Annotated in this window: 54 protein-coding genes and 1 riboswitch (1 of these 55 running past the window's edge); of the genes, 21 read left to right on the forward strand and 33 right to left on the reverse strand. The window is 71.2% G+C overall.

Features of this window, described 5'->3' with window-relative positions:
* Positions 1-103 precede the first annotated feature (103 nt).
* Positions 104-1,330: a cytochrome P450 gene (locus ACFWU3_RS28095; RefSeq protein ID WP_384443277.1), complete on the reverse strand. Its 1,227-nt coding sequence runs from the start codon at positions 1,328-1,330 to the stop codon at positions 104-106.
* A gap of 379 nt (positions 1,331-1,709) precedes the next feature.
* Positions 1,710-4,568 carry a LuxR C-terminal-related transcriptional regulator gene (locus ACFWU3_RS28100; RefSeq protein WP_384443280.1) on the reverse strand — a complete coding sequence of 953 codons (2,859 nt, stop codon included), beginning with the start codon at positions 4,566-4,568 and terminating at the stop codon, positions 1,710-1,712.
* A gap of 110 nt (positions 4,569-4,678) precedes the next feature.
* On the opposite strand from ACFWU3_RS28100, the gene ACFWU3_RS28105 reads away from it, so the two are divergent.
* Positions 4,679-5,245 (forward strand): ATP-binding protein, encoded by a 567-nt coding sequence (locus ACFWU3_RS28105; RefSeq protein ID WP_384443283.1) that lies wholly within the window; start codon positions 4,679-4,681, stop codon positions 5,243-5,245.
* Positions 5,246-5,385: 140 nt separating this feature from the next.
* Here ACFWU3_RS28105 and ACFWU3_RS28110 read toward each other — a convergent pair whose 3' ends face one another.
* From ACFWU3_RS28110 to ACFWU3_RS28120, 3 genes are all read right to left on the reverse strand, one after another.
* Complete coding sequence (locus tag ACFWU3_RS28110; RefSeq protein WP_384443286.1) at positions 5,386-5,919, reverse strand: gamma carbonic anhydrase family protein; 534 nt, start codon at positions 5,917-5,919, stop codon at positions 5,386-5,388.
* A 69-nt stretch (positions 5,920-5,988) separates the two neighbouring features.
* Entirely contained in the window at positions 5,989-6,648 is a 660-nt protein-coding gene (locus tag ACFWU3_RS28115) for a DedA family protein (protein ID WP_313949097.1), read from the reverse strand.
* A 115-nt stretch (positions 6,649-6,763) separates the two neighbouring features.
* Entirely contained in the window at positions 6,764-7,201 is a 438-nt protein-coding gene (locus tag ACFWU3_RS28120) for a DUF4442 domain-containing protein (RefSeq protein WP_313949096.1), read from the reverse strand.
* Between the two features lie 108 nt (positions 7,202-7,309).
* Here ACFWU3_RS28120 and ACFWU3_RS28125 point away from each other — a divergent pair, with 108 nt between their 5' ends.
* The gene (locus ACFWU3_RS28125) at positions 7,310-8,305 is read left to right on the forward strand and encodes a hypothetical protein (protein WP_384443289.1); all 996 of its coding nucleotides are present in this window, start codon (positions 7,310-7,312) and stop codon (positions 8,303-8,305) included.
* A gap of 577 nt (positions 8,306-8,882) precedes the next feature.
* Positions 8,883-10,199: an MFS transporter gene (locus ACFWU3_RS28130; RefSeq protein WP_384443292.1), complete on the forward strand. Its 1,317-nt coding sequence runs from the start codon at positions 8,883-8,885 to the stop codon at positions 10,197-10,199.
* Here the strand turns inward: ACFWU3_RS28130 and ACFWU3_RS28135 are convergent.
* The 4 genes from ACFWU3_RS28135 to ACFWU3_RS28150 all read right to left on the reverse strand — a co-directional run bounded on the left by ACFWU3_RS28135 (position 10,161) and on the right by ACFWU3_RS28150 (position 14,497).
* A complete protein-coding gene (locus tag ACFWU3_RS28135; RefSeq protein WP_384443295.1) occupies positions 10,161-11,006 on the reverse strand; it encodes a spermidine synthase in 846 nt (281 codons plus the stop codon). The two genes, ACFWU3_RS28130 and ACFWU3_RS28135, sit on opposite strands and share 39 nt — an antisense overlap.
* Positions 11,007-11,345: 339 nt before the next feature.
* On the reverse strand, positions 11,346-12,191 hold the full coding sequence (locus tag ACFWU3_RS28140) for a patatin-like phospholipase family protein (protein ID WP_384443298.1): 846 nt from the start codon (positions 12,189-12,191) through the stop codon (positions 11,346-11,348).
* 107 nt (positions 12,192-12,298) lie between these two features.
* Entirely contained in the window at positions 12,299-13,480 is a 1,182-nt protein-coding gene (gene tuf, locus ACFWU3_RS28145) for an elongation factor Tu (protein ID WP_313947613.1), read from the reverse strand.
* A 318-nt stretch (positions 13,481-13,798) separates the two neighbouring features.
* Positions 13,799-14,497 carry a DNA alkylation repair protein gene (locus ACFWU3_RS28150; RefSeq protein WP_384443301.1) on the reverse strand — a complete coding sequence of 233 codons (699 nt, stop codon included), beginning with the start codon at positions 14,495-14,497 and terminating at the stop codon, positions 13,799-13,801.
* Positions 14,498-14,546: 49 nt separating this feature from the next.
* On the opposite strand from ACFWU3_RS28150, the gene ACFWU3_RS28155 reads away from it, so the two are divergent.
* The 6 genes from ACFWU3_RS28155 (at position 14,547) to lnt (ending at position 20,046) form a co-directional block, all read left to right on the forward strand.
* On the forward strand, positions 14,547-15,251 hold the full coding sequence (locus ACFWU3_RS28155) for a TVP38/TMEM64 family protein (RefSeq protein ID WP_384443304.1): 705 nt from the start codon (positions 14,547-14,549) through the stop codon (positions 15,249-15,251).
* 149 nt (positions 15,252-15,400) lie between these two features.
* A complete protein-coding gene (locus ACFWU3_RS28160) occupies positions 15,401-16,273 on the forward strand; it encodes an undecaprenyl-diphosphate phosphatase (protein WP_313947610.1) in 873 nt (290 codons plus the stop codon).
* A gap of 54 nt (positions 16,274-16,327) precedes the next feature.
* The gene (locus ACFWU3_RS28165; RefSeq protein ID WP_327685329.1) at positions 16,328-16,501 is read left to right on the forward strand and encodes a hypothetical protein; all 174 of its coding nucleotides are present in this window, start codon (positions 16,328-16,330) and stop codon (positions 16,499-16,501) included.
* A 60-nt stretch (positions 16,502-16,561) separates the two neighbouring features.
* Complete coding sequence (locus ACFWU3_RS28170; protein WP_384443307.1) at positions 16,562-17,719, forward strand: methyltransferase; 1,158 nt, start codon at positions 16,562-16,564, stop codon at positions 17,717-17,719.
* Between the two features lie 104 nt (positions 17,720-17,823).
* Positions 17,824-18,285, forward strand: coding sequence for a nuclear transport factor 2 family protein (locus ACFWU3_RS28175; RefSeq protein ID WP_384443310.1), 462 nt, complete (start codon positions 17,824-17,826; stop codon positions 18,283-18,285).
* Between the two features lie 99 nt (positions 18,286-18,384).
* On the forward strand, positions 18,385-20,046 hold the full coding sequence (gene lnt / locus ACFWU3_RS28180) for an apolipoprotein N-acyltransferase (protein WP_384443313.1): 1,662 nt from the start codon (positions 18,385-18,387) through the stop codon (positions 20,044-20,046).
* Here lnt and ACFWU3_RS28185 read toward each other — a convergent pair.
* Positions 19,970-20,875, reverse strand: a complete 906-nt coding sequence (locus tag ACFWU3_RS28185) for a Gfo/Idh/MocA family protein (protein ID WP_384443316.1) — start codon at positions 20,873-20,875, stop codon at positions 19,970-19,972. The two genes, lnt and ACFWU3_RS28185, sit on opposite strands and share 77 nt — an antisense overlap.
* Positions 20,876-20,897: 22 nt before the next feature.
* Positions 20,898-22,088, reverse strand: a complete 1,191-nt coding sequence (locus tag ACFWU3_RS28190; RefSeq protein WP_384443319.1) for an FAD-dependent monooxygenase — start codon at positions 22,086-22,088, stop codon at positions 20,898-20,900.
* A gap of 81 nt (positions 22,089-22,169) precedes the next feature.
* Between ACFWU3_RS28190 and ACFWU3_RS28195 the strand changes: the two genes are divergently transcribed.
* Together ACFWU3_RS28195 and ACFWU3_RS28200 are read left to right on the forward strand one after the other, a co-directional pair.
* On the forward strand, positions 22,170-22,859 hold the full coding sequence (locus ACFWU3_RS28195; RefSeq protein WP_384443322.1) for a TetR/AcrR family transcriptional regulator: 690 nt from the start codon (positions 22,170-22,172) through the stop codon (positions 22,857-22,859).
* Positions 22,846-23,355 (forward strand): DinB family protein, encoded by a 510-nt coding sequence (locus ACFWU3_RS28200; protein WP_384443325.1) that lies wholly within the window; start codon positions 22,846-22,848, stop codon positions 23,353-23,355. Before ACFWU3_RS28195 ends, ACFWU3_RS28200 begins: the two co-directional genes overlap by 14 nt.
* A 741-nt stretch (positions 23,356-24,096) precedes the next feature.
* On the opposite strand, the gene ACFWU3_RS28205 is transcribed toward ACFWU3_RS28200, so the two are convergent.
* The 7 genes from ACFWU3_RS28205 to ACFWU3_RS28235 form a co-directional block, all read right to left on the reverse strand.
* Entirely contained in the window at positions 24,097-24,570 is a 474-nt protein-coding gene (locus ACFWU3_RS28205; RefSeq protein WP_384443395.1) for a hypothetical protein, read from the reverse strand.
* Positions 24,571-24,721: 151 nt separating this feature from the next.
* Complete coding sequence (locus tag ACFWU3_RS28210; RefSeq protein ID WP_384443328.1) at positions 24,722-25,405, reverse strand: uracil-DNA glycosylase; 684 nt, start codon at positions 25,403-25,405, stop codon at positions 24,722-24,724.
* Between the two features lie 68 nt (positions 25,406-25,473).
* Complete coding sequence (locus ACFWU3_RS28215; RefSeq protein WP_384443330.1) at positions 25,474-27,054, reverse strand: ABC transporter substrate-binding protein; 1,581 nt, start codon at positions 27,052-27,054, stop codon at positions 25,474-25,476.
* A gap of 116 nt (positions 27,055-27,170) precedes the next feature.
* Positions 27,171-27,932 carry an SDR family oxidoreductase gene (locus tag ACFWU3_RS28220; protein WP_356704645.1) on the reverse strand — a complete coding sequence of 254 codons (762 nt, stop codon included), beginning with the start codon at positions 27,930-27,932 and terminating at the stop codon, positions 27,171-27,173.
* A gap of 17 nt (positions 27,933-27,949) precedes the next feature.
* Entirely contained in the window at positions 27,950-28,711 is a 762-nt protein-coding gene (fabG, locus tag ACFWU3_RS28225) for a 3-oxoacyl-ACP reductase FabG (RefSeq protein ID WP_384443333.1), read from the reverse strand.
* 136 nt (positions 28,712-28,847) lie between these two features.
* The gene (locus tag ACFWU3_RS28230) at positions 28,848-29,231 is read right to left on the reverse strand and encodes a DUF3037 domain-containing protein (protein WP_327685321.1); all 384 of its coding nucleotides are present in this window, start codon (positions 29,229-29,231) and stop codon (positions 28,848-28,850) included.
* Positions 29,228-30,079 (reverse strand): HipA family kinase, encoded by an 852-nt coding sequence (locus ACFWU3_RS28235; RefSeq protein WP_384443336.1) that lies wholly within the window; start codon positions 30,077-30,079, stop codon positions 29,228-29,230. Before ACFWU3_RS28235 ends, ACFWU3_RS28230 begins: the two co-directional genes overlap by 4 nt.
* Before the next feature lie 84 nt (positions 30,080-30,163).
* Between ACFWU3_RS28235 and ACFWU3_RS28240 the strand changes: the two genes are divergently transcribed.
* Positions 30,164-32,290, forward strand: a complete 2,127-nt coding sequence (locus ACFWU3_RS28240) for a prolyl oligopeptidase family serine peptidase (protein WP_384443339.1) — start codon at positions 30,164-30,166, stop codon at positions 32,288-32,290.
* A gap of 94 nt (positions 32,291-32,384) precedes the next feature.
* Positions 32,385-32,849, forward strand: coding sequence for a Rieske (2Fe-2S) protein (locus ACFWU3_RS28245; protein ID WP_384443342.1), 465 nt, complete (start codon positions 32,385-32,387; stop codon positions 32,847-32,849).
* 39 nt (positions 32,850-32,888) lie between these two features.
* Here the strand turns inward: ACFWU3_RS28245 and ACFWU3_RS28250 are convergent, their stop codons facing one another.
* On the reverse strand, positions 32,889-33,560 hold the full coding sequence (locus tag ACFWU3_RS28250) for a cysteine hydrolase (RefSeq protein ID WP_384443344.1): 672 nt from the start codon (positions 33,558-33,560) through the stop codon (positions 32,889-32,891).
* 138 nt (positions 33,561-33,698) lie between these two features.
* On the opposite strand from ACFWU3_RS28250, the gene ACFWU3_RS28255 reads away from it, so the two are divergent.
* The gene (locus tag ACFWU3_RS28255; RefSeq protein ID WP_384443347.1) at positions 33,699-34,166 is read left to right on the forward strand and encodes a pyridoxamine 5'-phosphate oxidase family protein; all 468 of its coding nucleotides are present in this window, start codon (positions 33,699-33,701) and stop codon (positions 34,164-34,166) included.
* 62 nt (positions 34,167-34,228) lie between these two features.
* Here ACFWU3_RS28255 and ACFWU3_RS28260 read toward each other — a convergent pair whose 3' ends face one another.
* Positions 34,229-35,131, reverse strand: coding sequence for a LysR substrate-binding domain-containing protein (locus ACFWU3_RS28260; RefSeq protein ID WP_384443350.1), 903 nt, complete (start codon positions 35,129-35,131; stop codon positions 34,229-34,231).
* A 74-nt stretch (positions 35,132-35,205) separates the two neighbouring features.
* Between ACFWU3_RS28260 and ACFWU3_RS28265 the strand changes: the two genes are divergently transcribed.
* Complete coding sequence (locus tag ACFWU3_RS28265) at positions 35,206-36,300, forward strand: DMT family transporter (protein ID WP_384443352.1); 1,095 nt, start codon at positions 35,206-35,208, stop codon at positions 36,298-36,300.
* Here ACFWU3_RS28265 and ACFWU3_RS28270 read toward each other — a convergent pair.
* Positions 36,291-37,622, reverse strand: a complete 1,332-nt coding sequence (locus ACFWU3_RS28270; protein WP_384443355.1) for an aminotransferase class I/II-fold pyridoxal phosphate-dependent enzyme — start codon at positions 37,620-37,622, stop codon at positions 36,291-36,293. The genes ACFWU3_RS28265 and ACFWU3_RS28270 overlap by 10 nt on opposite strands.
* Positions 37,623-37,645: 23 nt before the next feature.
* Here ACFWU3_RS28270 and ACFWU3_RS28275 point away from each other — a divergent pair, with 23 nt between their 5' ends.
* Positions 37,646-38,314, forward strand: a complete 669-nt coding sequence (locus ACFWU3_RS28275; RefSeq protein WP_384443358.1) for a pyridoxamine 5'-phosphate oxidase family protein — start codon at positions 37,646-37,648, stop codon at positions 38,312-38,314.
* Positions 38,315-38,440: 126 nt separating this feature from the next.
* On the opposite strand, the gene ACFWU3_RS28280 is transcribed toward ACFWU3_RS28275, so the two are convergent.
* The 3 genes from ACFWU3_RS28280 to ACFWU3_RS28290 all read right to left on the reverse strand — a co-directional run bounded on the left by ACFWU3_RS28280 (position 38,441) and on the right by ACFWU3_RS28290 (position 41,226).
* Entirely contained in the window at positions 38,441-39,457 is a 1,017-nt protein-coding gene (locus ACFWU3_RS28280) for a DMT family transporter (protein WP_384443361.1), read from the reverse strand.
* Positions 39,458-39,618: 161 nt separating this feature from the next.
* Complete coding sequence (locus ACFWU3_RS28285; protein WP_384443363.1) at positions 39,619-40,626, reverse strand: DMT family transporter; 1,008 nt, start codon at positions 40,624-40,626, stop codon at positions 39,619-39,621.
* Positions 40,627-40,638: 12 nt separating this feature from the next.
* Positions 40,639-41,226, reverse strand: a complete 588-nt coding sequence (locus tag ACFWU3_RS28290) for a Clp protease N-terminal domain-containing protein (RefSeq protein WP_384443366.1) — start codon at positions 41,224-41,226, stop codon at positions 40,639-40,641.
* Positions 41,227-41,486: 260 nt separating this feature from the next.
* Between ACFWU3_RS28290 and ACFWU3_RS28295 the strand changes: the two genes are divergently transcribed.
* Positions 41,487-41,915, forward strand: a complete 429-nt coding sequence (locus ACFWU3_RS28295) for an SRPBCC family protein (protein WP_384443368.1) — start codon at positions 41,487-41,489, stop codon at positions 41,913-41,915.
* A 121-nt stretch (positions 41,916-42,036) separates the two neighbouring features.
* Here ACFWU3_RS28295 and ACFWU3_RS28300 read toward each other — a convergent pair whose 3' ends face one another.
* Positions 42,037-42,645, reverse strand: a complete 609-nt coding sequence (locus ACFWU3_RS28300; protein ID WP_384443370.1) for a PadR family transcriptional regulator — start codon at positions 42,643-42,645, stop codon at positions 42,037-42,039.
* 137 nt (positions 42,646-42,782) lie between these two features.
* Here ACFWU3_RS28300 and ACFWU3_RS28305 point away from each other — a divergent pair, with 137 nt between their 5' ends.
* On the forward strand, positions 42,783-43,604 hold the full coding sequence (locus ACFWU3_RS28305) for a PhzF family phenazine biosynthesis protein (protein WP_384443372.1): 822 nt from the start codon (positions 42,783-42,785) through the stop codon (positions 43,602-43,604).
* Positions 43,605-43,671: 67 nt separating this feature from the next.
* On the opposite strand, the gene ACFWU3_RS28310 is transcribed toward ACFWU3_RS28305, so the two are convergent.
* Entirely contained in the window at positions 43,672-44,424 is a 753-nt protein-coding gene (locus ACFWU3_RS28310; RefSeq protein ID WP_384443374.1) for a type II CAAX prenyl endopeptidase Rce1 family protein, read from the reverse strand.
* A gap of 303 nt (positions 44,425-44,727) precedes the next feature.
* Positions 44,728-46,239 carry a glutamate--cysteine ligase gene (locus ACFWU3_RS28315; protein WP_384443376.1) on the reverse strand — a complete coding sequence of 504 codons (1,512 nt, stop codon included), beginning with the start codon at positions 46,237-46,239 and terminating at the stop codon, positions 44,728-44,730.
* A 484-nt stretch (positions 46,240-46,723) separates the two neighbouring features.
* Between ACFWU3_RS28315 and ACFWU3_RS28320 the strand changes: the two genes are divergently transcribed.
* Positions 46,724-47,311 (forward strand): hypothetical protein, encoded by a 588-nt coding sequence (locus ACFWU3_RS28320; protein WP_384443378.1) that lies wholly within the window; start codon positions 46,724-46,726, stop codon positions 47,309-47,311.
* 284 nt (positions 47,312-47,595) lie between these two features.
* Entirely contained in the window at positions 47,596-47,787 is a 192-nt protein-coding gene (locus tag ACFWU3_RS28325; protein ID WP_313947578.1) for a DUF5999 family protein, read from the forward strand.
* A gap of 73 nt (positions 47,788-47,860) precedes the next feature.
* On the opposite strand, the gene gcvP is transcribed toward ACFWU3_RS28325, so the two are convergent.
* Complete coding sequence (gene gcvP / locus ACFWU3_RS28330) at positions 47,861-50,746, reverse strand: aminomethyl-transferring glycine dehydrogenase (RefSeq protein ID WP_384443380.1); 2,886 nt, start codon at positions 50,744-50,746, stop codon at positions 47,861-47,863.
* A gap of 178 nt (positions 50,747-50,924) precedes the next feature.
* Positions 50,925-51,020, reverse strand: a riboswitch (glycine riboswitch).
* A gap of 63 nt (positions 51,021-51,083) precedes the next feature.
* Between gcvP and ACFWU3_RS28335 the strand changes: the two genes are divergently transcribed.
* The gene (locus ACFWU3_RS28335) at positions 51,084-51,518 is read left to right on the forward strand and encodes a PRC-barrel domain-containing protein (protein WP_313947576.1); all 435 of its coding nucleotides are present in this window, start codon (positions 51,084-51,086) and stop codon (positions 51,516-51,518) included.
* On the opposite strand, the gene ACFWU3_RS28340 is transcribed toward ACFWU3_RS28335, so the two are convergent.
* From ACFWU3_RS28340 to ACFWU3_RS28360, 5 genes are all read right to left on the reverse strand, one after another.
* Positions 51,428-52,900 (reverse strand): DNA polymerase IV, encoded by a 1,473-nt coding sequence (locus ACFWU3_RS28340; RefSeq protein ID WP_384443382.1) that lies wholly within the window; start codon positions 52,898-52,900, stop codon positions 51,428-51,430. The two genes, ACFWU3_RS28335 and ACFWU3_RS28340, sit on opposite strands and share 91 nt — an antisense overlap.
* Positions 52,901-52,951: 51 nt before the next feature.
* The gene (locus tag ACFWU3_RS28345) at positions 52,952-53,548 is read right to left on the reverse strand and encodes a MerR family transcriptional regulator (RefSeq protein WP_384443384.1); all 597 of its coding nucleotides are present in this window, start codon (positions 53,546-53,548) and stop codon (positions 52,952-52,954) included.
* Between the two features lie 167 nt (positions 53,549-53,715).
* Complete coding sequence (locus ACFWU3_RS28350; RefSeq protein ID WP_005475662.1) at positions 53,716-54,189, reverse strand: bifunctional nuclease family protein; 474 nt, start codon at positions 54,187-54,189, stop codon at positions 53,716-53,718.
* A gap of 53 nt (positions 54,190-54,242) precedes the next feature.
* On the reverse strand, positions 54,243-54,986 hold the full coding sequence (locus ACFWU3_RS28355) for a MerR family transcriptional regulator (RefSeq protein ID WP_384443387.1): 744 nt from the start codon (positions 54,984-54,986) through the stop codon (positions 54,243-54,245).
* Between the two features lie 39 nt (positions 54,987-55,025).
* Positions 55,026-55,370: the end of an FHA domain-containing protein gene (locus tag ACFWU3_RS28360; protein ID WP_384443397.1), read on the reverse strand. 606 nt of this gene lie beyond the right edge of the window; the window shows 345 of its 951 coding nt (coding positions 607-951); the start codon falls outside the window, past its right edge — the gene reads right to left on this strand; the stop codon is at positions 55,026-55,028.

Raw genomic sequence — 55,370 nt, forward strand, 5'->3', positions numbered from 1 at the left:
CGCGGCCGGGTCGTGCTGTGCGCGGCCGGGTGGTGCTGGGCGGGGCGGCGCGGGGGCCCGCGGGGCACCCGCGCCCCCGGCGCACCGGCCCGCCCTGCTGTGATCAGTCGGCGACGGGCGTGAAGCGGACGGGCAGCGACTGCGGCCCGCGGGTGAACACACCCTGCTCGGACGGGACGAAGCCGTCCGCGAGCCGCATGTCCGGCATGGCGTCGAGCAGTTGGATGACGCCGGTCTCGACCTCGGCCTTGGCGAGCAGCGCGCCGACGCAGAAGTGCCGGCCGAGGGCGAACGCCAGATGGTCGGCGGCCGCGGAGAACGCCGTGGTCGAGGTGAGGTCGTCGCGGAAGATGTCGAAACGGTCCGGGTCCTTGTATCGCTCCGCGTCCCGGTTCGCCGCGCCGATCAGACAGGTGACGGTCGCCCCCGCGGGGATGGTGCCGCCGCTGACCGTGACCTCGGTGGCCGTCTGCCGCATGATCATGTGGACCGGCGGGGTGTAGCGGAGGGTCTCGGCGAAGGCCCGGTCGATCAGGCTGCGGTCCTCCCGTACGGCGGCGAGCTGTTCGGGGTTGACCAGCAGATTGGCGAAGATGCTGGCGATCGCCTTGTCGGTGGTCTCACCGCCGGCGGCGAGCAGCAGGCTGCAGAAGGCCTTGATGTCCTCGTCGCTCATCCGCACGCCGTCGACCTCGGCCGCGCAGAGCGACGACAGCAGGTCGTCCCCGAGGTGCTCGCGCCGCTCCTGGATGATCGGGATCATGTATTCGGCGAACTCGATGCGGGTGCGCTCCCCCGCCGCCGTGACGTCGGGGTCGCCCGCGAGGTTGCCGAGGAAGGCGATGACGGTGGTGTACCAGCCGTGGAACCGGGCGTGGTCCGCCTTGTCGAGGCCGAGCATGTCGGCGATGACGTTGACGGGGAAACGGGTGGCGAAGGAGTCGACGAGGTCGGCCTCGCCCTTGTGCCGGATGCTGTCGATCAGTTCACGGGCGTTGCTCTCTATGACCGGCAGGAACTTCTCCTGGAGATCCCTGCCCCGGAACGCCGGCGCCACCAGCGCCCTGCGGACGGCGTGTTCGCGCCCGCTGAGCTGGAGGATCGTCTTGCCGTGCACCGGCTCGATCTGCCATGCGTAGTTGTCGGTGGTGTAGAGCGAGTCCTTGTCCTTGAAGGCCCGCTCGACGTCCCGATAGCGCGATATGAGGTAGCTGTTGGTGGCCTCGTGCCAGATCAACGGCGCGTGCTCACGCATGGCGCGGTAGGCCGGATAAGGGTTCGCGGCAAACTCCGGCGACAGGATGTCCGGTACCTGTTGTGCGGTGGCCATGGCGCTCCTTGAGCAGTAACGGGCAACTCACACAAGGTTATTGATCATCCGTCAGCTGAACCAGACCGGTCCTGGCCGAATCTGGTGCCTTGGCGCCCTCCTCCGGCGCGCAGCTCGATCGTGCGCCCGGAGCGGACAACCGTGCCCGGGGCCGGGCCCCCCTGCCTCGGCGAGCGCGGGCCGCCGTGGTGGGGGATGCGGCGCACACTCGCCAGGCCGTCCGGCCACCCGGGCACAGCACCGACGGCGGGCACTCGGGTCACCGGTCGCCGCGAGGGCGGACTCGATAACGGTGCATTCCGCTTTCGGTGAGTGGAAGCTATGACCACATCCCGAGATGCGCCTATCCGTGAACCGGATCTACGGATACGCAATAAATTCATGAACCCCGGGTGCCGCGGTTGCGGCTCAGCTGCGCGCGCGTCTGCGACTCCAGCTTCCGGCGGGCCCGGGACACGTGCTGCTCCACCGTGCGCGGCGACAGGTGCAGCGTGGTCGCGATCTCCCGGTTGGTCAGACCCGCCGATGCCAGATCCACGACCTCCTGCTCGCGCGGCGAGAGCTGGTCGCCGTAGCTGGGCCGCCCGCGCGGACGCTGCTCCGCCGCGGGCTGGTGGGAGCGGAGCGTGGCCCGTACCCGTGCGGCGTCCCATCCGGCGCCCATGTCGGTGAGCCGTTCCACGCACGACGCCAGGGACTCGACCGCCGCCGCGAGCGCGTCCGGGTCGCCGTCCCCGCCCTCCGCCGCCGCCCCGAGCACGCAGGAGGCCGCCGCCTCGGCGGTGAGGATCGCCGCGTACGGCCGGGGCATCTCGGCGTACCTCTCCGACGCGTCCTGGAAGTGCGGCACCGCCTCAGCGGGCCGGCCGGCGGTCTCCAGCAGGATGCCGCGGCACCAGGACAGCGCCGCCAGCGGCGACGGCAGGGCCGTGTCCTTCAGGCCCGCCTCGAACTCCGCGGTCATGGCCTCGGCCGTCTGACGGCGGCCGGCCCGTGCGGTCGCCTCCACGGCCCAGGGCGCGAGTTCGGCCGCCCACGCCCAGACTCCCTTGTCCCGCAGCCGGTCCCACGTGCCCGCGGCCTCGGACGCGGCGGTGTCCAGATCGCCGCGGGCGAGTGCGGTACGGACGAGTGCGCCTGCCGCCGCCGCGACATGCGGCAGCGGGGAGCCGACGGGCAGCGGATGCCCGTCCCCGGAGAGCCAGGCGGCCATCTGCTGCCATTCACCCTGTGCGAGGGCCAGCATGCCGAGCACGATCCGCGCGTCCGCGGCGGGCCCGGGCATGACGCCCGTCTCTGCCACGAAGGCCCTGGCCCGGGCGGTGAGGCCGTCCCAGGTGCCCGTCACCCAGTCCAGCAGCAGCCCGGTGCCGCGGCCGTCCTGTTCGACATACGCGGCTCCGCCGCGGACGGCGACGTCGACGCCCTCTTCGAGCAGCTCTCCCACCCGCGAGAGATGGCCGAGCCACAGGGCGGCGTCGGCGGCGTTCACCAGCCCACGGGCGACGTGCGGCAGCCGGTCCGTCTGGTCGGTCTGGCCGCGCAGCCGCTCCAGGACGTCCCAGGCCGTGGGGTCGCCGATCTCCAGGAGTACCGCGATGCAGTTCGCGTCCACGGCGGTACGGGCCTCGTCGTCGTGGCTGCCCGCCGCCATCTTCTGCACCTTCTCGAGCCAGTGCAGATTGCGTTCCAGTGGTACGGACGACATGACCGGCATGGCGAGCGCCGACATCGCGCGGGCGGCGAGTGCCGGACGCTGGGCCAGTTCGTCGACCGCCTGCTCCAGTTCCACCCAGCCCTGGAGTCCGCGTCCGGCCTGGTTGTAGAGCACCAGGCCGAGGTCGAGCCGGATCTGTCCGCGGACCGCCGGGGGCAGCGACTGCTCGTCCAGGATCTGCCGCAGCACCTGAACGGTCTGGTCGGTGTGCAGTCCGAGCACGGCACTGTGCGCGAGGAGACGGGCGAGGCGGGCCCGGGTCTCCCGCGGCACCGCGGGGTGCGACAGAGCCTGTTCCAGCAGGTCGATCGCGGTCTGGTGGGCGCCTGCCTCGGCGCACTGCTGGGCCGCGTGTTCGACGGCCTTGAGCCAGCCGCGTATCTGGCCGCCGCGGTGCCGGTGCGCCGCGAGCCGGGCCCACGGCACGGGATGCCGGTGGGCGAGGACGTCGGCGGCCCGGCGGTGCATGTCCTGGCGCAGGGGGCCGGGCATCTCGTCGTAGACGGCGGTGCCCGCGAGGGGCGAGGGGAAGCCGTACAGATCGCGGTCGCTCTCCAGCAGCACCGCCCCGCGGAGGGAGGCGACGAGCGCCTCGCGGCCGGCCGCGCCGGGCAGTGCGGCCACCGCGTACAGGTCCGCCGCGCTGCTGGACTCGTCGAGGACCGCCGCGGCGCGGGCCACCGCCCGGTGCTCCTCCGGCAGTGCGGCCAGCCGCCCGACGGCCAGTTCGGCCAGTCGTACGGGTGGGCCGGTGGCATCGAGGTCCTTGGCGGTGTAGCGCTCCCGGGGCCCGTACGCGTCCTCCAGCTGGCGCACGAGATCGACGACGACCTGCGGCACTCCGGCGGACCGCTCGTGGATCCGCGCGACGAGCTCGGGCGGGCAGCATTCGGGACCGAGCCGGTCCTCGACCAGCCGGCGCACCTCGTCGGCGTCCAGGGGCTCGAGGCGCAGCCGCAGAACGGTGAGCCGGGCCGGGTAGGCGACGGCGCGGCCGAGGACGAGTCCGGGTTCGGCGAGTTCCTCGGGCCGGTAGGCCAGGACGGCGGCGAGTCCGGCCGGGGGCTGTTCCAGCAGTCCGCGCAGCAGGTCCCGGCCCGCGCTGTCGGCCCGGTGCACGTCGTCGGCGATCAGCAGGACCGGTCCGCCGGACTCCAGCAGGGGTTCCAGATCCCCGGCGAGCGCGGTGGCGTCGGAGTGGATCCGCGGCGGCAGGGCGACGGGATCGGGGCGCTCGCGTACGGCGGCGGCGCCCGGTTCGGCGCGGGGCACCCGGGCCGGGTGGTGCGTCAGTGAGACGCCGGAGGAGGTGAACGTCAGCACGACCCGTGGCCGCGGTCCGGCTTCGGCGCTGTCCAGCAGCCGGTCGACCAGCCGGCTCTTGCCGGTACCGGCACGCCCCTCCAGCAGCAGGAGCGCCGACTGCCGGCCGCCGTGGGCGACCGTCTGCCGCAGCCATCGCTCCCAGACTTCGTCACTGAGCGTGGTCACCAGCTCACTCTCCTCGACATTTCCGGGCATTTCATTTCTTTAGGTATCCGTACTTCAGTCTCCCCAATTGCGCCGGGCTTGCCGAGACAGTGAGCGTAGTCCCACGGGCCCAGGCGTCGACCTGGGCAGAAGGAGCCGACGTGATCGCATCAGAGGAGTCCTCCCAGTTTCTGCCGTCCGGGCACGGACCGTACGGCGGAACCTCGGGTCTGGCCCAGTGTGCGATGTCGGCGACGCCGGAAGCCGCCCGCACCCTGCGCCATTTCGCCCGCGCAGTGGCCCGACGATGGCGGCTGCACGACGAATTCCACGAAGCGCTGTCGGTGATCGTCACCGAGCTCGTCAGCAATGTGGTGCTGCACAGTGGCAGCACCTGGGTCGCCCTGGCCATCAAGGTCCGCGGCAACACACTGACGACGGAGGTCAGGGACGGCGGCCGGTGGAAGCATCGTCATGCACGACGCCAGGAACCGCTGGACGCTCACGCGGACTGCGGCCAGGGTCTGCGGCTCGTCGACGCTTTCGCCACCAGGACCGTCACGCGACGGCTGCCGATGGGCAGCGTGGTCGCGGCTGAAATCGTCATGCCACCCCATCAGGGCGGGCCACGGCCCGTGACCCTGCACCCACGGATGGAGGACGAACCGTCGCCCCCCGTGGAGTTCCGCACGGTGATCGGGCTGACGGTGGAGCCGGACTGCCACTGACCGACACGGCGCGGCGAGGACCACGCGAACCGCGGGCACGAGCCGGACGACGGGAGAGGTCAGGCCTTCCGTACCGGCTCGCGACAGGTGCGTTCAGGGGGTCACGGTGCGGGTGATCACCGATGCGGGGCGGCTGCCCGTCAGGCCTTCCGCGCCGCCTCACGATGGGCTTCGGCGAGGTCCAGGTAGACGGCGGCGTTGAGCTTGATGCCCTCACGCTCCTCGTCCGTCAGCTCGCGCCGCACCTTGGCGGGCACCCCGGCGACGAGCGAGCCGGGCGGGACCCGCATCCCCTGCGGAACGAGCGCATGCGCGGCCACCAGGGACCCGGTGCCGATGTGGGCACCGTTGAGGACCGTCGCCCCCATGCCCACCAGCACGTCGTCCTCGACCGTGCAGCCGTGCAGGACGGCGTTGTGACCGACCGAGACACGCTCCCCCACCGTCACAGGGAAGCCGGGGTCCGAGTGGACCGTGCAGTTGTCCTGGATGTTGGAGTCCGCGCCGATGACGATCGGCCCGCAGTCCGCCCGCAGCACCGTCTGGTACCAGACGCCGGCGCCCGGTGCGAGGGTGACCTCACCGATGACGACCGAGGTCGGAGCGGTGAAGGCTTCCGGCGCGACACTCGGCTCCCGGCCGCCCACACCCATGATCAGCGCCTCTGACGCCATCGCTGTCTCCTCGTTTCATGAACGGCGCGCCGGACGGTCCGTACGGCTGCGCGACGACCGGGCCGCGGATCAGTCGGCGGCGGGAACCGGCTCGGGTTCGAGGACCGTCCGCGTTTCCGCCTCGGCCGCCGCCTTCTTCGCACGGCTCTTGAGCACGAGCATCGAGGTCACACCGATCAGTACCGCGAGGACGAGCCCCAGCCACGAGAACCGCTTGAGCCATGCCTCGGCCACGACGCCGACCGAGTAGATGACGGCGGTCGTGCCGCCCGCCCACAGGATGCCGCCGAAGACGTTGGCGATCAGGAACTTCCAGTACGGCATGCGCAGCACGCCCGCCAGTGGCCCGGCGAAGATCCGCAGCAGAGCGACGAAGCGTCCGAAGAAGACGGCCCACATGCCCCACTTCTCGAACGACCGCTCCGCCATGGCGATCTGGGCGGGGCCGAAGTGTTTCGGGAACTTCCCGCCGAGCCAGGCCAGCAGGGGCCTGCCGCCCTTGCGGCCGATCGCGTACCCGATCGAGTCGCCGATGATCGCGCCGGCCGTCGCGCACGCGCCCAGGATGTACGGGTTGATGTCACCGTGCTGGGACGCGAGCAGCGCCGAGCTGACGAGGACGATCTCACCCGGCAGCGGGATCCCGAGACTCTCGAGCCCGATCACCACCCCCACCAGGAGGTAGATGCTGAGCGGGGGGACGGTCTCGAGCCACTCCTGGACGTGCAACGCCGGTTCCTCCCGTGTGCGCAGCAGTACCGCTGCCCGGCGTGCGCCCCCCGGGCGCACGCCGGGCAGCCTACCTGCTCCGTCCTGGTGGAGAAGTCGGGTCCGGCGCCGCCCGTCAGGCGTTGGGCCGCAGGGTCCAGACGACGGTCATCTCGCCGGTGACCGCCCCGTCGGCGCGCTCGATGGCGATGTTCACCGGGAACTCCGGGCGCTCGCCCGCGTCGAGTTCGGCGACGACGTCGGCGATGGGCCGCCCGAGGGTGGCGGTCGCGGTGACGACGCCCATGGCGAGCTTCTTGTAGCCGATCTCCGCCTTGACGGCGAGCGGTACGGCACGGTTCAGCTGGTCGCCGAAGGCGGCGATGACGATGGCACCGCTCGCGGACTCGGCGAGCGTGAACATCGCTCCGGCGTGCGGCCCGCCCACGTGGTTGTGGAAGTCGGGCTGGTCCGGCATGCGCAGCACGGCACGCTCGGGGGTGGTCTCCAGGAACTCCAGGTTCAGGGTCCGGGCCATGGGAACCGTGGCGGCGAGCATCTCGCCGACTGTCATCTGATCAGCGCTCATGGCGCGATGTTACCCACGAGTAGGGCTGCTTGGCCATCCCCGCGCAGGGGCGGACGTAGCCCCGGCGGCACGGCACCTCTATGGTTACTCGCCATGTGGCCAGGACAGCAGCCGCCCGGGGGCGAGAACCCGCAGGACCAGAACCCGTACCAGCAGCCGGGGTACCAACAGCCGAATCCGTACCAGCAGCCGGGGTACCAGCAGCCCAACCCGTACCAGCAGCCGACCGTGCCGCAGTACGGGGTACCGATGCAGCCGCCCGGTGGCCCCACGCCGCCGGACGACAAGAAGAAGACGACCATCGTCGCGATCGTCGCGGCCACGGCGGTCGTCGCGGCTGCGGTGATCACGGGTGTCGTCGTGCTGGGTGACGACGACAGCACGTCCGACGACAGCAAGCCCACGGCCTCGAAGACGCCGACGGTGAAGCAGCCGACCGGCGATCCCGCGACCACCCCCACGGAGAACCCGCGCGGCGGTGACGGCGGCAAGCCGACGATCGCCGGCTGGAAGGTCGTCTCCAACCCCAAGCACGGAACGCAGTTCGACGTCCCGGCCGGGTGGGAGGTCGCCGGTTCGGGCGTCAGCACGGCTTTCGAGGACGAGAAGAAGGGTGACGGCTCTCTGGCGGTCGCCATGTCCGCCCCCGCCCACTTCAAGTCCAAGTGGTGCACGTTCGACACCAACAAGGACGGCAAGCTCGAGGACTGGGGTCTGAGCACCGCCGGGACGAAGGGCGGCAAGGGCGCCAAGGACTCCGCGACGGCCGCGTACAACGAAGCCGGCAACTGGGTCTGGGCGGGCTACGCGCAGACCGAGCCCAAGGGCACGGTGAAGGTGACCAAGGCCGTCCCGTACACGACGAAGTCGGGCCTGGTCGGCAGCGTTTCGACGGCAACCGCCATCGGGGTGAAGAAGGAGAACAAGTGCGAGACCGACGGCAAGTCGGTCGCTTTCTCCTTCAAGGACCCCGCGGGTGAGTTCAAGTCCTGGGTCCTGTACGCAAACAAGGGTGTGCCGGACGAACTCCCGGACGCGACCATCCAGCAGATCCTGAGCACGGTGCGACTGGCATCGAGCACTTCCTGACAAGCGAGAGGGCCGCCGTCTCCGGACGACGGCCCTCAAAGCTTCATCAGGCCCAATGCCGCTCGAACGGCATCACAGCATGATGTACCAACCAGAGGGATTCTCCCACTGGTTACTCCTCTGGATGAAGACGCACTTGCCCTTCCACCGCTGCGCCATGCAGTCAGACTTCGCCATCGGCCCTTCCCATGAGCGAGCGGGTGCGGCTTGGGCGGATCCAGTTGCTGTCAGCAGGCTCGCCAGCGTGGCCCCCATGACAGCGAGTACGCCCAGTTTTGTACGCATCTGACTCCTTAGTCAGGCAGAACGAATCGAACGAACGTTGGTCAGACATTCGTTCGCACACCCTATCGCCGGCTACGCAATCGCAACTACCCACCCCTTGAGCGTGGTTGGGCTCGCGTACGAGGCTGCGACGAGCGCAGGAAGCTTGCCGACGTCCGTACCGTCCACGACCTCCTAGCTGAGGGGTCGGCCTCTATGCATCAGAACGCGATGCATCTCGCCGAGCAGCCCGCCGGCCGCCCGCGTCGTAACCGGTTTGGCAACCGGGGCGGCCTGCGGGGATAGTCCGTGGGTGACCTCACCCGCAGCTCCGCCCCGCCGCCACCCGCGCCGCCCCGAATGGGCCGGCCGCAACTACACGCTGCTGACCGCCGCCGCGATCGTCACCAACCTGGGAAGCCACGGTGCACTGATCGCGGCGGCGTTCGCCGTGCTGGAGTCCGGTGGCGACGCCGGCGACGTGGGTCTGGTGGCGGCTGCCCGTACGCTTCCGCTCGTTCTCTTCCTGCTCATCGGCGGCGCGGTCGCCGACCGCGTCCCGCGGCACCGGGTGATGGTCGCCGCCAACGCCCTGAACTGCGTGTCCCAGGGCGTCTTCGCGGTCCTGGTGCTGGCCGGCGACGCGCAGCTGTGGCAGATGATGCTCCTGACCGCGCTCTGCGGAACCGGGCAGGCGTTCTTCAACCCGGCCGCCGAGGGCATGCTGATGTCGAGCGTCAGCGGTGAGCAGGCGAGCCGGGCCTTCGCCGTGTTCCGGATGGCCATGCACGGTGCCTCGATCGGCGGCGCGGCGCTCGGCGGCGCGCTGATCGCGGCGATGGGGCCCGGCTGGGTGCTGGCGGTGGACGCGGTGGCCTTCGCGGTCGCCGGCGGGCTGCGCGCCTTCCTCCACGTCGGTCACATCGCGCCGCGCGCACCCGGCGGCGGGCTGCTCGCCGATCTGCGCGACGGGTGGAAAGAGGTCATCAGCAGGCCGTGGCTGTGGGGCATCGTCGCGCAGTTCACGGTGGTCGTCGCCGTCGTGGGCGCCGCCGAGTCGGTGTTCGGACCGCTGGTGGCCGAGGACGAGTTGGGCGGCGCGGGACCCTGGGGCATGGCGCTGGCGGCCTTCGGTGTGGGCACCCTCCTCGGTGCGCTGCTGATGATGCGCTGGAAGCCGCGGCGGCTGCTGCTCGCGGGCACGTTGTGCGTCTTCCCCCTCGCCCTGCCGTCCGCCGCGCTCGCCGTGCCGCTGCCGGTCCCGGGACTGGCCGCCGTGATGCTGGTGAGCGGAGTGGCGATCGAGGTGTTCGGCGTCGCGTGGATGACGGCGCTGCACCAGGAGATCCCGGAGGAGATGCTCTCGCGGGTCTGTGCGTACGACTGGTTCGGCTCGGTGGCCATGCTGCCGCTGGCGACCGCGCTCGCCGGGCCCGCGGAGAGCGTGTTCGGGCGGAGCGCGTCGCTGTGGGGGTGCTCGGCTCTCGTGGTCCTCGTGACCGCGGCCGTGCTGTTCGTACCCGACGTCCGGCATCTGACCCGCCGCTCCGGGAAGGTCGCCGCGGCGGGACCCGGCACCCTCCCGGTGGCCTCAGCCGATGCTGAAGGCGCCGCCGGGCGGCTCGGGTGACGCCTGGGCGTCGGCGTCCGCCACCGGGGTCGCGGATCCCATGAGCCGCCGCAGCGGCGCGCCGTGCTCGACGCGTGCGGGGAACGGGTCCGCCGAAGTGCGGCGGGCGAGGGCTGCCGTGTCGAGCGGGGCGTGGGACGCGAGCAGCAGGACGTTGCCGAAGCGGCGTCCGCGCAACACGGCCGGTTCGGCGATGAGGGCGAGTTCGGCGAACACCGCGGCGAACGTGGCCAACTGGGAGCCGAGGAAGGCGAACGGAGCGCTGTCGGCGAGGTTCGCCGCGTAGATCCCGCCCGGTCTCAGGACGCGTTCGGCCGCTCGCGCGTACTCGACCGAGGTCACCTGCGCCGGCACCCGCGATCCGCCGAAGACATCGGCGATCAACAGGTCGGCCGAGTCCGTGGGAGCCGCCTCGATCCAGGTGCGGGCGTCCGCCGCGTGCAGAGCGATGCCCGAGCCGCCGGGCAGGGGCAGTTGCTCCGCGACCAGGTCGAGCAGACCGCGGTCGAACTCCACCACGTCCTGCCGCGAGCCGGGCCGGGTCACCGCGGCGTAGCGCGGCAGGGTGAGGGCTCCGCCGCCGAGGTGCAGCAGATCGAGTGGTGTGCCCTCGTCGGCGCAGGTGTCGATGACGTGGGCGAGCCGCCTGGTGTACTCGAACTCCAGGTGCATGGGCTCGTCCAGGTCGACGTACGACTGGGGAGCGTCGTCGACGGTGAGCAGCCAGGCCCGCTCGCGGTCGATGTCGGGCATCAGTCTGGCGGTGCCCCGGTCGACCTCGCGGACGACCGGTATCTGCTCGTTCACGGTCTCATTGTGCCCGGGCCGCGCACGGCCGCAGGCTCGGGGACCGCCGCGGGAGCGCACGGCGGCTACCCGCCCGAGCGCAACCGGGACCGGGACCGGGACCGCGGGGAGGGACCGGCCCGCGCTCACTGTCTGCCGCACCCGAGCCCGCGCCCGCACCCGAGCCCGCAGGCAACCGCCCTTGCCGAGCCCGAGCCCGCACCCGCACCCGAGCCCGCACCCGCACCCAACCGCCCTTGCCGAGCGCGAGCACCGCGCGCCCGCTGCGTGGCGCGCCCGCGCCGCGGGCAACCACGTGTGCCGAGCGGGAGCCACCGCCCCGCTCCGAGCGCCCCGCCCTCAGCCGGACCAGACCGCCGCGACCTCGTCGACGTGCGCCGACGCCTGGGCGAGTCCCGCCCGCGCCGCGGGCGCCCTCCGGGCCGGGTCCAGGACATTGCGGCCGAACGCCTTCCGCGCCGCCCGGTCCGGGGTGATGACGACGACACGGGCCCCTTCGGCCCGCAGCCGTGCGGCCTGTACCCGGGCGGCCGGGACCGGTCCGCCGCCGATCGCCATCGGCGCCACCACGACGACCCTGCCGTACCCGGAGGCAAGGTCCGCGTTGGAGGAGGACCGCACTCCACCGTCGATGAACAACCGGCCGTCGATCTCCATGGGCGGCCAGACGCCCGGCACCGCGCAGCTCGCCGCCACCGCGTCCACGAGTCCGACACCGCTGTCCCGGTCGAAGGGACGGAACTCGCCCGTGGCGGCGTCGACGGCCGTCACCACGAGCCGCCGCTGCTCGGGCCACTCGTGCGACAGCAGCCGCCGGGCGATGACCTCCCGGCGCGCCGCCCCGCCGTCCGTCCCGGACTTGAGCGCCATCTTTCCCATGCGGATGCCGTACGACGTGCTGTCCCGCGCACGCAGCACGGTCCAGGCGTAGCGGGCCAGCATCGCGGGCCCCATGCTCGCTGTGATCTCCCCTTCGGGGGAGGCGAGTTGACGCTCGTACAGCTCCGGGAGCTCCAGCAGCCCGGAGGCGAGCTGCGCGCCCACGACCGAGCCCGCCGAGGTGCCGATCACCGTGTCGGCGCCGGTCACATCCACGCCCGCCCGTGCGAGTCCGTGCAGGATGCCGATCTCCCAGCCGATGCCGGTGAGACCGCCGCCGCCGAGCACCAGGGCCGTGTCGCCCATCGCCGCCGCCTTCCGCCGAGGTGTGTGGCAGCAGCGTAGGCGCAGGTGGCCGGTCCTCGTACGGTGCGTACGAGGACCGGCCACGCCTCACCGGCCGGCGGCGGCCTTCATCCGCCGGCGACCTCGGTCACCGTGCCGGCGCCGACCGTGCGGCCGCCCTCGCGGATGGCGAAGCCGAGCCCGGCCTCCAACGGGATGTCACGTCCCAGCTCGACGGTCATGGTGACCGTGTCGCCGGGCTGCGCGACGGCCCGCTCACCGAGGTCGACGTCGCCGACGACGTCCGCGGTGCGGATGTAGAACTGCGGCCGGTAGCCGGTGGAGACCGCTGTTCTGCGGCCGCCCTCCTTGGCCGAGAGCACATACACCTGGGCGGTGAAGTGCCGGCTCGGCGTGACGCTGCCGGGCGCGGCCACCACATGGCCGCGGCGCACCGCGTCGCGCGGCAGTCCGCGCAGCAGCAGCGCGACGTTGTCACCGGCCTCGGCAGACTCCATCGGCTTGCCGAAGGTCTCCAGACCGGTGACGACCGTCTCGGTGTCCGCGCCGAGCACCTGCACCCGGTCGCCGACGCGGACCGTGCCCCGCTCCACGGCGCCGGTGACGACCGTCCCGCGCCCGGTGATGGTCAGGACGTTCTCCACCGGGAGCAGGAACGGCGCGTCGGTGTACCTGACGGGCATCGGCACATAGGTGTCGACGGCGTCGAGCAGCGCCTCCACGGCGGCGGTCCAGCGTGGGTCGCCCTCCAGCGCCCTGAGCCCGGAGACCCGGACGACCGGAGCGGCCTCGCCGCCGTAACCGTGCGCGGTGAGCAGCTCGCGGACCTCCAGCTCGACCAGGTCGGTCAGCTCGTCGTCGCCCGCGTCGGCCTTGTTCAGCGCGACGACGATGTGGTCGACACCGACCTGACGGGCGAGCAGGACGTGCTCGGCCGTCTGGGGCATGACCCCGTCGAGCGCGGAGACGACGAGGATCGCCCCGTCGAGCTGGGCGGCGCCCGTGACCATGTTCTTGACGTAGTCGGCGTGCCCGGGCATGTCCACGTGCGCGTAGTGCCGGGTGTCCGTCTCGTACTCGACGTGCGCGATGTTGATGGTGATGCCCCGCTGCGCCTCCTCCGGCGCCCGGTCGATGCGGTCGAAGGACACGTAGGAGGTGCTGCTCCCGGAGCGCTCGGCGAGCACTTTCGTGATGGCCGCGGTCAGCGTGGTCTTGCCGTGGTCGACATGGCCCATGGTGCCGATGTTGAGGTGCGGCTTGGTGCGTACGTATGCCGTCTTGGGCATGGCTGTTTCCTCGGACTTCCTCGGAGTGCGAAGCGTGATGAGGACCCCTGGGCCTTGCCGACCCTCCCCCTGCGGGGTCCGCCGGACGTTCCGGGAAGGGTCAGCTTCGGGCGCCGTCGAACGGCGCCGCGGCAGCGGCTGCGTCCGCCGTGAGGAATGCGGCAGCCTTCGGCTCGTCCGCGACTGCGGACGGCGCTGCGAGGAAGGCGTACCGGAACATGAGGACGATGTTCGCCCACCGCCCGCGCCGCGTCGAATGGTTTTCCGCGTACGGGAGTTCAGCGGGCGCGGAGTCTGCGTGCACGGAAGGTCAGCAGGTCACAGGTTCTTCAGCGCTTCCCGTACGGACAGCGGCGAGAGCCTCTCCCGCGCGGAGTCGACGAACTCCCGCACCGCGTCGGGATCCGTCTTGGCGTACTCCCGCAGGCACCAGCCGATCGCCTTGCGGATGAAGAAGTCGGGGTGATCGGCGCGGCGCAGGCAGTACCCGAAGAGACGGCCGGTGTCGGTGGAGTCCTTGAAGCGCAGTTGGTGGAGCAGCGCCGTGCGCGCGACCCACAGATCGTCGTCGTCGATCCAGTCGTCCATGTCGGCTCTGAGCGCGGGGTCGGCAGCGACGAGCGGTCCGACGACGTGTGCGGCGAGCGCGTCGACGGTGTCCCACCAGGAGACGGTGACGACGAGCCGGCGGACGACGGGCAGAAAGCCGGAGGAGCAGCGGCGGACGTGACGGCGCAGATAGTCCGCGGCGAAGTAGGCGTACTCCCGCTCGGGCAGCGCCCAGCAGCGCAGCGCGATCGCCGTGCAGTCGGCCTCGACCGGCGCGGGCAGTCCTTCGAGCACGGTGCGGGACAGGGCGCGCCGCTCTGCGGTGTAGATCCCGAGGAAGGGCGCGACCCCCTTCATGTACGCGGCGGCGCCCGCCGCCCGGACCGGATCGGCCCCGGTGGGGTACAGCGCGGTCAGTCGTTCCATGACCGTGTCGGCGAGCTCGCTGCGTGGTACCGCGGGGGTCATGCGTCACAGATTACGGCGATCACATCCCTATGTCGGTTACTGTCTCCGGATGTTCGAGCCCGTCCCCAGGCCCGCTTCCCCACTCGCCGTCCGCTGCACCCGGGTGTTGTTGTCCCCCTGGTCGCGGCTGTCGCTGCTGGTCCTCATGCTGGCGACCGCGGCGGCACTGGTCCTCCTGTACGAGCCACAGAGACTGCTCTCCGGCGGCTTCCCGGCCCAACTCGGCGGCGCCGCCGCGGTGATGCTGTTCGGTGTGGCGTACGGCGCGTGCACCGCCGCGTTCGTACCGCGGCCGTTGCTCAACCTGGCGGCGGGCGCGCTGTTCGGCTCACAGGCAGGTCTTGTCTCGGCGATCGCCGGCACGGTGATCGGCGCGGGCATCTCCTTCACTCTCGGCCGTCTCCTGGGGCAGGACGCGCTGCGGCCGCTGTTGAAGGGCCGCTGGCTGAAGGCCGCGGACACCCAGCTCAGTACGCACGGCTTCCGCTCGATGCTGGCGATCAGACTCTTCCCCGGGGTGCCCTTCGCCGCGGCCAACTACTGTGCGGCCGTCTCCCGCATGGGCTACGTCCCGTTCCTGCTGGCCACCGGTCTGGGCTCGATCCCGAACACCGCGGCGTACGTCGTCGCGGGCAGCCGGGCCGGGTCGCCGACGTCACCGGTGTTCCTGATCGCGATGGGCTTCATCGTGGTCACGGGTCTCGGCGCCGCCGCCGTCGCCTGGCGCAAGCGGCATCGTCTGCCGAGCAGTTGACCCGCCGAGGCGCAGCTCGCGCCGGGGCACTGCCAGGGCCGCGGCACAGCCCGTCATCGGGGGACGCTAGGCTGCCTCAGACCTGGCGCATGATCGAGAACGCTACGCGCCGCCTGACCGTGATCATTTCTTGGATGGCGTAGTTTTCCATGTCTTGGTTCGAATCATTCATCCTCGGGCTCGTCCAGGGGCTGACCGAATTCCTGCCCATCTCCTCCAGCGCGCATCTGCGGCTCACCGCGGCGTTCGCCGGATGGCACGACCCGGGTGCGGCATTCACCGCGATCACTCAGATCGGCACCGAGGCGGCCGTCCTCATCTACTTCCGCAAGGACATCGCGAGGATCGTCTCGGCATGGTTCCGCTCGCTCACCGACAAGTCGATGCGCAGCGACCACGACGCCCAGATGGGCTGGCTGGTGATCGTCGGCTCGATCCCGATCGGCGTGCTGGGCATCACGCTCAAGGACCAGATCGAGGGCCCGTTCCGTGATCTGCGCCTCATCGCGACCACGCTGATCGTGATGGGCATCGTCCTCGGTATCGCCGACCGGCTCGCCGCCCGTGACGAGACCGGCGGCAAGCACCGCGCCATCAAGGAGCGCAAGACCCTGCGGGAGCTGAGCGTCAAGGACGGTCTGATCTTCGGCATCTGCCAGGCGATGGCCCTCGTCCCGGGTGTCTCCCGGTCCGGCGCCACCATCAGCGGTGGCCTGCTGATGGGCTACACCCGCGAGGCCGCGGCCCGGTACTCGTTCCTGCTGGCCATCCCCGCCGTGCTCGCCTCCGGCGCGTACGAGCTCAAGGACGCGGGCGAGGGCCATGTGTCCTGGGGGCCCACCATCTTCGCGACGTTCATCGCGTTCGGCGTGGGCTACGCGGTCATCGCGTGGTTCATGAAGTTCATCACTACCAAGAGCTTCATGCCCTTCGTCATCTACCGGGTGATTCTGGGAATTGCCCTGTTCATCCTGGTCGGAACGGACACTCTGAGCCCTCACGCGGGCGAGTCGGGCGACTGACGCCACACGCCGAAGGGGCGACGCGCCGCTCGGGCCCGTCGTAGCCTGTTCGCCATGTCCACCCTTCGACCCGAACCCGAGACCGCCCTGTCCGCCACCGAGCTGAACGCCCGCATCCGAGAGCTGTGGGCGGACGGGCAGCTGCCCGACGACCGGCGCCCGGAGTACGAGGCGCTCGTGGTGAAGTGGGCGGCCGCGGCTCGCGAAAGCGTGGGGCGAGCAGCCTGACGTCCGCGCTGCCGGCGCGTGGATCATGAGGTCCCGGCGCTCGGCTAGCCTGGCTGCACGATGAACCGTCTGACCACCTCCTGGGGCGACCTCAGGCTCGCCCGCTTCCCCGAAGATCCCCGCGACACCCTCCGCGCATGGGACGCCGCCGACGAGTACCTGTTGCGCCGGCTCGAGGAGACCGACGACGCGGATCCGGCGGACCTGTCCGGCACCGTGGTCGTGGTGGGCGACCGGTGGGGTGCGCTCACCGCCTCGCTCGCCGCGCACGGCCCCGTACAGATCACCGACTCGTACCTCGGCCAGGAGGCCACCCGCGCGAATCTGGCGCGCAACGGCATCGACTCCGCCTCCGTGCGGCTGCTGTCCGCCCGGGACACTCCGCCCGAGCGCATCGACGTCCTCCTGGTGCGGGTGCCGAAGAGCCTCGCGCTCCTGGAGGACCAGCTGCACCGGCTCGCGCCCGCGGTGCACCCGGGCACCCTGGTCATCGGTACCGGCATGGTGAGTGAGATCCACACCTCGACGCTGCGGCTGTTCGAGCGGATCATCGGCCCGACGCGGACCTCGCTCGCGGTGAAGAAGGCGCGGCTCATCTTCTGCACGCCCGATCCGGCGCTGACCCCCGGGCCCAGCCCCTGGCCGCTGCGCTACACCCTGCCCGACGACATCGGTGAGCTGGCGGGCCGGTCCGTCACCAACCACGCGGGCATCTTCTGCGCCGACCGGCTCGACATCGGCACGCGGTTCTTCCTGCGGCATCTGCCGGAGCGCAGCGGCCCCGCCCATGTGGTGGACCTCGGCTGCGGAAACGGCGTCGTCGGCACCGCCGCCGCTCTCGCCGGCCCGGAGACCTCGGTGACCTTCGCCGACGAATCCTTCTCCGCCGTGGACTCCGCACGCGCCACCTACCGCGAGAACGTCGCCGACGCGTCGAGGGCGACCTTCCTCGTGGGCGACGGGCTCGCGGAGCTGCCGGACGGCTCCGCCGATCTCGTCCTGAACAATCCGCCGTTCCATTCGCACCGGGCGACGACGGACACGACGGCCCGCCGGATGTTCGCAGACGCCCGCCGCGTCCTGCGCCCCGGCGGCGAGCTGTGGGTGATCGGCAACCGGCACCTCGGCTACCACGTGCGGCTGCGGCGGCTCTTCGGCAACTGCGAGGTCGTGGCGAGCGACCCGAAGTTCGTGGTCCTCAAGGCCGTCCGGCCCTAGGGCCGGCCCTCCGGACGGCCGAGAGGGGCCGTTTGCCGAGCGGACGCGGGTGATGACCGCGCACGGCTCTTGGCCTGGGGCTCCGGCTGCCCGAGACTGACCCGATGACGCAGCGCGTGGATCTCGCGACGATGATGGACCGCCTCGCCATCGACGAACTGGTCACCGGTTACGCGGTGGCCGTGGACGACGCCGACTGGCACGCCTATCGGGCCCTGTTCACCGGGGACGGGCGCGCCGACTACCGCAGTTCCGGCGGGATCGAGGGCTCCGCCGCCGAGGTCGCCGACTGGCTGGCGGAGACGATGAGCATCTTTCCCGTACGCCAGCACCTGATCGTCAACCGGCGTCTGCACATCCAGGATCTGGGGGGCTATCCGGGTGACGGCGCCGAGCTCCAGGCCGACTACGTGAATCCAATGCGGATGGAGTCGGGCGACGACTTTCTCTCCGGCGGCCGCTACACCTTCCATGTACTCCGCACGGACGAGGGCTGGCGGCTGAACCATGTGCTGATCACCGAGAAGTGGCGGCGCGGTACCGGAGCGCTTGCCGACAGCAGATAGGGGCACGCTGTCGGTGCGGGACCCCCTCGCGCACACTGGAGGGGGACGGCTCGCGGCCCGTCCGGGCGGTCCCTTCCAGGCAGGACGAGGAGGCGCGTCATGCGGATTCCGGTCGGCCGGAGCCGGCGGGAGGGCAGCGAGCCCCGACGACGGACCGGAGACGACGCGGGGTGGCAGCGTGCCCGGCGACTCCTCACCACCCCCCGCGGGCGCGCGGTCGCCGCCGTCCTGGCCGGCGCGCTGCCCGCGCTCGCCTTCCCCGAACCGTCGCTCTGGTGGTTCGCCTATGTGGCGCTGGTGCCGTGGATGCTGCTGGTGCGCACGGCGGCGACCGGGCGCCGTGCGGCGCTGGAGGGCTGGCTCGGCGGTCTGGGCTTCATGGTCGCCGTGCATCACTGGCTCATGCCGAGCCTGCATGTGTTCATCGTCGTGCTGGCGGCGCTGCTGGGGCTGCTGTGGGCGCCCTGGGGATGGCTGGTCCGCTCCCTGCTCGGCGGCATGCCGTCACCCGCGCGTGCCGCGGCGGCTCTCGCCGTGGTCCCCTCCGGGTGGCTGATGATCGAACTGGCCCGGTCCTGGGAGGGGTTGGGCGGCCCGTGGGGACTGCTCGGCGCCAGCCAGTGGGAGGTCTCCCCCGCGCTGCGTCTGGCGTCGGTGGGCGGTGTGTGGCTGGTGAGCCTGCTCGTGCTCGCGGTGAACACCGCGGTGACCGTGCTGATAGCGGTGCCCAGGGCCCGTACCACCGCGGTGGGCGGCACGGTCGCCTGTGCGCTGGCCACTACGGCGGCATGGATGTGGGCTCCGCAGCCGGAGTCGTCGGGCCGGACCCGGATCGCGGTCGTCCAGCCGGGGGTGATCAACGGCATCGGCGGCGAGGACAAGCGCTTCGAGCGCAGCGAGCAGCTGACGCGTGAGCTGGCCGGCCAGGACGTCGACCTGGTCGTCTGGGGCGAGAGCAGTGTGGGCTCGGACCTGCGCGAACGCCCCGATCTGGCGGCGCGTCTCGCGGTGCTGTCGCGGGCGGTCGGTGCCGATCTGCTGGTCAATGTCGACGCCCGGCGGGTGGACGCCTCCGGGCAGAGCGGGATCTTCAAGAGCTCGGTCCTGGTCGGTCCGCAGGGGCCGACCGGTGATCGCTACGACAAGATGCGTCTGGTGCCGTTCGGTGAGTACATCCCGGCACGTGATCTGCTCGGCTGGGCGACCTCCGTGGGCAAGGCGGCCGGCGAGGACCGGCTGCGCGGCACGCGTCCCGTGGTGATGGTGCTGCCGGGCGAGGGCGCCGACCGGCTGCGCCTCGGTCCTCTGGTCTGCTTCGAGTCGGCGTTCCCCGACATGAGCCGCAGGCTCACCCGTGACGGTGCCCAGGTGCTCATCGCACAGTCGGCGACGTCGTCCTTCCAGAGCAGCTGGGCACCGGAGCAGCACGCGTCGCTGGCGGCCCTGCGGGCGGCGGAGAGCGGGCGGCCGATGGTGCACGCCACGCTCACCGGCGTCAGTTCGGTACACGACGCGCGCGGCGGCCGGGTGGGGCAGCCGCTCGGTACGGACGAGAGCACGGCGGCGGTCTACGACATACCGCTGGCGCGCGGGACGACCGCGTACGTGCGGTTCGGCGACTGGGCGGTGTACGGCGCGCTCGCCGTGCTGGCCCTGTGGCTGGCGTCCGAAGGGGCGCGGACCTTCAGGCGGCCTGCTCGAGAGCCCGAAGCACCACCCGTTCGCACAGTTCGTGAGTCCTCAGGGCGTCCTGGGCACTGAGGAACTTCCCCGCGCGCACCGCTTCGAGGAACGACGTCACCGACTGCTCGATACCGCGCTGGCGGGCCACCGGCACCCAGTCGCCGCGCCGGCGCACGCTCGGCTGCCCCTTGTGGTCGACGACTTCGGCGAGGTTGCGCACCTCGCGCTTGGTGTCCTGGCCGGACACCTCGAGGATCTCCTCGGCGGAGCCGCTCATCCGGTTCATCGTGCCGATGGCGGTGAATCCCTCGCCGGACAGCTGAAGGACGACGTGGTGCATCCGCCCGTCGACGATGCGGGCCCGCACATCGCTGTGCTCGACCGTGCCGGGGGCGAGGAAGCGCAGGGTGTCGACGACGTGGATGAAGTCGTCGAGCACGAGGGTGCGGGGGTCCTCGGGGAGACCGACGCGGTTCTTCTGCATCAGGATCAGGTCGCGCGGGTGCTCCAGGCACTGGGCGTACCCCGGCGCGAGCCGTCGGTTGAATCCGACGGCCAGGCTGGTGCCGCGCGATTCGGAGAGGTCCACGAGCCGTTCGGAGTCGGCGAGTTCGTAGGCGAGGGGCTTGTCGACGTAGGTCGGCACACCCGCTTCGAGGAGACGGCCGACGATCTCCGCGTGCGTCGCTGTCGGCGCGTGCACGAAGGCGGCGTCGAGGCCCTGGTCCAGCAGCCGGCCGAGGTCGGTGTGGCGCTGGGCGGCGGGGATGCGGTGCGTCTCGGCGACCCGGGTCAGGGTGGCAGGCGTGCGGGTCTGCAGATGCAGCTCGATGCCTGGCAGGGCGCCCAGCACCGGCAGATAGGCCTTCTGCGCGATGTCGCCGAGTCCGATGCAGCCGACCTTCACGGGGCCTCCCTCACGCTGTGTCTCACCCGTGTGCCCGGTCAGCATACGGGCGACGGGGTGGCTGCCAGTCGGCGATGCCGTCGAAGGTCCGCAGCACCACACCCGGTCCGAGCCGGGAGACGGCGGACATCAGGGTGTTGCGCGCGGCGACCGCCGGCGTGCTGGTCAGCGACATCGCCCGGGCGACCCGGGCCGCCTTGCGGACGACGGTGGTGGTCCGCGGGAGCCGGTCCGCGCTGTAGGCGGCGAGGCCCGCCCCCAGGTCCGCTCCCGGGGTGACGTGGTGGGCGAGGACGATGCCGTCCTCGATCGCCTGGTTGCCGCCCTGGCCCAGCGTGGGCGCCATGGCGTGGGCGGAGTCGCCGACGAGAACGGTGCGGCCGCCGTGGAAGGCGGGCAGGGGGTCGATGAGGTGGTGGACGTCGTTGCGCAGCACCTGACCGGGGTCCGCGGCGGCGATGACGGCCGGGATCGGATCGTGCCAGTCCCCGAACCGGCGCAGGAGTTCGGCCTTCTCGTCGTCCGCGCGGTCGCCGGCGGGTGCGACGGCCGCCGCGTAGGCGTAGATCCTGTCGTCCTTGAGGGGCTGGGTGCCCCACAGGGTGCCGGCGCCCCAGGTTTCGTGCGGTGCGAAGGGCCTGCCGAGGGCCGGCACCACGACGCGCCAGGTGGTGAATCCGGAGTAGGCCGGGCCCTGATGGGCGGGGAACAGCGCGCTGCGGACGGCCGAGTGGATTCCGTCGGCGCCGACGACGAGTTCGGCCTCGAACTCCGCGTCCGCGGTCGTGACTCGGGCCGGGCGTCCGTCCACGGCGCCGGGGTCTGTGAGCCGGGCCGCGCTCGCGGTGCGCACGGCTCCCGCCGGCAGCAGGGCTGCGATGCGGTCGACCAGGGTGGCGCGGTGGAGAAGGACCAGGGGTCCGCCGAAGCGTTCGGCGGCGGCCGCGCTGTTCGTGCGGGCGAGCCACCGGCCGCGCGGGGTGCGCATGCCGCCGTCGCCCTGCCACGCGGCCAGCTCCCGGATGTCGTCGCCGAGGCCGATGACGTCGAGCGCGCGCTGACCGTTGGGGGCGAGGCCGATGCCGGCACCGACCGGCTCCAGGGAGGCTGCCTGTTCCAGGACGGTGACCTGCCAGCCGCTTCGGTGCAGGGCCACAGCGGCGGTCAGGCCGCCGATTCCGCTGCCGATGACGACGGCACGGGACTCGGACATGGCTCCTCCTCATACGCGCACTACACGTGTAGTGACATGCTGAGCGTACTACAGCTGTAGTTCCGCGGGTAGGTTGGGCCCATGGCAGAACGCACCACTCCCGGCTCCCACCGCGCCACTCCCGGCACCTCCCGCACGGCCCCCGGCACCTCCCGCACCGATCTGATCGCCGACGCCGCGCTCGCCCTGCTCGCCGAGCGCGGTATGCGCGGTCTCACCCACCGGGCGGTGGACGAGGCCGCGGGCCTCCCCCAGGGCTCGACGTCCAATCACGCCCGCACCCGGCTGGCCCTCCTGGAGGCCGCGGTACGGCGTCTGGCCGACCGCGAGGCGGCCGTTCTGACACCGGGCGAGCTGTCGGCCGCGGGCGACGGCGGCGGGGGCCTGGCGGACGCGCTGGCGCTCGCGCTGCACCGCTACCTCACGCGCCATCGCGAACTGCTCGTCGCCCGCTACGAACTCGCCCTGGAGGCCACCCGCAGACCGGAGCTGCGCGAGTACTACGACGCCGCGGGCAGCCGCTTCCGGACCATGCTGAACGCCCTGATGACAGCGGCCGGTTCAGCGGAACCGGAACGCCATGCGCTGTCCCTCGTGGCCTGGTGCGAAGGGCTGATGTTCGCCTGCGCCGTGGGGTCGTATCACGCTGCCGTCCCCGACCGGGGGGAGCTGCGCACGGGGTTCACGGAGCTGCTGCGGGGGATGCTCGGCGAAAATGCCCTGGCGGGCGGCGGGCCGGTCCCCCAGGATGATCGCCATGACGAGGACTGAGCGCACCGAACCGTCCACCACCGCAGACGAACAGGCCATGCTGACGGGCTGGTTGGAGTACCACCGCGAAACGCTGGAATTGAAGTGCGCGGGGCTCACCGACGAGCAGTTGCGCACTCGGTCCGTGCCACCGTCCGGGATATCGCTGCTCGGACTCGTACGGCACATGGCGGAGGTCGAACGCGGCTGGTTCCGCGACGTCTTCGCGGGCGAGAACGTGCCCACGCTCTACTGCGAGGAGGACAGGGACGGGGACTTCCATGTCACGGACCAGGACACCTGGTCCGAGGCGCACACCGCGTGGCAGACGGAGATCGCGCGGGCCAGGGAACTGGTCGCGGGCCGCTCGCTGGACGATGTCGCGGCCGGCACCACGCGATCCGGGAGGGCCTTCAACCTGCGGTGGATCATGACGCACATGATCGAGGAGTACGCGCGCCACAACGGTCACGCCGACCTCGTACGGGAGCGGATCGACGGCACCACGGGCGAGTGACCCGCCCGCGGCCGGGGCCGATGTCACTCGTGAGGGCCTTTGTGGACCGGTCGGGCGGTGAACCGGCCCGGCGACCGCCAGAGTTGATCGTGTGCAGCGATCATCGACGCGGCGACCACAGACCGCCGCGAAAGTCCTGGTAGGAGTGGCCGCCTGGGCCGCGTGGATTCTGTCCGTGACAGGCTGCGTGACCGTGGCCCCGGGGCCCGCTCCGATTCCCGCACCGGCCGGCAGCCGCCCGGTGCAGGCGGTGGAGCCCCGGATCGGCCCGGCTCCCGCGCGCGAGGCCCTGGCGCCACCGGCAGTACGGGGGACCACTCCCCCGCCCGCTGCGAGGCCACCGTCCGACGCCGCCGTACCGCGCGGCCACGACCCCTCCGTCGTCCCGCCGCGGCAGGCACGGCCGGCTCCTCCGACGCCGCGGGCGCTGCCGCCCGTGGTGCCGACGTCGCGGCCCGACGTCTGCGCGCTGAGCGAGGGCTACGGGGGCTGGCGACCGGACAGCGCGCAGGCACGCATCTGCCGGGAGACGTACGGACGTTGAGCCGGGCCACTGCCCGGGCGGGAAGATCCTGACCCGAGCCGCGGGCCCGCCCGGGGCCCTGCACGGCTCTCCGGCCCCTCCGGCAGTGCAGGGTCCTCATCCCGCCAGGGCCCGCCGACGGGGCCCCAGGGCTCTGCCGGCACGGTCTGGCGGGCTCCGCCGGCACGGGACCCGCGCGACTCAGTCGGTGCGCAGCCTCAATCGGTGCGCAGCCTCAGCTCCAGGCGCTCGATGGCCGCCCGGACCCCTCGGCCGTATCCGTCGTCCCCGAGTGCGACCGTCGCCGAGCGGGCCCGGTCGAGATGGATCCTGGCGGCCTGCGGCCGGTGCAGCTTCACATAGTCGGCGGCGAGGTTGAGGTGGAGTGAGGGGTAGAAGGCGCGGACCGCGAGCCCGGCCTGGTGGGCGGCGGTCCGTTGATCGCTCAGCCCCTCCGCCGCGGCCAGTGCCCGCAGGTCCCATTCCAACTCGTCCACCGGGTCGTCCTGGGTGTCCGCCATGTAGTGCGCCAGGGTGCAGCGGTGGAGGGGATCCCCCGCCTCCCCGATCTCCGCCCACAGCGCGCCGAAACGGTTGCGCGCCTCTTCGCGGTCACCGCCGTGCAGCAGCATGATCGCCTGCCCGATCCGGGTCATGACGGCGTCCTCCGACGCCTCCTGCTGCTCCACCACTGCCGCCTCCCGCATCCGTGCGCCCGACGTGCGACCGTGGCGCCGCCCGCTCGGCACGGACGCCACGATCACGACGCTAGCCGCCGCCACCGACAATGCCGCACAGGCTCGGGCAGGCGGCCCGTGCCTGTCAGCCGGGTGCGCGAACGGATCAGCCGAGGTCCGGGATACGCCAGTCGATGGGCGCGTGGCCCTGTGCGGCGACGGCCTCGTTGATCTGGGTGAAGGGCCGGGATCCGAAGAACCTCTTCGCCGACAGCGGTGAGGGGTGGGCGCCCTTCACCACCACATGGCGCTGCTCGTCGATGAGCGGAAGCTTCTTCTGCGCGTAGTTCCCCCACAGGACGAACACGGCCGGGTCCGGGCGCGACGCCACGGCGGTGATCACCGCGTCCGTCACCTTCTCCCACCCCTTGCCCTTGTGGGAGTTGGCCTCGCCTGCGCGGACGGTCAGCACCGCGTTGAGCAGCAGCACGCCCTGCTCGGCCCACGGCATCAGATAGCCGTTGTCCGGGATCGGGAGGCCGAGCTCGGCCTGCATCTCCTTGTAGATGTTCCGCAGGGAGGGCGGGGTCCTGACGCCCGGCCGCACCGAGAAGCAGAGCCCGTGGCCCTGCCCTTCGCCGTGGTACGGGTCCTGGCCGAGGACCAGCACCTTGACCCGGTCGTAGGGCGTGGCGTCCAGCGCGGCGAAGACCTCTTCGCGCGGCGGGTACACCGGCCCCCTGGCGCGCTCGTCCTCGACGAAGTCGATGAGCTCCTTGAAGTACGGCTTCTGCAGCTCGTCGCCGAGGACGCCGCGCCAGGACTCGGGCAGCATGTCGGTGTCGGTCACGTCAACAACCTCCGGGATGCGATCACTTACCGACCACAGAACCTACCCGGAGGCACTGACAGCGGGTCCTACCAGCTGGCCTTGCGGTACAGCTCCCACATCTGCATGACCGTCTGCGGGTCGAGTGCGAGCTCGCCGCCGCCGATCTCCTCGCTGGCGGCGACGTACAGCTTGCCCTGCCACAGCGGCAGCAGCCGGACGTCGTCGACGAGGATCTCCTGGGCCCGCTCGAACTCGGTCGTGACCGCGCCACGGTCGCTCTCCCGCCGGGAGGCGGGCAGCAGCGTGTCGGTGATCTCCTTGTTCTCGTACGGCGTGCTCAGCACGTTCTTCTCGCCGACGAACGGAGCGATGAAGTTGTCCGGGTCCGGGAAGTCGGGGAACCAGCCTCGGCCGAAGACGGGGTAGGTGCCGGACTTGTAGCCCTGCTGGAACTCCTTCTCCGGCTTGCCCTGGATCGTGATCTTGAACAGACCGGACGCGTCCAGCTGCCTCTTGAGCTCGCGGAACTCCAGTGCCGTCGCCGAGCCGTAACGGTCGGTGGTGTACCAGAAGGTCAGAGGCACCGGCTTGTCGATGCCGGCGGTCTCCAGGATGTCCTTGGCCTTGGCCACGCTCGGGTCGCCGAAGCGGTCGAAGTACTCCGTGGTGTGGCCCGCGATGCCCTTCGGAACCATCGAGTACAGCGGCTCGGAGGTGCCCTGGTAGACCTTGTTCACCAGCGCGCCGCGGTCCACGATCTGGGCGATCGCGCGCCGCACGGGGAGCTTGCTCGCCATCGGGTCCTTGGAGTTGAAGACCAGGTAGCGGATGTCGGCGCCGACGGTCTCGACGAGCTGGAGGTGATCGTTCTCGGGGAGCTTCTGCTGGAGTTCGACGACCTCGGGCGCGGTCAGACCGCGGTAGATCGCGTCGATCTCCTTCTTCTTGAGGGACTTGACCATCACGTCGGAGTCACCGTAGTAACGGATCGTGACGGCGTCGTTCTTGCGCTTGGCGAAGCCCGCGTAGGTGTCGTTGCGGGTCAGCTCGGCCTTGTCGCCCTTGTTGTACGAGTCCAGGACGTAGGGTCCGGAACCGGTCAGCCCGCCGTCCTCGCGGAGCTTGTCCGCCGGGTACTCCTTGGGCGGCACGATCGACATGGCGGGCGTGGCGAGGATGAACGGGAACGTGGCGTCCGGGGACTTCAGGCGGAAGCGCACCACACGGTCGCCGGACGTCTCGACCTTGTCGAGGGAACCGAGCAGACCGTTGGGACCACCCTGCACATCGATCTTCTGGATGCGGTCGATCGAGTGCTTCACGGCGGCGGCGTCGAGCGTGTCACCGTTGGAGAACTTCAGCCCCGAGCGCAGCTCGCACTCGAAGACCTTGTTGGCCGGATCCACGAACTGGCACTTCTTCGCCGCATCGGGCTGCGGCGTCGTACTGCCGGTCGGGAAGCTGACGAGCGTCTGGAAGACGTTTCGGAACAACTCCCACGAACCGTCCCAGGCAGCGGCAGGATCGAGCGTCGTGGGCTCACTCGTCGTACCGACTGAAATCTTCTGCTTGCCGTCCGCTTCCGCATCGGAGAACAGACCGCATCCCGCCAGCAGAGATATGGACGCTAGGGCTGCAGCGGCCTGCAGACAGGTCCGGTAGAACACGTGCACGCTCCTCGTTCAGCCATGGGTCGGCCGACCATACCGCAGCGCCCTGCCGGGTCAACCTAAAAGCCCGGCAGGGCACTTGGTTCATTCATGAACAAAACGGTTCAGTTCGCTCAGTGCACGCCCGCATTGAGGAAGATACCGCCGTCGACGACCAGAGTCTGGCCCGTGATCCAGTCCGACTGGTCCGACGTGAGGAACGCGGCGGCACCGCCGATGTCCTCGGGCACACCGAGCCGCGCCAGCGGGTAGGCCGCGGCCGCCTCGGCCTCCCGGCCCTCGTACAGCGCCTCGGCGAACTTCGTCTTGACCACGGCGGGCGCGATCGCGTTCACCCGCACGCCGGGGGCGAACTCGTGGGCCAGCTGGAGGGTCAGATTGACCATGGCCGCCTTACTCATCCCGTACGCGCCGATGAAGGGCGAGGGCGAGATGCCGGCGACCGACGCGATGTTCACGATCGCACCGCCGTTCTCCTTCTGCCACGCCTTCCACGTCTGCTGGGCGAAGCCGAGCGCCGAGATCACGTTGGTCTCGTAGACCTTGCGCGCGACGTTCAGGTCGAGCTCGGCCATCGGTCCGAAGACCGGGTTGGTGCCGGCGTTGTTCACCAGGAAGTCGACCCGGCCGAACGCCTCCATGGTGCGCTCCACCGCGGCCGCCTGGTGGGCCTCGTCGTGGGCCTTGCCCGGGACGGCGATCACCCGGTCGGCGCCGAGCTTCTCCACGGCCTCCTTGAGGGCGTCCTCGCCACGGCCGGTGATGCACACCCGGTCGCCGCGGGCGACGAGCGCCTCGGCGACTCCGTAGCCGATGCCGCGGCTCGCGCCGGTGACCAGCGCGACCTTTCCGCTGTCAGGTACTTCTGCGGTCATGTTCGTGGTCTCCCGGTTCAGTTGAGCGGTCCGCCGGCGACGTACAGGACCTGGCCGGAGACGAAGCCCGCGTCGTCGCCCGTGAAGAAGGCGATGGCGCCGGCGATGTCCTCGGGGTACCCCACGCGCTGGACCGGGATCTGGGTCGCGGCGGCGGCCTGGAACTCCTCGAAGCCCATGCCGACGCGCTCCGCCGTCTGGGCCGTCATCTCGGTGACGATGAACCCGGGCGCGACGGCGTTGGCGGTGATGCCGAACTTGCCGAGCTCCTTGGCGAGGGTCTTGGTGAAGCCCTGGAGGCCGGCCTTGACCGCGGCGTAGTTGGCCTGCCCGCGGTTGCCCAGCGCGGAGCTGGAGGACAGCGAGACGATACGGCCGAAGCCGGCGTCGACCATGTGCTTCTGGCACGCCTTGGCCATCAGGAACGCGCCCTTGAGGTGCACGTTCATCACGGTGTCCCAGTCGGACTCGCTCATCTTGAAGAGCAGGTTGTCGCGGAGCACGCCCGCGTTGTTCACGAGGATCGTCGGCGCGCCGAGCTCGGCGGCGACGCGCGCCACGGCGGCCTCCACCTGAGCACTGTCGGAGACGTCGCAGCCGACGGCGAGCGCCGTGCCGCCCGCCGCGGTGATCTTCTCGACCGTGTCCTTGCATGCCGCCTCGTCGAGGTCGAGTACGGCTACGGCACGGCCCTCGGCCGCCAGCCGGACCGCGGTGGCTGCGCCAATGCCGCGCGCCCCGCCGGTCACGACAGCGACGCGCTGCTCGGTGGTGGACATGCTGGTTCTCCTCGCCCTTGGATGCGGCTCATCCGGTACGTCCCGACGGATGAGCGACCGCTTAGTACCTTCAGCAGACGAGACGCTAGAAGCCATGGCACGCGGTGTCAACGGCCCACCGCGTGCGCCGGGTCACTCACCGTACGAGCAGCTCCAGCAACCGTTCGGCCTCGGCCTGCGGATCGGCGGTCAGCCCGGTGTGCACCGGGCCGGGCTGGACGACGGTCGAGCGCGGTGCGATCAGCCAGCGGAACCGGCGGCCGGCGTCGTCGCGGGACGCCTGACCCGCGTCGTCCCCGCCGCGGCAGACGCCCTCGACGGCGTGCAGAGCGGCCCGTACTCCCGTCACATCGGCATGCGGGTCCAGCGCCTTGAGCTTCACCTCGTCCAGGTGCGTACGGGCGGCGACGAACGACCGGGCCCGGCAGTAGACCACCACGCCCGCGTTGAAGAACTCACCGCGCTCCACACGGGGCACGACCCGCAGCACCGCGTACTCGAAGACCTCACGCTCGCTCATTCGCCGGCCGCCTTCTGTGCCTTGGTCGGGTGCGGCCAGGGGGTCAGATGCTGGGTCAGCCAGCCGGGAGCCTGGGAGGGCCGGGGCCTGGACGGCGCGGTCAGCGTGATCCGTTCGTGGATGGTCGCCGCGCGGGCGAGCAGCGGCTCGACATAGGCGCGCCGCAGGGCGTCGGTGGTCTCGAAGCCGGGCTCGTCGACCAGCCACTCGTCGGGGACGTCCGCGGCGGCCTCGGTCAGCAGTTCCTCCGTCACGAGCGGTGCGAGCTCGGCAGCGGCGGCGGCGATGTCGGGCCGGAACGGCGCGAGCGCGTGGTCGGACGCGTCGTACGGCTTGGCGGCGGAGGCGGCGGCTCCGGGCCAGTTGTGGTGCCAGATCATGGTGGCTCCATGATCGATGAGCCACAGGTCCCCGTGCCACACCAGCATGTTGGGGTTGCGCCACGAGCGGTCGACGTTGTTGATCAGCGCGTCGAACCAGACGACCTTGCCGGCTTCCGCCGGGTCCACCTCGTAGGCCAGCGGGTCGAAGCCGATCGAGCCCGGCAGGAAGTCCATGCCGAGGTTCAGTCCGCCGCTCGCCTTCAGCAGCTCCTGCACCTCCTGGTCGGGCTCGCCGAGGCCGATGACCGGGTCGAGCTGCATGGTGACCAGATCGGGCACGCGCAGGCCGAGCCGGCGGCCCAGCTGTCCGCAGATGACCTCGGCGACCAGGGTCTTGCGGCCCTGCCCTGCGCCGGTGAACTTCATGACGTACGTGCCGAGATCGTCGGCCTCGACGATGCCGGGGAGCGAGCCGCCCTCACGCAGGGGCGTGACGTAGCGGGTCGCTGTGACTTCGGGGAGCATGGCCCCACAGTACTTCGGGGCCGCGGGCATGATCGCGAGGTTATTCGCTTGCTCCGGCCCTCCGGAACCTGAGCACGATGCCCCATGAGTGATCACATCGAAGCCCCCGGCTTCCCCCGCCAGTTCGCCCGTACCCGCCGCTTCTCCCTGGGTGTCCCCCGGCTCCTCACCGTCTCGCCCGACGGCCGGCGTGTGCTCTTCGTCCGCGGCACGGCCGGCGACGACCCGGTGAGCCGGCTGTGGATCCATGAGGCGGGCCGGGAGCGTGTGCTCGCCGATCCGGCAGCTCTCGGCGGGCGGGACGACGAACCGGAGGCCGAGAGGGTCCGCAGGGAACGCGCCCGGGTGACCTCCTCGGGAGTGGTGTCCTACGCGACCGACGCCGACGGGGTGCTCGTCGCCTTCGCGCTGGGTGGTGAGTTGTGGACGGTACGGACCGACGGAGGCGCACCGTGCCGGATCGCCACCGCAGGCCCGGTGGTCGATCCGCGTCCGTCGCCGGACGGCACGGCCATCGCCTACGTCACCGGGGGTGCACTGCGTGCCGTGCGGACCGATGGATCGGACGACCGGCTGCTCGCCGCCCCGGAGGGTCCCGAGGTGACCTGGGGCCTCGCGGACCATGTGGCGGCCGAGTCGATCGGACGGTCCCGCGGCCACTGGTGGTCACCCGGCTCGGACGCCCTGCTGGTGGCCCGGGTGGACAACTCCCGCGTCCAGCGCTGGTACATCGGCGACCCGTCCGAGCCGGCCAAGGAGCCGCGGTCGGTCCGCTACCCGGCGGCGGGGACCGCGAACGCGGAGGTGTCCCTGCACATCGTGCGTCTCGACGGCACCGACCGGACCACGGCCGTACGGCTGCCGGCCGCCGCGGACGCGGAGACCCACGAGCCGGGGACCTGGACCGACACCGCCTTCGAATACGTCACCGCGGTCTCGTGGGACGCGCTCGGCCCGCTGGTCGGGGTCCAGACACGCGACCAGCGCACCGCCCAGCTGCTGGCCGTCGATCCGGAGTCGGGCGCGACCGAGGTGCTGCACACACGGCGCGATCCGGCGTGGGTCGACCTGGTGCCGGGCGACCCCGGCCGCACCTCGCTGGGCACTGCCATCCGCACCTTCGTCCGCCCGGACGGGACGCGGGGTCTGCGCGTCGGCGACGATGCCTCCCCGGCCGGACTGCACGTCCGTGAGGTGGTCGGCACGGTGGGCGGGCGGGTGTGGTTCACCGCGAACGAGGACCCCACCGAGGTCCATGTCTGGTGCTACGGCCCGGAGTCCGGTTTCGTTCGCCTCAGCGAAGCCGCCGGTGTGCACACGGCCTCCGTCGGCGGGGAAACCGTGGTCCTGGACAGCGTCACGGACGAGGGCCGCACGGTGACCGTCGTCGAGGCGGGCCGGCCGGTCGGGCGGATCGCCGTGCTGGCCGAGCAACCGCTCGTCACACCCCGGCCGGTGTTCCTCTCGCTCGGCAGGCGTGAACTGCGCAGCCAGCTCTACCTCCCCTCCTGGTACGAGCCGGGCTCGGCTCGACTGCCGGTGCTGCTCAACCCGTACGCGGGCCCCGGCATGCAGATCGTCGTCCGGGCCGGAGGGTGGTGGACGGCCGTGTCGCAGTGGTTCGCCGAGCAGGGCTTCGCGGTGCTCGTGACGGACGGCCGGGGCACGCCTGGCCGGGGCAGGGAGTGGGAGAAGGCGGTCCGGGGAGACCGGTTGACACCCGCGCTCGACGACCAGATCGACGCCCTGCACGCGGCGGCGGAGCGGCATCCCTTCCTCGATCTGGACGCGGTCGCGATCCGTGGCTGGTCCTACGGCGGATATCTGGCGGCCGGAGCGGTGCTTCACCACCCCGAGGTGTTCCACGCCGCCGTCGCCGGCGCCGCCCCGACGGACCGGCGGCTCTACGACACGCACTGGGAGGAGCGCTTCCTCGGGCACCCCGAGGTCACCCCCGAGACGTACGAGCGCAGTTCACTCGTCCCGTTCGCCCATCAGCTCAGAAGGCCGCTGCTGCTGGTGCACGGGGTGGCGGACGACAATGTGGTTCTCGCCCATATGCTGCGCTTCTCGTCGGCCCTGCTCGCGGCCGGAAGGCCCCACAGTGTGCTCCCGTTGTCGGGGGCGACCCACATGGTCACGCAACAGGACCAGGCGAGCAGCCTTCTGCTGTGGGAGGCCGACTTCCTGAGAAAGTCCTTGAAACTTTGAGAATCTGAACGCTGCCGAAGAGGGGGCCGTACACCATCACGAGGAACCGGCTGATGTCCGGCCGACAGGGACCGTACAGACCGAAGGAGCAGTCATGACCGGATCACAGGGGCCGTCCCGCACCATCGCACGTCGGACGGTCGTCGCCGCCGCGGGCGGAGCCGGTCTCGCCGTCGCGCTGACCGCGTGCGGAGGCTCGGACGACGGCGGGGGCTCCGTGTCGGAGCAGCCCGGCGACGGAGGAACCGGCACCACAGGCGGTACCGGTGGCACCGGCGGCAAGGTGATCGCGACGACCGCCGACATTCCCGAGGGCGGTGGCAAGGTCGTCGGGGACGTGGTGATCACCCAGCCGAGGGCGGGCGAGTTCAAGGCGTTCTCCTCCAAGTGCACCCATCAGGGGTGTGCGGTGAAGGACGTCTCCGACGGCGTGATCACCTGTCCGTGCCATCAGAGCAAGTTCGACGCGACCGACGGCAGCGTCAAGGCGGGGCCGGCGACCACGCCGCTGCCGCCGGCCGACATCACGGTCGACGGAAACTCGATCAAGCTCTCCTAGACCCTGTCCGGGCGATCACTCGGCCGGCACGACCCGGCCTCAGCCCGCCTCCGACGCCGTCCGGTCCCGCCGGGTACGGCGAGGGCGTTTCCAGCAGGCCAGCACCTCGTCGGTGGTGGCGATCGTGGCGACGAGCGCGAGCGTGTTGCGAATCATCGCGGGGGTGTAGTCGGCGGGCACCCCCGCGATGGCGTCCCGGGCCACGACGGCCGTGTAGCCCAGATTCACCGCGTCGAACACGGCGTTGGGCACGGCGATGTTCGCCGAGACGCCGACGACGACGACGGTGCGGCAGCCGAGATTGCGCAGCAGCGCGTCCACGTCCGTTCCGGCGATGGGCGAAAGGCCGTGCAGCCGGCGCACGACGAGGTCCTCGTCCGCGACCTCGATCGGCGGAGCGATGCGCACCGCCGATGTACCGGAGTGCTGCTGGACGGGAAGGCGTCCGGCAGCCCGGAAGAGGCGGGCGTTGTGGTTGGCGCCGCGGCCGTCGGGACGGCGCTCCGCCACCGCGTGCAGCACCTGGACGCCCACCTCGTGCGCTCCGGCGACGAGCCGGGCGACCTGGTGGAGTACGCCCGACGACCGTGCCTGCGCGGCGAGTTCGGGCAGGGCGCTGTGGTCGCCGACCACACCCTGCTGGCATTCGACGGTGAGCAGCGCCGTGGTCACCGGATCGAGCTGGTCCGCGAGCTGGTCGGCACTCGGCACGGCTCCCCCTCGGGTGTCGCGGTCCGACCGACCGGGTGTCATGGGCCGGACCGGGCGCGTGACAGTAGCCTCCATTGCGCGCGGAGGGAAGAGCCCTCATGATTTCTGACACATCGTCAGCTACAGGGAGGGGCCGCCATGGCCGTCGAACAGCGCCGGGGCCGCCGGATCATGATGAGCGCCGGTGAACTGGACGCGTTTCTGACGGAGCAGCGCACCTGTCGCGTGGCCACCGTCTCGGCCGACGGCCGCCCGCACGCCGGCGCGCTGTGGTTCGCCTGGGACGGGACCTCGCTGTGGCTGTACTCCCTCACCCGCAGCCGGCGTTGGGCCGATCTGCGCCACGATCCCCGGCTCGCCGTCGTGGTCGACGACGGCGAGGACTACGGCGAACTGCGGGGTGTGGAGCTCTCCGGCACCGCGGTGTTCGTCGGCGAGGCACCGCGTACGGGCGAGCCCTGCCCCGAACTGGATGTTCCCGAAGCCCTGTTCGCGCGGAAGAACTTCGGGCTCGACGAGATGTCTCACGACGGCAGGCATGCCTGGCTGCGGCTGACGCCCGACGCGGTCGCGTCCTGGGACTTCAGGAAGATGTCCGCCCTCTGACGCGACGGAGTGCCGAGGCTTCGGCGAGGCGGCGGTGACAGGGGCCCGGTTCGGGGGCGGTGTCAGCGCTCCGACCCGGCCGCGGCCCGCAAGGCCGTCACCGCCGCCCTGATCGAGGGGCGGCGGTCCGCGTCCGTGCGCCAGACCGCGTACACATGGCGCTGCATCTGCTGCCGTACGGGAACGAGCGCGACACCGTCCGGCACCGGGCCCCGGCCGAGCCTGGGGGTGACGCACACGCCGAGGCCCGCGGCGATCAGCGCGAGCTGGGTGTGGTGCTCCCCCGCCAGATGCGAGATCCGCGGTTCGATGCCGTGCGAGCGCAGGGTGAAGACCAGCCACTCGTGGCAGAACTCGCCTTCCGGCCAGGAGACCCACTCGTCCTCGGCGAACTCGGCGAGGTCGACCTCGCCGCGGCCGGCGAGCGCGTGGTCCGCGGGCATCGCCACATCGGGCGCGTCGTCGAGCAGGTGAGCCTGGGCGAGACCGCCGGGCACGGGCAGTCGCTTGTTGCTCCAGTCGAGCACCACGGCCAGGTCGAGGTCTCCCCGGATGACGTGCCGAATGGCCTGCTCCGGTTCCAGTTCGCGGGACTGGACGCCCAGTTCGGGATGCTGCCGGTGCAGCGTGGAGATCGCCGCGGGGAACAGCCCGCGGGCGGCTGTCGGGAAGGCGCCGATCCGGACCTCGCCGACCACCTGTCCGCGCCGCGCCTCGATGTCGGACTGGGCGAGCGCGACCTGGGAGAGGATGCGCGCGGCATGGTCGGCGAGCAGTTGGCCGGCGTCGGTGAGCCGGACGCCCCGCCCGTTCTTCGCCAGCAGTTGCTGGCCCACCTCCCGTTCCAGCTTGGCCATCTGCTGGGAGACCGCGGAGGTCGTGACGTGCAGTCCGTCGGCCGCGCCACTGACCGAGCCGTGGCGGGCCAGGGCGTCCAGGGTCCGCAGGCGCTCCAGATTCAACATGTAAGCAATGCTAAGCGAATACGGCAACGAATTCTCGCTTGTTCTACGAGGTTGATACGACGAAGCTGGCTGTCATGACCGCCGCCGCTCCCTCCCGGACCTCCTCGGACCCCCGCCCCGCCCCGGCCGCTCCCGGCCGCCCCCGGCTCGACTGGCGTATCCGCTTCGCCGCACTCTCCGCCGTCTGGGGCTTCAGCTTTCTGCTGATCAAGGTCGGCACGGGGGCCTACGCACCGTTCCAGGTGACCCTGGGCAGGCTCTTCTTCGGCACCGCCGTCCTCGCCGTGGCGATGACGGTGCGCCGGGAGCGGATGCCGCGTTCGCTGCGGACCTGGGGCCATCTGACGGTGGCCGCGTTCCTGCTCAACGCGCTGCCCTTCTCCCTCTTCGCCTACTCCGAGCTCACGATCCCCTCGACCCTGGCCGGCATCTGCAACGCCACCTCGCCGCTGTGGGGCATGGTGCTGTCCGTGGTCGCCCTCTCCGAGGACCGTCCGACCCGGCGCAGGGTGGCCGGCCTCGGCATCGGCTTCCTCGGTGTGCTGACCGTGCTCGGAGCGTGGCAGGGGTTCTCGGGACTCGACGTCGGCGGTACGGCGATGGCGCTGCTCGCGTCGCTGAGCTACCCGGTCGGCTGGATCTATGTGCGCCGCACCCTGGCGGGCAGCAGTCACTCCAACCTCTCCCTGATGGGTGCGCAGTTGCTTCTTGCGACGGTCCAACTCGCGGTGGTGACACCGCTGTTCACGACGATGCCGACGTCGTTCCCGGTCGTCCCGCTCCTGGCCGTGGTCGCGCTCGGCGCGCTCGGCACCGGGTTCGCCCTGCTGGTGCAGTACGGCCTGGTCCATGAGGTCGGCCCGACGACGGCCCAGATGGTCACCTACTTCATTCCGGTGATCGCCACAGCGGCGGGGGTCCTCGTACTCGGCGAGCAGCTGAGCTGGAACACCCCGGTGGGCGCCCTCATCGTGCTGGCCGGCGCGGCACTCACGCAGAGCCGGGCGAAGCCGAAGACCGCGAGGATCGTCGCCGGCCCGGCGACGCAGGGGTCCGCCGGCGAACCGGCCACGGCTGCCGCCGCACCGCTCGCGAACCCGGCCGAGGGCGCCACCGTCAGCCGGTCCGACGCCCCCTCCGCCGCGAAGGCGCCCGCCCCTCAGCCGTAGCTGCGCGCGGGAGCCGGTCCGACCGTCGCCGCCAGCACCTCGGCCACCGCCTCGATCTCGTCCGGATCGAGGTCCGAGACGGTGATCCGTACCGCGGGCGGCGACGACATCCGGAATCTCGCGCCCGGCGCTACGGCCCACCCCGCGTGCAGCAGTCGCGCCACCGCGCCCGTCTCGTCGCCGACCGGCACCCAGACGTTCATGCCGCTGCGGCCGTACGCCTCGACACCGCGCCGTGCCAGCGCCCGCACGAGGGCATCGCGCCGCTTCCCGTAGGACAGCGCCACCGCCGGTACGTCGACCGCTCTCGCGGTCCACAGATGGACCACCGCGCGCTGAAGCAGCCGGCTCACCCAGCCCGGCCCCAGACCCAGGCGTCCCGACACGCGGTCGACGGTGACGGTGTCGCCGGTCAGCGTCGCGACCCGCAGGTCCGGGCCGTACGCCTTGGCCACGGACCGCACGAACGCCCAGTGGTCGGTGACACCGGCGAGAGGATGCAGGGGCAGATCGACGATGGCGTGGCCGTGGTCGTCCTCGATGAGCAGGGTCCGGGGGAAGCGGGCGAGGACGGCCCGCAGTTCGGCTGCGCGGGCCGCGCCGAGCGCGGCGCCCGTCGGGTTCTGGGCGCGGTCGGTGACGACAAGCGCCCTCGCGCCGCCTTCGAGTGCCCGCTCCACCTCGGCGGCGAGCGGTCCGTCGTCGTCGAGGGCCACGGGTACGGGCTTCAGCCCCAGCGCCGTCACCAGGTCCAGCAGGCTTCCCCAGCCGGGGTCCTCGACGGCGACGGCGTCGCCGGGCCGCAGATGGGCGGCGAGCACCCGCTCGATGGCGTCGAGCGCCCCGGAGGTGACGGCGACCGGGCCGTCCGGTACTCCGTCGGCGTCCAGCCCGGCACGGACGAGCCGCCCGAACTCGGCGTCCACGGGCTCCAGTCCGTAGAGCCCCGGCTCGCGTTCGTTGCGGGCGGCGGCCGCGGCGAGAGCCGCGCCGAGGGGCGGCAGCAGGGAGGGGTCCGGGTTCCCCTTGCTGACATCGCGCACGCCCGGCGGCGCGTCGACCCGGATGGATCCGCGCGAGGTGCTCGCCGGGCGCGGCCGCACCCGACTCCCCCGGCGGCCCGCCGTCTCGATGACCCCGCGCTCGCGCAGGGTCCGGTAGGCGGCCGCGACGGTATTCGGGTTCACCTGGAGACGGGTCGCCAACTCCCTCATGGGAGGCAGCAGTTGCCCCGGCTCCAGCTCTCCCGCACCGACCGCGCGCTCGACACTGGCGGCAATCTCCGATGCGCGCCGACCTTCGATCCGATACTCTCCTAGCACAAACAATATTATGCGCTAGTGCAATGGAGATCGCAATGCCGGACGTCTACGAAGCGACGGAACGCACCGTCCCCACCCGTGCGCGGGAACGCGCCTCGTACGACCGCGAGCTGGTTCATTCCATACTCGACGAGGCCTACCTCTGCCATCTCGGCTTCGTCCGGGACGGCGCGCCCGTCGTGCTGCCGACGCTCTTCGCCCGTGTCGACGAGCATGTGTACGTCCACGGTTCGACGGGGTCACGCCCCCTGCGCATGGCGGGAGAGCCGGACCCCGGCCTGCCGGTCTGTCTGACGGTCACCCATGTCGACGGGCTGGTCCTCGCCCGCTCCGCGTTCCACCACTCGATCAACTACCGCTCGGTCGTGATCCACGCGACGGCCCACCCGGTGACCGACCCGGCCGAGAAGCGTGCCGCCCTCGACGCCCTGGTCGACCAGGTCGTGCCGGGCCGCGCCGAGGACTCCCGCCCCGCCAACCCGAAGGAACTGGCGGCGACGGCGGTCCTGCGACTGGACCTGACGGAGGTCTCCGCGAAGGTGCGCACCGGCGGCCCGAACGACGAGCCCGAGGACGCGGGTCTCCCGCACTGGACGGGAGTCCTTCCACTGCGCACGTCGTACGGGCCCGCGATCCCCGCGCAGGACCTGGACGCGTCGATCGCGCTCCCGGAGTACATCGCCTCCCGCTGAAAGGCGATACCGGGCCGGGCGGACGCGGCTCGCATCCGGGCCCCGGGTGGCCAGGGGGCCGGCCGGTTCGAGAGCCGGCCCGGCCCCCGCCTTCTCAGCCCGCGCGCCTCACCGGCCCCCGCCTTCTCAGCCCGCGCGCCTCACCGGCCGCACCGTCCGTGTCTCCGCGACGGCCAGTCCCGCCACCGCCGCGAGCAGGAGCAGCGTGCCCACCACGGTCGCCGCCGTGAGCCGTTCGTCGAGCAACGTCACCGCGATCAGCGCCGCGCTCACCGGCTCCAGCAGCATGATCACCGACACGGTGGCCGCCCGTACGACCGCGGCTCCCGCGAAGTAGAGCGCGTACGCGAGTGCGGTCGGCACGGCGGCGACGTACGCCAGCAGCCACACGACGTGCCCCAGTTCGTCGGTGTGCGGCAGCAGGCCCTCGGCGAGGGCCATCGGCAGCAGTCCCACGGCTCCGATACCGAACGCCCACGCCGTCGTGGCCATCGAGTCGCCACTGCCGTCCCGGCCCAGCCATCGGGTCAGGAGCGTGATCGCCGCGTAGCCGGCCGCCGACAGCAGGGCGAGCGCGACGCCGACGGGCCGCACCGTGCCGCCCCCGCCGCCGAGGACGAGGACCGCCAGTCCGGCGAGCGCGCCGGTGACGGCGACGACACCGCCCCGGCCGAGGCGCTCGCCCATCGTCAGCCGCGCACCCACCGCGATGAGGACGGGTCCCGCGCCGAGGGTGACGACCGTGCCCACGGCGAGGCCGGTCGCCTGGACCGCCGCGAAGTACGCGCTCTGGAAGACGGTGAGCCCGATCCCCGTACCGAGGATCCGCACCAGCCGGCGCCGGCGCGGCTCGGCGGCGGCATGCGCGGCACGGACGGCATGGCCCGCCGAGCCCCGCCGGGCGCGCAGTGCGAGCGCACCCAGCAGCAGGACGAGTCCTCCGGCGCAGCGCCAGAAGGAGAGCGAGAGAGGACCGAGATCACTCAGGCGGAAGACCAGAGAGGCAGCCGCCCCCGCGGTCCCCCAGGCGACTCCGGCGAAGACGAGGTAGAGGAGGCTGCGCCCGACGGGCAACGGGATCCGCACGGGAGCGGCGGCTTGCGCGGGCACGCCGACAGCGGACGTGGAGGAAGAATTCGGCACGTGACTTCTCCGTGTGAAGAACGGGATGGTGGTCGCTCGGCTCCGTCACGCGGGCAGCGACGAACCGCTCGGGGACACCCCGAGCCCGGTCTTCGTCAACGGCTGGCCGCCCGCGTTATGCGGCAGGCGGCGGAAGGACGGTCAAGTGCATGATCGCCACCTTACGTTCCGGCCCTCTCGACCGACAACCGCTCTTCCCCGCCGGCGCCCTCATCCGGCGCGACGGCGAGGACGGACCCCGAGGCCACCGGCCCGGACGGGGCCTTCGGCGCCTGGGACTGGGCGATGAACGCCCCGATCAGCACCACGGCACCGCCCACGATCTGCGGCGCCGACAGATGCTCCCGCAGGAGGACCCAGGCGAGCACGGTGGCGATGACCGCCTCCAGGCAGGCCACCACGCCCGCAACCTGCGGCGACAGCTTGCGCACCGAGACGACACCGGTGACGTACGCGAGGACGGTGGCGACGAGCACCACCCAGGCGAGCAGCAGCCCGGCGGGGACCGCGGTCCCGCCCATGGAGGCGCTGCCGCCGAGCAGCGAGAAGTCCATCGACCACGGCCGGGCGATGACGGTCAGCACGGCGGTGCCGACCAGCAGCCCGTACGCGATGACCCCCAGCGGGTCGGCGGCGTTGTCGCCGTCGCCGCCATGGTCGGACAGCACGAAGTAGCCGACCTGGCAGCACGCGGCGCCGAGCGCCAGCAGCAGACCGAGCGCGTCGAAGGTCAGTCCCGACCAGACCTCGACGACACACGCGAGTCCGGCGACGGCGAGCACCACCCCGACGGCAGCGGCACGGGTGACGGGCCGGCGCTGCACGAAGCGGACCCAGCCGAGCACGAGGGCGGGCGCGAGATATTCGATGAGCAGCGCGACACCGACGGGGATCCGCGAGATCGAGGCGAAATAGCAGGCCTGGACGCCCGCGACGGCGAGCAGCCCGAAGCCGAGCAGGAGGGCGGGCCGACGGCGTACGAGATCGCGGTGGCGCCAGGCCACCGGCAGCATGATCAATGCCGAGCCGGCCACCCGTAGCCACACCACATGCAGCGGGTCGAGACCCGCCTCGATCAGCGGCTTGGCCGCGACACCCGATCCACCGAACGCGAACGCCGAGCCCAGGGCGAGTCCCAGGCCGGCGTTCCTTCCCCAAGACGCCTGCATCGGCACATCATGTCAGCGCGGGTCAGGACCGTCGACCCCGTTGCACATGTCGAGACGGGCGCCCGGTCCCACCGGCGGTCCGGACTCGATCCGCCCGTCCAGTTCGGCCGCGTCCACCCCCGCCCTGGCGAGCACCTCCACGGCACGGCACTCCCCGTCGGCGGCGAGAGCGGCCAGGAGATCGACGCCTCCCGCGCGCGCCTCGCCGCGCCTCTCGGCTCGCTCCAGCGCACCGTGTATCGCCGCGACGGCCGCCGGCGAATACCCCGAGGTGTCGACCTCCGGGGCGCGGACGACGGGAACCGCGCCCGAGTCCTCCACCGAGCCCTGCCAGCGCAGCCCGTACCCGATGCTGCGCTGCACGAGATAGCCGAGCACCCTGGCCACCTGCGGGCCGGGGCCGAACGCGCCGCGGACGTCGGCGTCGGTCTCGAGCAGCGAGTGCAGCAGATGCGCGGTGTCGATCTGCCGGTCTCCGTCACGCAACGCCCGCCGGCGCGCACTCGCGAGCGCGGAGGCGAGCTCCGCTGTCAGTCGGGCGTCGTTCTCCGCACGGGTGGCGGCGGGCTGCTGCGGCAGCCACGGGGTAGGGCTCTGCACATCTCCCACCTCATCAGCCATCGAGGGCCCAGGCGTCCCCGGAGGGACTCATTCGCGCATCCCACGGAGGTTGGGCACACCTGGACGGTTTCTCCTCCTTGCGGATGAGATCGAGACAGTTCTTCCCGTCTGCCGCGCGCCGCCTTGCCCGTCGCGGGAGCGACCCGGTCACACATTTCTGACTGTTCATCAGTATTGAATGTTCGCGGCACTACGGCTACGTTCCGCGACACCGTGACCCGATACGAAGGGGTGGTCGTATGGCCGAAGTCAGCGCCGAGGCACGCATCGAGGCACCGGCCGAGAAGGTCTGGGCCGAGCTGACGGACTTCAGCGGGTACGGCCGGTGGAACGCCACGCACACCAGCTTCCCCAAGGGCGGGCCGACGACTCTCGAAGTGGGCGCCACCTACGAGGAGAACATGAAGCTGATGGGCTTCCCCGCCGAAGTGACCTGGACCGTCGACGAGTTCGAGGCCGGCAGGCTGCTCGGGATCAGGGGCAAGGGCCCGATGGGCGTCACTGTCGGCAACCGGTACTCGCTCACCCCGGAGGGCGACGCGACGCTGGTGCGGATCGACGGCGAGTTCACGGGCGCGGCGGTCTCCCTCATGGCCGGCAAACTCAAGGATTCCGCGACGGCCGCCCTCAACGAGTCACTGCGCAAGCTGGGCGGCCTGGTCGCCTGATCTCGCCCGGCACCTTCCGGCCACCCCATGGCCTGCGACCCACCCCATGTGAACAGGAACAGGGCCCCGCGCGGATGCGCGGGGCCCTGCCGTCCATCACGGGTCAGTACTCGTCCACGGGTCAGTGCTCGTCGGCGAGAATCAGATAGAGCTTCTTGCGGGCTTCGTTGATGACCTCGACGGCCTTCTGCCGCTGCTCGGGGCTGCCGGTCTTCCAGACCTGCCCGAAGGCTTCCATCAGCCCCCAGCCGGCCTGCCGGATCTCGTTGACCGTGTCCCAGTCGACGGTGCGCCCGGCCTCTTCCCACGGGGCGTCCGGCCCCGACTCGGCCTCGGCGCGGCCCGATTCCGTGAGCGTGAACAGCTTTTTGCCGCCCTCGCTCTGGTTGGTGATCAGGCCTTCGTCCTCGAGCAGCTGGAGCGTCGGATAGACCGAGCCGGGACTGGGCTTCCAGGCCCCGCCACTGCGCTCGCCGATCTCCTGGATCATCTCGTAACCGTGCATCGGGCGGTCCTTCAGCAGCGCCAGGATCGAGGCACGCACGTCACCGCGCCGCGCCCTTCCCCTGCCACCACCGCGGCCGCGCCCGCCGCCCCCGAAGGGCCCGCCGCCGAACGGCGGCCCGAACGGACCGAACGCTCCCCGGCGCCCTTCGAAGTCGCCCCGACCCTGATGGCCGGGTCCGCAGTGTCCCTGACGGTGACCGTGTTCGTGTCCTGATGAACGCATGACTACGCCCCTTCCATCGTTGATCTGTCGCGATGCGTCAACGATATATCGGAATAGCTCGCATGACAACTCCCATGGGGCCGCCGATCCCGGATTGGCCTTGGCCTGCGGCTTTGTCCGGGCTCTACGGTCGGCTCATGCGGATTCGAATCGTCGACGCCTTCACCGACCGCCCCTTCGCCGGCAACCCCGCGGGAGTCCTGCTGCTGGACGCCGACGGCTTTCCGGCAGACACCTGGCTCCAGCAGGTGGCCACCGAGGTCCACCTCTCGGAGACCGCTTTCGCCCATCCGCTGCCGCCCGGCGCGGACGCCGACTGGGCGCTGCGCTGGTTCACCCCGGCCACGGAGGTCGACATGTGCGGCCACGCCACGCTCGCCACCGCCCATGTCCTGCACACCACGGGTGCGGGTACGGGCACGGTGCGCTTCGCCGCGCGCTGCGGCATCCTCACGGCCACCGCCGGGGACGACGGCACGATCACGCTCGACTTCCCGACCTCACCCCTGACGGCGGTCGAGACCCCGGCCTCACTGGCCGCGGCGCTGGGAGCGGAGGTGTTCTCGGTGCACGACACGGGTCCGCACGTCGGCGATCTCCTCGTCGAGGTCGCCGACGAGAAGACCGTGCGGGGCCTGCGCCCGGACCACCGGGCACTCGTCGACGTCTCCGACCGCGGCGTCATCGCCACGGCCGCCGCCGACGATCCGGTCGCCGGCTACGACTTCGTCTCGCGGTGCTTCTTCCCGCGGGTCGGCATCGACGAGGATCCCGTGACGGGCAGCGCCCACACGGCCCTCGCGCCCTTCTGGTCGGCCCGTCTCGGGCGGGCGGATCTGACCGGGCTCCAGGCCTCCGCCCGCTCCGGCCTGGTGCGTACCTCGCTGCGGGGCGAGCGCACCGCGCTGACCGGCAGCGCCGTGACCGTCATCGAGGGCGACCTGCTCACCGCTCCCTGACCGCGTGCCGCAAAGGGACAGGGGCGTACGGCATGTGCCGTACGCCTCCTGGTCATGCTCGCCCGCGTCACATCGTGGGCAGCCAGCTCACCTTCCCGGCGAGCAGCCCGTACCCGACGAAGGCCACGATGTCGAGCAGCGCGTGCGCGGCCACGAGCGGCCCGACCCGTCCCCAGCGCCGGTACAGCAGGACGAAGACCACGCCCATCACCATGTTGCCGATGAAGCCGCCGATGCCCTGGTAGAGGTGGTAGGAGCCGCGCAGCACCGAGCTCGCCGCCAGCGCGGCCATCGGCGTCCAGCCCAACTGGTCGAGCCTGCGGAGCAGATACCCGACGACGATCACTTCCTCCACGACGGAGTTCTGGATCGCCGACAGGATCAGGACCGGATACTTCCACCACACGTCGGGCAGCGATTCCGGCACGACGGTGAGATTGAACCCGGACGCGCGCGCGGCCAGATAGAAGGCGAGTCCGGCACTGCCGATCCCCGCCGCGACGAGCGTGCCGCGCCCGAGGTCGGACCACGGCCGGCTCCGGTCGAAGCCGATCGCACGCATCCCCGCTCCCTCGCGCAGGAGCAGATGGGCCACCAGCAGCACCGGCACCAGGGCGGAGGCGATGCCGAACAGCTGCCAGGAGAGGTCGAGCCAGGGCCGGCCCGGCGCGTACGACCCGTTGAGCGTGGCCGCCTGGTCCTTCAGCCCGCCCGGTTTCGTCAGCGACCCGACGAAGCTGATGAGCGCCGACACTCCGCTCGCGCCCAGCGAGAGCGCGAGCACCAGGAGCATCTCGGACCGCAAGATCTTCCGCGGCATGCCCTCCCCGGGGAGGGGATCAGCCACGCGCCCCGCATCCGCCTGCACACGTGCCTCCCATAGACCGAGCCCGTCGTGTCCCCATCCTCGTGCCGCCGGCGGACATCACCGGGGCAACACCACAGGTTGAGACGTCACAGCTTGCCCGACGCCCGGCCGGGGAGGGGAGGCAGGTCCCGTCCGGCCGTTGCCGGGCAGGGTCCCGGACCGGCGGATCACTCGCCGAACAGGACCCGCCCGCACACCGGACGACCGGCACGGTCACCCGCGCCGGTCGCCGACCGCGCCGTCGGCCCTCCCCGCTCAGTTCCGCGGCCCCGGGAAGCCGACCGGCCAGGTGTGGACGGGGTCGCCCTCACGCATCAGCTCGCAGTAGCGACGGGTGGTGGCGGCGAGAGCCGCGTCCCTTCCCAGGCCCGCCTCCAGCGCACGGTGATACGTCTCGGACTGCCAGGACGCGCCGTTCATCCGCCGCTTGCAGCGCTCCTCGATCACCCCGAGGTACTTGTCACGGTCGGCCGGCTCGATGTTCCAGGCGTCGAGCCCCGCGGCGGCCAGCGGCAGCAGTTCGTCGCGCACGAGCTTGGCGACAGGCACCGTGGTGATGCCGCCCGCCCGGCCCGGCCGCGGCCACTGGAGTTCCGCCTCGATGCCGTGCCGGCACCCCGCGTCGAAGTTCTCCGCGGCGGCCGAGAACGGCAGCCTGCTCCACACCGGCCGCGGCTCCTCGGCGAGGGCGCGCACGAGTCCGTAGTAGAACGCGGCGTTGGCGATCACGTCGGTGACCGTGGGGCCCGCCGGCAGGACCCGGTTCTCCACGCGCAGATGGGGCACGCCGTCGGCGACGCCGTACACCGGCCGGTTCCAGCGGTACACGGTGCCGTTGTGCAGCACGAGTTCATGGAGCCCGGGGATGCCGCCGTCCTCGATCACCCGCAGCGGATCCTCGTCGTTGCATATCGGCAGCAGCGGAGGGAAGTACCGCAGGTTCTCCTCGAAGAGTTCGTACGCCGAATCCACCCACCGTTCGCCGAACCAGGTCCGCGGCCGTACGCCCTGGGCCTGGAGTTCGGGCGGCCGGGTGTCGGTCGCCTGCTGGAACAGCGGCGGCCGCGACTCGCGCCACAGCTCCCTCCCGAACAGGAAGGGGGAGTTGGCCCCCACCGCCACCTGTACGCCGGCCACCGCCTGCGCCGCGTTCCACACGTCGGCGAACCGGTTGGGCGTCACCTGGAGGTGCAACTGCACCGAGGTGCAGGCGGCCTCGGGGGCTATCGACGCCGAGGTGCAGCTGAGCCGCTCGACGCCGTCGATGTCCAGCGCGAAGTCCTCACCGCGGGCCGCGACGATCTGGTCGTTCAGCAGCGTGTAGCGGTCGACGTCGGAGAGGTTCGCCGACACCAGGTCGCCCTGCTCGAGGGTCGGCAGGATGCCGATCATCACGATGCCGGCACCGACCTCGTTCGCTTTCCGGTCCGCATATCCGAGCCCGGTGCGCAACTCCTCCCCCAGCTGATCCAGAACCTGTCCACCGAGCCTGTGCGGCACAATGTTCACTTCCAGATTGAACATTCCCAGCTCGGTCTGGAAATCCTGGCTCGCGATGCGTTCCAGAACCTCCGCATTTATCATCCGAGGCAGCCCGTCGGCACCTGCGAGATTCAGCTCGATCTCCAGCCCCATGAGATTCTTGGGCCGGTCGAACCTCTTCTCGTCCAGCAGTCGCCCCAGTCCCGCCAGGCACTGCTGCAACTTCCGGCGGTGGCGTTGCCGATCGGACAGCGCGATGCCGCCTGCCACGACCTTCTCCCCCATCGAAGGGTCCCTCCTCGAGTGGGCTCCACGCAGCTCTGGTCGCTCGCGTCACGGACGATAATGCCCCGGCTGGCTGATCTATAACGCGGCGGGAACGCCCGGTGACCGCTACTGTGGGATGCGCGCCCGAGCGGCACATTCACTCGGCATGCCGCAGAACGCAGTTTCCAGCACCGGTCGCCTGGTGAAAAACACCGACGGGTTTCAGCCTACCGACCCGTGGAGGAAATCCCAGGTTGTGGCGTTACAGGCCGGATAAAACCCCCTGAAACTCCGCAGGAGAAAGACCTGAACCTGCCTTGCGGGAAATACGCACGAGCACTAGCGGAAACATTGTGAGAACACGTGTCGTATAAACTCCGCAAACGAGGCAGAGAGTTGGCGCCCGGCGGCCTGTCCCGGCCCCCCTCTGACCCCGCACGCTGACAGTGCCGTCCGCACCTGCCCACGTTTCACCGTGTCTCCAAGTGAGAGGCGACCCATCATGCCGCTGCATGTCCCCCCGGCTCCCGCGCCTGCCCTCCGCAGCGTCCTTGCGGCACTCGGTTCCCCTACCGCCGTCCGTGAGGACCGCACACCAGCACTGAGGTCCGTCCAGGGACCTGTCAGTCCCGAATCGCCGCTCCCCGTCCACGTACTGGACCGCATCGTGCCCAGCGCCGGCCGCCCGTGCACCCGCCTCACGGGCTGGCGTTTCCTCATCCGCAGCGGAGAGAGAAGTGTGGCCGCCGCGGAGACGACCCTCACCGCCGACGGCTGGACCTTCTCGCACTTCTTCGAGGGCCCCTATCTCATCTCCACCGAACGCGCGCTGCGGCAGGCCGAGTCCATGCACACCGCCTTCCAGCCCCGCCTCCTGTCCATCCCCGAGCTCTACATGCTCACCCTGTGGCTGCACGGCGACACCGACGCGGACGCATCGACGGGCATGCCTCTCCCGACCGATGTCCTGGTCCCCCTCGCCCCGGCCCCGCCCGGCATCGCGGCCCACCGGCCGCACCGGGTCGCCGATCTGCTTCCGGTGATGACCCTGCGGCTCACCCCCGCCCCGCTGCTCGGCTCGCCGGCCTGAAAAACCGCTGCTCGCGCCCCGTGACCGTCCGGTCGCGGGGCGCACTGCCGCCCCGACCGGACTAGCCCGAACCGGCCCCCCTGAACCACCCGAAAGGACAGCTCAGTTGAGCTGAACCGTCCGCCCGGGTGATACGTCATTAACCAGTAAGAAGAGCTGCCGCGAAATCCCTGCGGATTGACGCCCGTAGGGCAACACTGGGATCGGACCGACAGATACGGGGGGCGGCCATGAACACTTCATCCAGCCGCAGGACTCACACACCGCAGCGAAAGAACCCACCCATGTGCCAGCACCAACCAGCCTGCCCGACATCCGACTCTGCCGACAGGGAAGCGGCGCGCCTGGTGGCGCACCATCCGGAGCAGGGCTGGAGCCTGCTGTGCAACGGCGTGCTCCTCTTCGAGGACACCGGTGAGCTGCTGCCCGACGGGCAGATCATCGCGCCGCACCGCCAGGTCATGACGGCCGCCTGAGCGCCGTCCGTACGAGAAGGGGCCGGCCGGAGACTCATCCTCCGTACCGGCCCCGACGCATAGGCGTCACCCGTCAGTTGTCGTACTCCTCCAGCGGCGGGCAGGAGCAGACGAGGTTGCGGTCGCCGAACGCGCCGTCGATCCGTCGCACCGGCGGCCAGTACTTGTCCGCGGCGCTCACGCCGGCCGGGAAGACGGCCTCCTCACGGCTGTAGGAGTGTTCCCACGCACCGCCCAGCGCGGCCGCCGTGTGCGGGGCGTTGCTCAGCGGGTTGTCCGCCGCGGGCCACTCGCCCGACGCGACCTTCTCGATCTCCGCGCGGATGGCGATCATCGCCTCGCAGAAGCGGTCGATCTCGCCCAGGTCCTCGCTCTCGGTGGGCTCGATCATCAGCGTGCCGGCCACCGGGAACGACATGGTCGGGGCGTGGAAGCCGTAGTCGATCAGACGCTTGGCGATGTCGTCGACGCTGACGCCCGTCGCCTTCGACAGCGGCCGCAGGTCCACGATGCACTCGTGCGCGACCAGGCCCGCCGGGCCGGTGTAGAGCACCGGGTAGTGCGGCTCGAGACGCTTGGCGATGTAGTTGGCGGCGAGCACGGCGACCTGCGTGGCCCGCTTGAGGCCCTCGCCGCCCATGAGCCGGACGTACGCCCAGGAGATGGGCAGGATGCCCGCCGAGCCCCACGGGGCGGCCGAGATCGGGCCCACGCCCGTCTCCGGGCCCGCCGTGGGCTGGAGCGGGTGGTTCGGCAGGTACGGGGCGAGGTGCTCGCGCACACCGACCGGGCCGACGCCCGGACCGCCACCGCCGTGCGGGATGCAGAAGGTCTTGTGCAGGTTCAGGTGCGAGACGTCGCCGCCGAACTTGCCCGGCTTCGCGAGGCCGACCAGCGCGTTGAGGTTGGCACCGTCGACGTACACCTGGCCGCCGGCCTCGTGGACCTGGGCGCAGATGTCGGCGACGTGCTCCTCGAAGACGCCGTGCGTGGACGGGTAGGTGATCATCAGCACCGACAGCTCGTCGCGGTACTGCTCGATCTTGGCGCGCAGGTCCTCGACGTCGATCTCGCCGTCGTCGGCGGTCTTGACCACGACGACCTTCATGCCGGCCATGACGGCGCTCGCGGCGTTGGTGCCGTGGGCGGACGACGGGATGAGGCAGACGGTGCGCTGGTCGTCGCCGTTGGCGCGGTGGTAGGCGCGGACGGCCAGAAGTCCGGCCAGCTCACCCTGCGAACCGGCGTTGGGCTGGATGGAGACGCTGTGGTAGCCGGTGACCTCGGCGAGACGCTCCTCCAGCTCGCGGATGAGCGTCAGATATCCGGCGGCCTGGTCCACGGGGGCGAAGGGGTGCATCTGCCCGAACTCGGGCCAGGTCACCGGCTCCATCTCGGTGGTCGCGTTCAGCTTCATGGTGCAGGAGCCGAGCGGGATCATGCCGCGGTCCAGCGCGTAGTCACGGTCGGCGAGGCGGCGCAGGTAGCGCAGCATCGCGGTCTCGGAACGGTTCTGGTGGAAGACCGGGTGCGTGAGGTACTCGTCGGTGCGCAGCAGGGCCTCGGGCAGGGTGTCCACGGAGGCCGCGTCCAGCGCCTCGATGTCGGCGTCGACGCCGAAGGCGCCCCACACGGCGGTCAGCTGCGCACGGTTCGTGGTCTCGTCGCAGGCGAGGGAGACGTGGTGGGCGTCGACGAGGCGCAGGTTCACCCCGCCCTCGCGGGCGGCGTGCAGCACGTCGGCCGCCCTGCCCGGCACGCGGACGGTGAGCGTGTCGAAGTACGCGCCGTGGACGACCTCCACACCGCCGGCCCGCAGGCCCTCGGCGAGCAGCGTCGCGTAGCGGTGGGTGCGCCGGGCGATCGCCCGCAGGCCCTCGGGCCCGTGGTAGACGGCGTACATGCCCGCCATCACGGCGAGCAGCACCTGAGCGGTGCAGATGTTGCTGGTGGCCTTCTCGCGGCGGATGTGCTGCTCACGGGTCTGCAACGCGAGGCGGTACGCCCGGTTGCCGTCCGCGTCGACGGAGACGCCGACGAGCCGTCCCGGCAGGCTGCGGGCGAACTTCTCGCGCACCGCCATGTAGCCGGCGTGCGGTCCGCCGAAGCCCATCGGGACGCCGAAGCGCTGCGTGGTGCCGACCGCGATGTCCGCGCCGAGGTCACCGGGCGAGGTGAGCAGGGTCAGCGCGAGCAGGTCCGCGGCGACGGTGACGATCGCACCGAGCTCGTGCGCCTGGTCGATCACGGGCTTGATGTCGCGTACGACACCCGAGGCGCCCGGGTACTGCAGCAGGACGCCGAAGACGCCCCGCTCGGCGATCTCGGCCGGAATGCCGTCGTGCAGGTCGGCGGTGACGACCTCCACGCCGGTCGGCTCGGCGCGGGTCTCGATCACCGCGAGGGTCTGCGGCAGGACGTCGGCGTCGACGAGGAACACGCCGTTCTTGACCTTGCCGACGCGGCGGGCGAGCGACATGGCCTCGGCGGCGGCGGTGCTCTCGTCGAGCAGCGAGGCGCCCGAGGTGGGCAGACCCGTCAGCTCGGCGACCATGGTCTGGAAGTTCAGCAGGGCTTCGAGCCGCCCCTGGGAGATCTCGGGCTGGTACGGCGTGTACGCGGTGTACCAGGCCGGGTTCTCCATGACGTTGCGCAGGATGACCGGCGGCGTGAACGTGCCGTAGTAGCCGAGGCCGATCATCGGCGCCAGGACCGTGTTCCGGTCGGCGAGCGTGCGCAGCTCGGCGAGGACCTCGGGCTCGGTGCGCGCCTCGGGCAGCGCGAGCGCCTCGGCGTTCTTGATGACGTCGGGAACCGCGGCGGCGGTCAGCTCGTCGAGCGAGCCGTATCCCACCTGGGCCAGCATCTTGGCCTGCGCCTCGGCGTCGGGTCCGATGTGGCGCTGCTCGAAGGGGGTGCCTCGCTCCAGCTGTGCGAGCGGAATGCGGTTGGCGGTCATGATGGAGGCCTCCTGGTCTGACGCGACCTGCGAGGGGCACCACGGCGCGGGTACCCGGACGGCCTCCCCCTCTGTCATCTCAACCTGAGAGCTTCACCGGATCCCCACGAGGGAACCCGGCTTTCACCGTCGGTGAGAGCGGATGCCGTCCGACGCCCGCCCTGCTTTCCAGAGTGACCTCGTCCGTGCGGTACAGGGTGCCTGAGAGATTCCGGGGAGGATTTGCTCCTTCGGCGCCACCGTTTCCTCCGGTGGACTCTCCCGCACGGGGTCAGCAGCCGTTAGTCAGCGTACCAGCGCGTCCTCTCGTCGATCGCTCAAGTGGCCGACACCCTCGATGTGCACTTTCGTATCATTTACGGAGCAGTTGCGACCTCTTGGAGGGACCGTGCAGACCGACATCGATCCGCGCAGCCTGATCGGCCGCAAGGCGTTCGACCGCAACGGGGCCAAGATCGGGACTGTGGACGAGGTGTATCTCGACGATGCCACCGGCGTACCCGAATGGGCGGCCGTCCGCACCGGCCTCTTCAGCAGGGACGCCTTCGTCCCGCTGGAGCCGAGCGAGTTCGTCGACAACGGACTACGGGTGCCGTACGAACGCGCGTTGATCAAGGACGCCCCCGATTTCGGAGTGGGCCGCCATCTCTCCCCGGAGCAGGAGCTTCAGCTCTACCACCACTACGGGCTCGATCTCTCGACCCCGCCGGACACCCCCGCGCCCTCGTCCGGCGACCGCTCCTTCGGCCGTGTGGCCGGCCAGGAGGACTGATCTCCCTCAGGGGCAGTCACCAGCGGCAGTGGGTCGGACAGCTCCAGGTCCGGGTCGTCCACCCGGAAGGTGCGCACGCGTCCCGGCGGTGAGGTCGGCTCCTCGAACCGGACGGTGACCCGCCCGATCCCGCTGCCCTGCACCCATCCCGGCCCCCACTGCGCATGCCGCACGTCATGGCCCGCGGGCCAGCGACGCTCGGCGAGAGCCGCCTCGGGCTCCGGCTCGCCCGGTTTCTCCTCCCGATGCGGCACCGCCGCTTCCGCCGCCTCGCCCTCGGCGAGCTCCCCCGCGCTGTGCTCACCGGCCGCCGCGGCCTGCGCGAAGAGATCCTCCTGTGTGTAGTCCGCGAGGCCCGTCACTCCCACCCCGAGCAGCCGCACCCCGCCCGTGGTGTCGACGGACTCCAGCAGCCTCCCCGCCGCTTCTCGCACGACGGCGGGGTCGTCCGTGGGCCCGCGCAGCGTCTCGGAGCGGGTGAGCGTGGAGAAGTCGAACCGCCGGACCTTCAGCACGATGGTGCGGCCCGAGTGCCCCGAAGCCCTCAGCCGGTGCACGCACCGGTCGGCGAGCCGCTCCACCTCGACCCTGATCCGGACGCGGTCGTGCAGATCGACATCGAACGTGTCCTCCACCGACACGGACTTGGTGTCCCGCTCGGCCACAACGGCCCGGTCGTCATGGCCGAGGGCCATCCGGAACAGGGACGCCCCGTGTGCCTTGCCGAGCAGCCGCACCAGCTCGTCCTCGCCCGCCTCGGCCAGATCCGCACAGGTGGTCATACCGGCCCTGCGCAGATGCTCTCCCGTGGCCGGTCCCACGCCCGGCAGGGTGCGCACGGACATCGGCCCGAGCAGCTCACGCTCCGTACCGGGCTCGATGAGCACCAGGCCGTCCGGCTTGGCCTGCTCCGAGGCGATCTTCGCGAGCATTTTGGACCCCGCCAGACCGACCGAACCGGTCAGCCCCGTCACCGCGCGGATGGCCTCGCGCAGCTGCTCACCGGTGGCCCGTGCCGACGCGGTGTCGTCCGCCGCGCCGCCCGCCTCCAGGTCCACGAAGGCCTCGTCCAGGCTCAGTGGCTCCACCAGCGGCGACAGCCGGCCCAGCAGCTCCATGACCTGCTCGCTGATCGTGCGGTAGAGCGAGAAGCGGGGCACGAGATACGCGGCGTTCGGCGCGAGTCGTCGAGCCTGGGCCATCGGCATCGCCGAATGGACGCCGAACCGTCTCGCCTCGTACGAACAGGTGGCGACCACCCCCCGCGGGCCGAGTCCGCCGACGATCACGGGCTTTCCGCGCAGACTCGGCTTCGCCGCCTGCTCGGCGGCGGCGAAGAAGGCATCCATGTCCAGATGCAGGATCGTCGGCGCGAATCTCACACCTCCGATGCTGCCCTACGCCACTGACATCGGGGCCGCTTCCAGGTGTGCTCAGACCGCCCGGTCGCGTCGGCGTCTGGCCAGCTCGTCGGCCGGGTTGTGCCCGACCAGGGTCTCGCCGGTGTCGATCCGCTCGCCGTGCAGCTGCGACAGGGCCGCCTCGACGTCCCGCCAGACGACTCCGACCGCGATCCCGAAGATGCCCTGACCGCCCTGGAGGAGGTCGACGACCTCGTCGGGCGAGGAACACTCGTAGACCGTCGCGCCGTCGCTCATCAGCGTCATGCGCTCGAGATCGGCGAAGCCGCGCGCCCGCAGATGCTGCACCGCGGTCCGGATGTTCTGCAGCGCCACACCGGTGTCCAGGAAACGCTTCACGATCTTGAGGACGACCACGTCGCGGAAGCTGTAGAGGCGCTGGGTCCCCGACCCGTGCGCCGGGCGGACACTGGGTTCGACCAGGCCGGTACGGGCCCAGTAATCGAGCTGCCGATAGGTGATGCCGGCTGCCGCACACGCGGTGGGACCGCGATAGCCGACCGTCTCCGTGGATGGTTCGACCGCACTCCCGTGGAGCGGATACGGCCCGCTCTCCCCCGGACCTCGTCCGGGGGCGCCCCCCACCGCACCGTCGCCGCTGCTGTCCACGCCGACCTCCGTCCTTGACCTGCCATGTCGACGGTAGGCAGTCACCAGGGGCGCGTCAACGATCGCCACACTCGGCACGCCGAGTGATAATCACCCTGAGAGTGGTTTCCCGTGCCTCGGTTCGGGGAAAGGCTGCTCGAATGTGCCGATGCCGCCCCGCTGGGCGGTCACTGGCTGTTGGTCCCGAAGTCCTCAGGCGAGATCTGGTCGAGGAACTCGCGGAACTTCTCCACCTCGTCCTCCTGCTCGTCGGGGATCGCGATCCCCGCGTCGTCCAGCACACCGTCACTGCCGAAGATCGGCGTACCGGTACGCAGAGCGAGAGCTATGGCGTCGGACGGACGCGCACTCACCTCGACTCCGCTGGCGAAGACCAGCTCCGCGTAGAAGACCCCTTCACGCAGATCAGTGATGCGGACCTCGGTGAGCTCCTGGCCCACCGCCTCCAGCACATCCTTGAAGAGGTCATGGGTCAGCGGCCTGGCAGGAGCCATGCCTTGCTGCGCGAAGGCAATGGCGGTCGCCTCCCCGGGACCGATCCAAATGGGGAGGTACCGATCGCCTCCCACTTCACGCAGGAGCACGATCGGTTGGTTGGAGGGCATTTCAACCCGGACACCCACAACGTCGAGCTCGTTCACACAGCAACCCTAGGACGTGCTCGGCAGGTTTGGGTAGTCGGGCACGTTCATGATCAGTGGAGCCGCACCCCGAGAGCCGTCTGCACCAGAGCCGCATGCAGCCGCACGGACAGGGCCGCGAGCTCTTTCACGGTGGCCTCGGCATGTGCCCTGGTCTGCGGATTGCGGTGCCGCCGCAAGGGTGCCACCACCTGTTCCACCAGTCCGGCCTCGCGGTCCGCCGCGGCCTTCATGGCCCGCAGATGACGCGGTTCCAGACCGAATCTGCCCAGATCGGCCACCAGCCTGGCGACCGTCACCGACTCGGCGTCGTATCCGCCGTCCTCGTGCCGGCCGAGGAGGCCGTACGACTCCCAGTCGGTCAGCTCCTCCTCGCTCACCCCGGCGGCGGCCAGCAGCTCCGCACGGCCCACCCGGGCGGCGGTACGGCGCTCGGCGTCTGCCTCCCGGTCACCACCGTCCAGGAGCTCCCGCGGCGTGCTCTGTGCGGGCAGCTGGACCTGCTCACCGCGGGCCACGGCGTCGAGATGCTCGCGGATGACCTTCAGCGGCAGATAGTGATCGCGCTGCATCCGCAGCACCTGCGCCAGACGCTCGACGTCCTCCGGACTGAACTTGCGGTACCCGGACGGGGTGCGCCGCGGCTCGACGAGCCCTTCCGCCTCGAGGAACCGGATCTTGGAGATCGTGACTTCGGGGAACTCGTCGCGCAGCCCGCTGAGCACCGTACCGATGCTCATCAGCCGCTCGGCCGCAGCGGCGGTGCCGTGACCGGCACCGCCCTTCGGTGTTCGCATGTGCCTTCCTGGGTCCCCCGGACCGGGTCCGGGGGACGGTTACAGGCCCCTCTGGCTCGCGTAGAAGACCAGTCGGTACTTGCCGATCTGGACCTCGTCACCATTCGCCAGGAGGACGGAGTCGATCCGTTCACGGTTGACGTAGGTGCCGTTCAGACTGCCGACGTCCCCCACGGTGAAGCTGCCGTCGGGCCCGCGCCGGAATTCCACATGGCGCCGCGACACGGTCACGTCGTCGAGGAAGATGTCGCTCTGCGGGTGGCGGCCGGCCGTGGTCAGCTCACCGTCCAGCAGGAAGCGGCTTCCGGAGTTCGGTCCGCGGCGCACCACGAGGAGCGCGGAGCCGAGCGGCAGCGCGTCGACCGCCGCCTGGGCCTCCGGGGA

This window comes from Streptomyces sp. NPDC058685 (assembly GCF_042714725.1).
Taxonomy (GTDB): domain Bacteria; phylum Actinomycetota; class Actinomycetes; order Streptomycetales; family Streptomycetaceae; genus Streptomyces.

Coding starts and splice junctions, on each gene's coding strand:
- ACFWU3_RS28095 (WP_384443277.1), bottom strand. CDS start 1,330: ATGGCCACCGCACAACAGGTACCGGACATCCTGTCGCCGGAGTTTGCC.
- ACFWU3_RS28100 (WP_384443280.1), bottom strand. CDS start 4,568: ATGCCCGGAAATGTCGAGGAGAGTGAGCTGGTGACCACGCTCAGTGAC.
- ACFWU3_RS28110 (WP_384443286.1), bottom strand. CDS start 5,919: ATGGCGTCAGAGGCGCTGATCATGGGTGTGGGCGGCCGGGAGCCGAGT.
- ACFWU3_RS28120 (WP_313949096.1), bottom strand. CDS start 7,201: ATGACAGTCGGCGAGATGCTCGCCGCCACGGTTCCCATGGCCCGGACC.
- ACFWU3_RS28125 (WP_384443289.1), top strand. CDS start 7,310: ATGTGGCCAGGACAGCAGCCGCCCGGGGGCGAGAACCCGCAGGACCAG.
- ACFWU3_RS28140 (WP_384443298.1), bottom strand. CDS start 12,191: ATGGGCGACACGGCCCTGGTGCTCGGCGGCGGCGGTCTCACCGGCATC.
- tuf (WP_313947613.1), bottom strand. CDS start 13,480: ATGCCCAAGACGGCATACGTACGCACCAAGCCGCACCTCAACATCGGC.
- ACFWU3_RS28150 (WP_384443301.1), bottom strand. CDS start 14,497: ATGACCCCCGCGGTACCACGCAGCGAGCTCGCCGACACGGTCATGGAA.
- ACFWU3_RS28155 (WP_384443304.1), top strand. CDS start 14,547: ATGTTCGAGCCCGTCCCCAGGCCCGCTTCCCCACTCGCCGTCCGCTGC.
- ACFWU3_RS28160 (WP_313947610.1), top strand. CDS start 15,401: ATGTCTTGGTTCGAATCATTCATCCTCGGGCTCGTCCAGGGGCTGACC.
- ACFWU3_RS28165 (WP_327685329.1), top strand. CDS start 16,328: ATGTCCACCCTTCGACCCGAACCCGAGACCGCCCTGTCCGCCACCGAG.
- ACFWU3_RS28170 (WP_384443307.1), top strand. CDS start 16,562: ATGAACCGTCTGACCACCTCCTGGGGCGACCTCAGGCTCGCCCGCTTC.
- ACFWU3_RS28175 (WP_384443310.1), top strand. CDS start 17,824: ATGACGCAGCGCGTGGATCTCGCGACGATGATGGACCGCCTCGCCATC.
- lnt (WP_384443313.1), top strand. CDS start 18,385: ATGCGGATTCCGGTCGGCCGGAGCCGGCGGGAGGGCAGCGAGCCCCGA.
- ACFWU3_RS28190 (WP_384443319.1), bottom strand. CDS start 22,088: ATGTCCGAGTCCCGTGCCGTCGTCATCGGCAGCGGAATCGGCGGCCTG.
- ACFWU3_RS28195 (WP_384443322.1), top strand. CDS start 22,170: ATGGCAGAACGCACCACTCCCGGCTCCCACCGCGCCACTCCCGGCACC.
- ACFWU3_RS28200 (WP_384443325.1), top strand. CDS start 22,846: ATGACGAGGACTGAGCGCACCGAACCGTCCACCACCGCAGACGAACAG.
- ACFWU3_RS28220 (WP_356704645.1), bottom strand. CDS start 27,932: ATGACCGCAGAAGTACCTGACAGCGGAAAGGTCGCGCTGGTCACCGGC.
- fabG (WP_384443333.1), bottom strand. CDS start 28,711: ATGTCCACCACCGAGCAGCGCGTCGCTGTCGTGACCGGCGGGGCGCGC.
- ACFWU3_RS28230 (WP_327685321.1), bottom strand. CDS start 29,231: ATGAGCGAGCGTGAGGTCTTCGAGTACGCGGTGCTGCGGGTCGTGCCC.
- ACFWU3_RS28235 (WP_384443336.1), bottom strand. CDS start 30,079: ATGCTCCCCGAAGTCACAGCGACCCGCTACGTCACGCCCCTGCGTGAG.
- ACFWU3_RS28240 (WP_384443339.1), top strand. CDS start 30,164: ATGAGTGATCACATCGAAGCCCCCGGCTTCCCCCGCCAGTTCGCCCGT.
- ACFWU3_RS28245 (WP_384443342.1), top strand. CDS start 32,385: ATGACCGGATCACAGGGGCCGTCCCGCACCATCGCACGTCGGACGGTC.
- ACFWU3_RS28255 (WP_384443347.1), top strand. CDS start 33,699: ATGGCCGTCGAACAGCGCCGGGGCCGCCGGATCATGATGAGCGCCGGT.
- ACFWU3_RS28260 (WP_384443350.1), bottom strand. CDS start 35,131: ATGTTGAATCTGGAGCGCCTGCGGACCCTGGACGCCCTGGCCCGCCAC.
- ACFWU3_RS28265 (WP_384443352.1), top strand. CDS start 35,206: ATGACCGCCGCCGCTCCCTCCCGGACCTCCTCGGACCCCCGCCCCGCC.
- ACFWU3_RS28275 (WP_384443358.1), top strand. CDS start 37,646: ATGGAGATCGCAATGCCGGACGTCTACGAAGCGACGGAACGCACCGTC.
- ACFWU3_RS28285 (WP_384443363.1), bottom strand. CDS start 40,626: ATGCAGGCGTCTTGGGGAAGGAACGCCGGCCTGGGACTCGCCCTGGGC.
- ACFWU3_RS28295 (WP_384443368.1), top strand. CDS start 41,487: ATGGCCGAAGTCAGCGCCGAGGCACGCATCGAGGCACCGGCCGAGAAG.
- ACFWU3_RS28300 (WP_384443370.1), bottom strand. CDS start 42,645: ATGCGTTCATCAGGACACGAACACGGTCACCGTCAGGGACACTGCGGA.
- ACFWU3_RS28305 (WP_384443372.1), top strand. CDS start 42,783: ATGCGGATTCGAATCGTCGACGCCTTCACCGACCGCCCCTTCGCCGGC.
- ACFWU3_RS28310 (WP_384443374.1), bottom strand. CDS start 44,424: ATGCCGCGGAAGATCTTGCGGTCCGAGATGCTCCTGGTGCTCGCGCTC.
- ACFWU3_RS28315 (WP_384443376.1), bottom strand. CDS start 46,239: ATGGGGGAGAAGGTCGTGGCAGGCGGCATCGCGCTGTCCGATCGGCAA.
- ACFWU3_RS28320 (WP_384443378.1), top strand. CDS start 46,724: ATGCCGCTGCATGTCCCCCCGGCTCCCGCGCCTGCCCTCCGCAGCGTC.
- ACFWU3_RS28325 (WP_313947578.1), top strand. CDS start 47,596: ATGTGCCAGCACCAACCAGCCTGCCCGACATCCGACTCTGCCGACAGG.
- gcvP (WP_384443380.1), bottom strand. CDS start 50,746: ATGACCGCCAACCGCATTCCGCTCGCACAGCTGGAGCGAGGCACCCCC.
- ACFWU3_RS28335 (WP_313947576.1), top strand. CDS start 51,084: ATGTGCACTTTCGTATCATTTACGGAGCAGTTGCGACCTCTTGGAGGG.
- ACFWU3_RS28355 (WP_384443387.1), bottom strand. CDS start 54,986: ATGCGAACACCGAAGGGCGGTGCCGGTCACGGCACCGCCGCTGCGGCC.